The organism is Erwinia phyllosphaerae (assembly GCF_019132875.1).
Lineage (GTDB): Bacteria > Pseudomonadota > Gammaproteobacteria > Enterobacterales > Enterobacteriaceae > Erwinia > Erwinia phyllosphaerae.
In genome coordinates, this window is record NZ_JAHSPF010000005.1 from 171,591 (window position 1) to 228,876 (window position 57,286).

50 protein-coding genes, 1 pseudogene and 1 riboswitch (1 of these 52 running past the window's edge) are annotated in these 57,286 nt (G+C 55.8%); of the genes and pseudogenes, 28 read left to right on the forward strand and 23 right to left on the reverse strand.

The features are described from left to right. Together glnE and hldE are read left to right on the forward strand one after the other, a co-directional pair. Window positions 1-2,732 carry the 3' portion of a bifunctional [glutamate--ammonia ligase]-adenylyl-L-tyrosine phosphorylase/[glutamate--ammonia-ligase] adenylyltransferase gene (glnE, locus tag KUE00_RS10990; RefSeq protein ID WP_246759916.1) on the forward strand. 94 nt of this gene lie to the left of the window's left edge, so the window shows 2,732 of its 2,826 coding nt (coding positions 95-2,826); the start codon falls outside the window, past its left edge; it ends in the stop codon at window positions 2,730-2,732. A gap of 84 nt (window positions 2,733-2,816) precedes the next feature. Next, complete coding sequence (hldE, locus tag KUE00_RS10995) at window positions 2,817-4,244, forward strand: bifunctional D-glycero-beta-D-manno-heptose-7-phosphate kinase/D-glycero-beta-D-manno-heptose 1-phosphate adenylyltransferase HldE (protein ID WP_246759917.1); 1,428 nt, start codon at window positions 2,817-2,819, stop codon at window positions 4,242-4,244. 55 nt (window positions 4,245-4,299) lie between these two features. On the opposite strand, the gene ubiK is transcribed toward hldE, so the two are convergent. Further along, a complete protein-coding gene (ubiK, locus tag KUE00_RS11000; RefSeq protein ID WP_246759919.1) occupies window positions 4,300-4,587 on the reverse strand; it encodes a ubiquinone biosynthesis accessory factor UbiK in 288 nt (95 codons plus the stop codon). Between the two features lie 147 nt (window positions 4,588-4,734). Further along, window positions 4,735-4,887, forward strand: a riboswitch (FMN riboswitch). A 96-nt stretch (window positions 4,888-4,983) separates the two neighbouring features. Between ubiK and ribB the strand changes: the two genes are divergently transcribed. Continuing rightward, window positions 4,984-5,640, forward strand: a complete 657-nt coding sequence (ribB, locus tag KUE00_RS11005) for a 3,4-dihydroxy-2-butanone-4-phosphate synthase (RefSeq protein WP_246759920.1) — start codon at window positions 4,984-4,986, stop codon at window positions 5,638-5,640. A gap of 493 nt (window positions 5,641-6,133) precedes the next feature. Further along, on the forward strand, window positions 6,134-6,916 hold the full coding sequence (gene ygiD / locus KUE00_RS11010; protein ID WP_246759921.1) for a 4,5-DOPA-extradiol-dioxygenase: 783 nt from the start codon (window positions 6,134-6,136) through the stop codon (window positions 6,914-6,916). 4 nt (window positions 6,917-6,920) lie between these two features. Here the strand turns inward: ygiD and KUE00_RS11015 are convergent, their stop codons facing one another. The 3 genes from KUE00_RS11015 to tolC all read right to left on the reverse strand — a co-directional run bounded on the left by KUE00_RS11015 (window position 6,921) and on the right by tolC (window position 10,374). Next, on the reverse strand, window positions 6,921-8,081 hold the full coding sequence (locus tag KUE00_RS11015; protein WP_246759922.1) for a glutathionylspermidine synthase family protein: 1,161 nt from the start codon (window positions 8,079-8,081) through the stop codon (window positions 6,921-6,923). Between the two features lie 2 nt (window positions 8,082-8,083). Then, window positions 8,084-8,752 carry a DUF1190 family protein gene (locus KUE00_RS11020; RefSeq protein ID WP_246760122.1) on the reverse strand — a complete coding sequence of 223 codons (669 nt, stop codon included), beginning with the start codon at window positions 8,750-8,752 and terminating at the stop codon, window positions 8,084-8,086. A 143-nt stretch (window positions 8,753-8,895) separates the two neighbouring features. After that, a complete protein-coding gene (tolC, locus tag KUE00_RS11025; RefSeq protein WP_246759923.1) occupies window positions 8,896-10,374 on the reverse strand; it encodes an outer membrane channel protein TolC in 1,479 nt (492 codons plus the stop codon). A 214-nt stretch (window positions 10,375-10,588) separates the two neighbouring features. On the opposite strand from tolC, the gene nudF reads away from it, so the two are divergent. From nudF to parE, 5 genes are read left to right on the forward strand one after another with little or no spacing between them, the layout of a single operon-like run. After that, complete coding sequence (gene nudF / locus KUE00_RS11030) at window positions 10,589-11,224, forward strand: ADP-ribose diphosphatase (RefSeq protein ID WP_246759924.1); 636 nt, start codon at window positions 10,589-10,591, stop codon at window positions 11,222-11,224. Continuing rightward, window positions 11,221-11,646 (forward strand): DUF1249 family protein, encoded by a 426-nt coding sequence (locus KUE00_RS11035; RefSeq protein ID WP_246759925.1) that lies wholly within the window; start codon window positions 11,221-11,223, stop codon window positions 11,644-11,646. The genes nudF and KUE00_RS11035 overlap by 4 nt, the downstream gene beginning before the upstream one ends. Before the next feature lie 34 nt (window positions 11,647-11,680). Further along, the gene (cpdA, locus tag KUE00_RS11040) at window positions 11,681-12,508 is read left to right on the forward strand and encodes a 3',5'-cyclic-AMP phosphodiesterase (RefSeq protein ID WP_246759927.1); all 828 of its coding nucleotides are present in this window, start codon (window positions 11,681-11,683) and stop codon (window positions 12,506-12,508) included. 1 nt (window position 12,509) lies between these two features. After that, window positions 12,510-13,088, forward strand: coding sequence for an esterase YqiA (gene yqiA, locus KUE00_RS11045; RefSeq protein WP_246759928.1), 579 nt, complete (start codon window positions 12,510-12,512; stop codon window positions 13,086-13,088). Window positions 13,089-13,136: 48 nt separating this feature from the next. Continuing rightward, complete coding sequence (gene parE / locus KUE00_RS11050; protein WP_246759930.1) at window positions 13,137-15,032, forward strand: DNA topoisomerase IV subunit B; 1,896 nt, start codon at window positions 13,137-13,139, stop codon at window positions 15,030-15,032. Window positions 15,033-15,184: 152 nt separating this feature from the next. Here parE and KUE00_RS11055 read toward each other — a convergent pair whose 3' ends face one another. From KUE00_RS11055 to KUE00_RS11070, 4 genes are all read right to left on the reverse strand, one after another. Next, window positions 15,185-16,105, reverse strand: a complete 921-nt coding sequence (locus tag KUE00_RS11055) for a nucleoside hydrolase (RefSeq protein ID WP_246759931.1) — start codon at window positions 16,103-16,105, stop codon at window positions 15,185-15,187. A 28-nt stretch (window positions 16,106-16,133) separates the two neighbouring features. Beyond that, window positions 16,134-17,675, reverse strand: coding sequence for an amino acid ABC transporter permease/ATP-binding protein (locus KUE00_RS11060; RefSeq protein WP_246759933.1), 1,542 nt, complete (start codon window positions 17,673-17,675; stop codon window positions 16,134-16,136). A gap of 21 nt (window positions 17,676-17,696) precedes the next feature. Next, window positions 17,697-18,506: an ABC transporter substrate-binding protein gene (locus KUE00_RS11065; RefSeq protein WP_425523577.1), complete on the reverse strand. Its 810-nt coding sequence runs from the start codon at window positions 18,504-18,506 to the stop codon at window positions 17,697-17,699. A 65-nt stretch (window positions 18,507-18,571) separates the two neighbouring features. After that, entirely contained in the window at window positions 18,572-19,084 is a 513-nt protein-coding gene (locus KUE00_RS11070) for a flavin reductase family protein (protein ID WP_246759937.1), read from the reverse strand. A gap of 226 nt (window positions 19,085-19,310) precedes the next feature. Between KUE00_RS11070 and KUE00_RS11075 the strand changes: the two genes are divergently transcribed. From KUE00_RS11075 to argE, 3 genes are read left to right on the forward strand one after another with little or no spacing between them, the layout of a single operon-like run. After that, window positions 19,311-19,730, forward strand: coding sequence for a RidA family protein (locus KUE00_RS11075; RefSeq protein ID WP_246759939.1), 420 nt, complete (start codon window positions 19,311-19,313; stop codon window positions 19,728-19,730). A 1-nt stretch (window position 19,731) separates the two neighbouring features. Further along, window positions 19,732-20,409 carry a DUF1028 domain-containing protein gene (locus tag KUE00_RS11080; protein WP_246759940.1) on the forward strand — a complete coding sequence of 226 codons (678 nt, stop codon included), beginning with the start codon at window positions 19,732-19,734 and terminating at the stop codon, window positions 20,407-20,409. Then, window positions 20,402-21,556: an acetylornithine deacetylase gene (argE, locus tag KUE00_RS11085; RefSeq protein WP_246759942.1), complete on the forward strand. Its 1,155-nt coding sequence runs from the start codon at window positions 20,402-20,404 to the stop codon at window positions 21,554-21,556. Before KUE00_RS11080 ends, argE begins: the two co-directional genes overlap by 8 nt. 9 nt (window positions 21,557-21,565) lie before the next feature. Here argE and KUE00_RS11090 read toward each other — a convergent pair whose 3' ends face one another. Continuing rightward, a complete protein-coding gene (locus tag KUE00_RS11090; RefSeq protein WP_246759943.1) occupies window positions 21,566-22,516 on the reverse strand; it encodes a LysR family transcriptional regulator in 951 nt (316 codons plus the stop codon). Window positions 22,517-22,864: 348 nt separating this feature from the next. Between KUE00_RS11090 and KUE00_RS11095 the strand changes: the two genes are divergently transcribed. From KUE00_RS11095 to KUE00_RS11115, 5 genes are all read left to right on the forward strand, one after another. Next, window positions 22,865-25,273, forward strand: coding sequence for a glycoside hydrolase family 3 C-terminal domain-containing protein (locus KUE00_RS11095; protein ID WP_246759944.1), 2,409 nt, complete (start codon window positions 22,865-22,867; stop codon window positions 25,271-25,273). Further along, window positions 25,270-26,352: an ABC transporter substrate-binding protein gene (locus KUE00_RS11100; protein ID WP_246759945.1), complete on the forward strand. Its 1,083-nt coding sequence runs from the start codon at window positions 25,270-25,272 to the stop codon at window positions 26,350-26,352. Before KUE00_RS11095 ends, KUE00_RS11100 begins: the two co-directional genes overlap by 4 nt. A gap of 31 nt (window positions 26,353-26,383) precedes the next feature. Beyond that, the gene (locus KUE00_RS11105) at window positions 26,384-28,147 is read left to right on the forward strand and encodes an ABC transporter permease subunit (RefSeq protein ID WP_246759946.1); all 1,764 of its coding nucleotides are present in this window, start codon (window positions 26,384-26,386) and stop codon (window positions 28,145-28,147) included. Continuing rightward, window positions 28,144-29,181: an ABC transporter ATP-binding protein gene (locus KUE00_RS11110; RefSeq protein ID WP_246759947.1), complete on the forward strand. Its 1,038-nt coding sequence runs from the start codon at window positions 28,144-28,146 to the stop codon at window positions 29,179-29,181. Before KUE00_RS11105 ends, KUE00_RS11110 begins: the two co-directional genes overlap by 4 nt. A gap of 247 nt (window positions 29,182-29,428) precedes the next feature. Continuing rightward, window positions 29,429-30,679 (forward strand): flavin-containing monooxygenase, encoded by a 1,251-nt coding sequence (locus KUE00_RS11115; protein WP_246759949.1) that lies wholly within the window; start codon window positions 29,429-29,431, stop codon window positions 30,677-30,679. Window positions 30,680-30,719: 40 nt separating this feature from the next. Here the strand turns inward: KUE00_RS11115 and KUE00_RS11120 are convergent, their stop codons facing one another. Together KUE00_RS11120 and KUE00_RS11125 are read right to left on the reverse strand one after the other, a co-directional pair. Next, complete coding sequence (locus KUE00_RS11120) at window positions 30,720-31,025, reverse strand: putative quinol monooxygenase (protein WP_246759950.1); 306 nt, start codon at window positions 31,023-31,025, stop codon at window positions 30,720-30,722. Window positions 31,026-31,057: 32 nt separating this feature from the next. After that, the gene (locus tag KUE00_RS11125) at window positions 31,058-31,636 is read right to left on the reverse strand and encodes an NAD(P)H-dependent oxidoreductase (protein WP_246759951.1); all 579 of its coding nucleotides are present in this window, start codon (window positions 31,634-31,636) and stop codon (window positions 31,058-31,060) included. Window positions 31,637-31,868: 232 nt separating this feature from the next. Here KUE00_RS11125 and parC point away from each other — a divergent pair, with 232 nt between their 5' ends. The 3 genes from parC to ftsP all read left to right on the forward strand — a co-directional run bounded on the left by parC (window position 31,869) and on the right by ftsP (window position 36,562). Next, window positions 31,869-34,142 carry a DNA topoisomerase IV subunit A gene (gene parC / locus KUE00_RS11130; protein ID WP_246759952.1) on the forward strand — a complete coding sequence of 758 codons (2,274 nt, stop codon included), beginning with the start codon at window positions 31,869-31,871 and terminating at the stop codon, window positions 34,140-34,142. A 170-nt stretch (window positions 34,143-34,312) separates the two neighbouring features. Next, window positions 34,313-35,050 carry a 1-acylglycerol-3-phosphate O-acyltransferase gene (locus KUE00_RS11135; RefSeq protein WP_246760123.1) on the forward strand — a complete coding sequence of 246 codons (738 nt, stop codon included), beginning with the start codon at window positions 34,313-34,315 and terminating at the stop codon, window positions 35,048-35,050. A 93-nt stretch (window positions 35,051-35,143) separates the two neighbouring features. Continuing rightward, window positions 35,144-36,562, forward strand: a complete 1,419-nt coding sequence (gene ftsP, locus KUE00_RS11140; protein WP_246759953.1) for a cell division protein FtsP — start codon at window positions 35,144-35,146, stop codon at window positions 36,560-36,562. Between the two features lie 70 nt (window positions 36,563-36,632). Here the strand turns inward: ftsP and KUE00_RS11145 are convergent, their stop codons facing one another. Then, entirely contained in the window at window positions 36,633-36,905 is a 273-nt protein-coding gene (locus tag KUE00_RS11145) for a YdgH/BhsA/McbA family protein (RefSeq protein WP_246759954.1), read from the reverse strand. Between the two features lie 423 nt (window positions 36,906-37,328). Then, entirely contained in the window at window positions 37,329-38,153 is an 825-nt protein-coding gene (dkgA, locus tag KUE00_RS11150) for a 2,5-didehydrogluconate reductase DkgA (RefSeq protein ID WP_246759955.1), read from the reverse strand. A 244-nt stretch (window positions 38,154-38,397) separates the two neighbouring features. Between dkgA and KUE00_RS11155 the strand changes: the two genes are divergently transcribed. After that, a complete protein-coding gene (locus tag KUE00_RS11155; protein ID WP_246759957.1) occupies window positions 38,398-39,291 on the forward strand; it encodes an AraC family transcriptional regulator in 894 nt (297 codons plus the stop codon). A gap of 120 nt (window positions 39,292-39,411) precedes the next feature. Here the strand turns inward: KUE00_RS11155 and KUE00_RS11160 are convergent, their stop codons facing one another. Next, window positions 39,412-40,071, reverse strand: a complete 660-nt coding sequence (locus KUE00_RS11160; RefSeq protein WP_246759958.1) for a DedA family protein — start codon at window positions 40,069-40,071, stop codon at window positions 39,412-39,414. Window positions 40,072-40,177: 106 nt separating this feature from the next. Then, the gene (gene metC / locus KUE00_RS11165; protein ID WP_246759959.1) at window positions 40,178-41,365 is read right to left on the reverse strand and encodes a cystathionine beta-lyase; all 1,188 of its coding nucleotides are present in this window, start codon (window positions 41,363-41,365) and stop codon (window positions 40,178-40,180) included. Window positions 41,366-41,611: 246 nt separating this feature from the next. Between metC and exbB the strand changes: the two genes are divergently transcribed. Beyond that, entirely contained in the window at window positions 41,612-42,343 is a 732-nt protein-coding gene (gene exbB / locus KUE00_RS11170) for a tol-pal system-associated acyl-CoA thioesterase (protein ID WP_246759960.1), read from the forward strand. 4 nt (window positions 42,344-42,347) lie between these two features. After that, window positions 42,348-42,770: a TonB system transport protein ExbD gene (exbD, locus tag KUE00_RS11175; protein ID WP_246759961.1), complete on the forward strand. Its 423-nt coding sequence runs from the start codon at window positions 42,348-42,350 to the stop codon at window positions 42,768-42,770. Window positions 42,771-42,841: 71 nt separating this feature from the next. On the opposite strand, the gene tcuC is transcribed toward exbD, so the two are convergent. From tcuC to KUE00_RS11205, 6 genes are all read right to left on the reverse strand, one after another. Continuing rightward, complete coding sequence (tcuC, locus tag KUE00_RS11180) at window positions 42,842-44,161, reverse strand: MFS transporter (RefSeq protein ID WP_246759962.1); 1,320 nt, start codon at window positions 44,159-44,161, stop codon at window positions 42,842-42,844. Window positions 44,162-44,332: 171 nt separating this feature from the next. Next, window positions 44,333-45,319: a Csu type fimbrial protein gene (locus KUE00_RS11185; RefSeq protein ID WP_246760124.1), complete on the reverse strand. Its 987-nt coding sequence runs from the start codon at window positions 45,317-45,319 to the stop codon at window positions 44,333-44,335. A 41-nt stretch (window positions 45,320-45,360) separates the two neighbouring features. Then, window positions 45,361-47,772 carry a fimbria/pilus outer membrane usher protein gene (locus tag KUE00_RS11190; protein WP_246759963.1) on the reverse strand — a complete coding sequence of 804 codons (2,412 nt, stop codon included), beginning with the start codon at window positions 47,770-47,772 and terminating at the stop codon, window positions 45,361-45,363. Window positions 47,773-47,775: 3 nt separating this feature from the next. Continuing rightward, the gene (locus KUE00_RS11195) at window positions 47,776-48,489 is read right to left on the reverse strand and encodes a fimbrial biogenesis chaperone (protein WP_246759965.1); all 714 of its coding nucleotides are present in this window, start codon (window positions 48,487-48,489) and stop codon (window positions 47,776-47,778) included. A 16-nt stretch (window positions 48,490-48,505) separates the two neighbouring features. Continuing rightward, window positions 48,506-48,970 carry a Csu type fimbrial protein gene (locus KUE00_RS11200; protein ID WP_246760125.1) on the reverse strand — a complete coding sequence of 155 codons (465 nt, stop codon included), beginning with the start codon at window positions 48,968-48,970 and terminating at the stop codon, window positions 48,506-48,508. 86 nt (window positions 48,971-49,056) lie between these two features. Beyond that, window positions 49,057-49,623, reverse strand: a complete 567-nt coding sequence (locus KUE00_RS11205; RefSeq protein ID WP_246759966.1) for a spore coat protein U domain-containing protein — start codon at window positions 49,621-49,623, stop codon at window positions 49,057-49,059. 150 nt (window positions 49,624-49,773) lie between these two features. Between KUE00_RS11205 and KUE00_RS11210 the strand changes: the two genes are divergently transcribed. From KUE00_RS11210 to KUE00_RS11220, 3 genes are all read left to right on the forward strand, one after another. Beyond that, entirely contained in the window at window positions 49,774-49,992 is a 219-nt protein-coding gene (locus KUE00_RS11210; RefSeq protein ID WP_246759967.1) for a hypothetical protein, read from the forward strand. 171 nt (window positions 49,993-50,163) lie between these two features. Next, the gene (locus KUE00_RS11215) at window positions 50,164-52,305 is read left to right on the forward strand and encodes a putative bifunctional diguanylate cyclase/phosphodiesterase (RefSeq protein ID WP_246759968.1); all 2,142 of its coding nucleotides are present in this window, start codon (window positions 50,164-50,166) and stop codon (window positions 52,303-52,305) included. A gap of 56 nt (window positions 52,306-52,361) precedes the next feature. Then, window positions 52,362-53,792 carry an aminotransferase-like domain-containing protein gene (locus KUE00_RS11220; protein WP_246759969.1) on the forward strand — a complete coding sequence of 477 codons (1,431 nt, stop codon included), beginning with the start codon at window positions 52,362-52,364 and terminating at the stop codon, window positions 53,790-53,792. A 4-nt stretch (window positions 53,793-53,796) separates the two neighbouring features. On the opposite strand, the gene KUE00_RS11225 is transcribed toward KUE00_RS11220, so the two are convergent. Then, window positions 53,797-54,279 carry a YlaC family protein gene (locus KUE00_RS11225; protein WP_246759970.1) on the reverse strand — a complete coding sequence of 161 codons (483 nt, stop codon included), beginning with the start codon at window positions 54,277-54,279 and terminating at the stop codon, window positions 53,797-53,799. Between the two features lie 363 nt (window positions 54,280-54,642). On the opposite strand from KUE00_RS11225, the gene KUE00_RS11230 reads away from it, so the two are divergent. After that, complete coding sequence (locus KUE00_RS11230; RefSeq protein WP_246759971.1) at window positions 54,643-55,494, forward strand: hypothetical protein; 852 nt, start codon at window positions 54,643-54,645, stop codon at window positions 55,492-55,494. Between the two features lie 315 nt (window positions 55,495-55,809). Here the strand turns inward: KUE00_RS11230 and KUE00_RS11235 are convergent. Next, window positions 55,810-56,125: pseudogene (locus KUE00_RS11235) on the reverse strand (winged helix-turn-helix domain-containing protein); the annotation flags it as partial. 356 nt (window positions 56,126-56,481) lie between these two features. Here KUE00_RS11235 and KUE00_RS11240 point away from each other — a divergent pair. Further along, on the forward strand, window positions 56,482-57,066 hold the full coding sequence (locus KUE00_RS11240) for a cupin domain-containing protein (RefSeq protein ID WP_246759972.1): 585 nt from the start codon (window positions 56,482-56,484) through the stop codon (window positions 57,064-57,066). The last annotated feature ends 220 nt before the right edge of the window (window positions 57,067-57,286 follow it).

Here is a 57,286-nt window from a genome sequence, read left to right on the forward strand (position 1 = left end):
TAGCCTTCAGCGATTTTATTAGCGAAAACCTGGCGCGCTACCCCGAGTGGCGGCAAATGCTGCTGGAAAAAACGCCGCAGCCGGATGAATGGCGGCATTACGCCGACTGGCTGGCGCAGGAGCTGGCTCAGGTGAAAACCGAAGCCGAGCTGATGCGCGAGCTACGCCTTTTCCGCCGTCACATGCTGACGCGTATCGCCTGGATGCAGGCGCTGTCGCTAAGCGCCACCGAAGAGACGCTACGGCAGTTAAGCGTACTGGCGGAAATACTGATCGTGGCGGCGCGCGACTGGCTATGGCAGGCCTGCTGTAACGAAATGGGCACGCCGGTTAATGCCAAAGGAGAACCGCAGCCGCTGCTGATTTTAGGCATGGGCAAGCTGGGCGGCGGCGAGCTGAATTTCTCTTCGGATATCGATCTGATTTTTACCTGGCCGGAGAACGGCGTTACCCGGGGCGGTCGCCGCGAGCTGGATAACGCGCAGTTTTTTACCCGGCTGGGGCAGCGGCTGATTAAAGTGCTGGATCAGCCAACCGCCGACGGCTTCGTCTACCGTGTCGATATGCGCCTGCGTCCTTTTGGCGACAGCGGGCCGCTGGTGCTGAGTTTTGCCGCGCTGGAAGATTACTATCAGGAGCAGGGCCGCGACTGGGAAAGGTATGCGATGGTCAAAGCGCGGCTGATGGGCGGTGCCGACGACCGCTGGAGCCAGGAGCTCGAGCAAATGCTGCGGCCTTTTATCTATCGCCGCTACATTGATTTCAGCGTCATTCAGTCGCTGCGCAATATGAAAAGCATGATTGCGCGCGAGGTACGCCGGCGTGGCCTGACCGACAACATCAAGCTGGGCGCGGGCGGCATCCGCGAAACGGAATTTATCGTGCAGGTATTTCAGCTAATTCGCGGCGGACGTGAGCGCTCGCTACAGCTGCGCTCCTTTCTGCCGACGCTACAGGCTATAGATACACTGCATCTGTTACCAACCGAACAGGCACGGCAGCTGCGCGAGGCTTACCTGTATTTGCGCCGTCTGGAAAACCTCTTGCAAAGCATTAACGACGAGCAGACGCAGACGCTGCCGGTGGATGACCTCAATCGTGCTCGCCTGGCGTGGGCAATGGGGGTAGCCGACTGGTCGGCGCTGTATCAGCGGCTGGAGCAGCATATGGCCGCGGTACGCACGATTTTCGATGAGCTTATCGGCGACGATGCGCCCGAAATCGCAGAAGGAAAGGAGGCGGACGAATATGGCGTGCTGTGGCAGGACCGGCTGGAAGAGCCGGAGCTGGCTCCGCTGGTGCCGCAGCTGGCCGCTTCTGCCCAGCAGCACCTGCTGCGGGTCATTAACGAGTTTCGGCAGGATGTGGATAAACGCACCATCGGCCCGCGCGGTCGTCAGGCGCTGGATCAGCTGATGCCCAGACTGCTGGGCGAGGTTTGCCCGCGACCCGATGCGGACGTCACGCTCAGCCGTCTGACGCCGCTGCTGCTGGGCGTGGTCACGCGCTCGACCTATCTTGAACTGCTGACGGAGTATCCCGGCGCGCTCAAGCACCTGATTCGCCTGTGTGCGGCTTCGCCGATGGTGGCCAGCCAGCTGGCGCGTTATCCGCTCTTGCTGGACGAACTGCTTGATCCGGCAACGCTGTATCAGCCCACGGCCACGGACGCCTATCGCGATGAGCTGCGGCAGTATTTGCTGCGTATTCCCGAAGAGGATGAAGAGCAGCAGCTGGAGGCGCTGCGCCAGTTTAAGCAGGCGCAGCATCTGCGTATTGCCGCTGCCGACATTGCCGGAACGCTGCCGGTGATGAAGGTGAGCGATCATCTGACCTGGCTGGCTGAAGCCATTATTGAGCAGGTGGTGCGGCAGACCTGGCAAATGATGGTGCAGCGCTATGGCCGTCCCGATCATCTGCAGGATCCGCAGGAGCGGGGCTTTGCCGTGATTGGCTACGGCAAGCTGGGCGGCTGGGAGCTGGGCTACAGTTCGGATCTGGATCTGGTTTTTCTACATGATTGTCCCGCAGAAGCGGTAACGGACGGCGAGCGCAGTATTGACGGCCGCCAGTTCTATCTACGGCTTGCTCAGCGCATTATGCACCTGTTCAGCACGCGGACGTCATCCGGCATTTTGTACGAGGTAGATGCGCGGCTGCGTCCTTCCGGCGCGGCGGGCATGCTGGTCAGTACCTTTGCCGCGTTTGACGACTATCAGCGTCATGAAGCCTGGACCTGGGAACACCAGGCGCTGGTAAGGGCGCGCATCGTCTTTGGCGATGCGGCGCTAAGCCAGCGTTTTTCCGCTATCCGTCGCGGCGTTCTTTGCCTGCCTCGCGAGGCGGAAAAGCTGAAAACGGAGGTGCGGGAAATGCGCGAGAAGATGCGCGCCCACCTTGGCAGCAAGCAAAAAGGACAGTGGGATATCAAAGCGGATCGAGGCGGCATCACCGATATTGAATTCATTACGCAATATCTGGTCTTACGCTATGCCGCTGCGGAACCGGAGCTAACGCGCTGGTCTGATAACGTGCGGATTCTGGCGCTGCTGGCTCACCATGGCAATATGCGCGAGGAAGAGGCCGAGGCGCTAACCAGCGCTTACGTGACGCTTCGCGATGAGCTGCATCATTTAGCGCTACAGGCGCTGCCGGGCCAGCTCGCGCCAGAGGCGTTCAGCGCGGAGCAGGCCGTGGTAAATGCCAGCTGGCAACGCTGGTTTGAGGCGTGAAAGGAGCACAATGTGCGGGATCGCCGCCATGTGCTATCATCGCGCGCACTATTTTTTGACTGATTGCAGCCTGGAGTATCTGGAATGAAAATTACGCTGCCCGATTTTAACCGTGCGGGTGTTCTGGTTGTTGGCGACGTGATGCTGGATCGCTACTGGTATGGGCCAACCAGCCGTATCTCTCCCGAAGCTCCGGTTCCGGTGGTGAAGGTAGACAATGTGGAAGAGCGTCCCGGCGGCGCGGCCAACGTGGCGATGAACATTGCCTCGCTTGGCGCCAGCTCTTGTCTGGTCGGCCTGACCGGCGTGGACGATGCCGCGCGCGCGCTGAATGAAACGCTGACCAACGTTAACGTGCAGTGTGATTTTGTGGCCGTTACCACGCATCCAACCATCACCAAACTGCGCGTGCTGTCCCGCAACCAGCAGCTGATCCGTCTGGACTTTGAAGAGGGATTTGACGGCATTGACGTCGAACCGCTGCATCAGCGCATTCGTCAGGCGCTACCGGCGGCGGGCGCTCTGGTGCTTTCAGACTATGCCAAAGGCGCGCTGGCCAGCGTGGAAAGCATTATTCGTATCGCCCGCGAGGCAAACGTACCGGTGCTGGTCGATCCCAAAGGCACGGATTTTGAACGTTATCGCGGCGCGACTATCCTGACGCCAAACCTTTCAGAATTTGAAGCGGTAGCGGGTAAGTGCAAAGACGAAGCGGAAATTGTCGAGCGTGGCATGGCGTTGATGCAGCAGTTTGAGCTGTCGGCGCTGCTGGTTACGCGTTCGGAAAACGGCATGACGCTGTTGCAGCCTGGCAAAGAGCCTTTCCATTTACCTACGCAGGCGCAGGAAGTGTATGACGTAACTGGCGCAGGCGATACGGTCATTGGCGTGCTGGCCGCCGCGCTGGCCGCAGGCAATACGCTGGAAGAGAGCTGCTTTTTAGCTAACGCCGCCGCAGGCGTGGTGGTAGGCAAGCTGGGTACGTCCACCGTCTCCACGGTTGAGTTGGAAAACGCGATTCGCGCCCGTCCTGAATCAGGCTTTGGCGTGATGACGGAAGCGCAGTTAAAAGATGCGGTTGCGCTGGCGCGTCGTCGCGGCGAAAAAGTGGTGATGACCAATGGCTGCTTTGACATTCTGCATGCCGGGCACGTTTCCTATCTTGCCAACGCGCGTAAGCTCGGCGACCGCCTGATCGTGGCCGTTAACAGCGACGCCTCTACCAAACGGCTGAAAGGCGAAAGCCGTCCGGTCAATCCGCTGGAAAACCGCATGATCGTGTTAGGCGCGCTGGAAGCCGTCGACTGGGTGGTGGCGTTTGAAGAGGATACGCCGCAGCGAGTGATTGCCGATATTCTGCCGGACCTGCTGGTAAAAGGCGGCGATTACAAACCGGAAGAGATTGCGGGCAGTGAAGAAGTTTGGGCAAACGGCGGCGAAGTGCGCGTGCTGAATTTCGAAGACGGTATCTCTACCAGCAACATCATTAAGGCGATTCAGTCGAAAAAGTAAGTCTGAACGTAACCGACCAGGGTGCCGTGATAATCGCGGCACCTTGTCAGAAAATTTACTGCATATCTTCTGTTTTCAACACTTCTTTCGGCGTGTTATCCACGTGACGGCTTTCCAGCTCGGCAATGCGGCTTTCCAGCGCCGCCAGTTTTTCGCGGGTGCGCAGCAGTACCTGCGTCTGCACGTCAAACTCTTCGCGGTTAACCAGATCCAGACGGGTCAGCTGTGACTGTAAGGTCTGACGAATCTTCTTCTCGACGTCGTCGCCAAACTCGCGGATCCCTTTTGGCATAGATTCATGAACCTGGCGGGCAAGTTGTTCAATTTTTTTTGGGTCAATCATGGCGGCTTCCTGATAGCGACAAAGTTTTGTTAAGTGTAATGCCATAACCTGAAAGGTTAAACCCAAAAACGCCAAAGCGACAAAATGGCTAAGGATTTGCCTGTTTTGTTCGTTGCCCTGCTATTTTTTCGGCGTTATAGTAAACGGGCTTATTCTCAGGGCGGGGCGAAATTCCCCACCGGCGGTAAATCAGCTACGGCTGAAAGCCCGCGAGCGCTTCAGATCTTCCAGGTCTGAAGGTCAGCAGATCCGGTGTAATTCCGGGGCCGACGGTTAAAGTCCGGATGGGAGAGGGTAACGTATCCTGTCGGGCTTATACCCGCCTCGCCGTTATTTTTTGCGCTCCTAAGTTCGCCCTGATTCTGGTAACTCATAGAAAACAAAGGATTACTTACCATGAATCAGACGCTTCTTTCTGAATTTGGCACGCCGGAACAGCGTGTTGAACGTGCCATCGACGCCTTACGCAACGGGCGTGGCGTGATGGTGTTAGATAATGAAGATCGTGAAAACGAAGGCGATATGATTTTCGCCGCAGAAACCATGACCGTTGAGCAGATGGCGCTGACCATCAGACACGGCAGCGGCATTGTTTGCCTGTGCCTGACTGAAGAACGTCGCCGCCAGCTTGAACTGCCGATGATGGTGGAAAACAATACCAGCTCTTTTGGTACCGGTTTTACCGTCACCATTGAAGCGGCGGAAGGCGTCACCACCGGCGTTTCTGCTACAGATCGCATTACCACTATCCGCGCCGCTATTGCTGATAACGCCAAACCGAGCGATTTACATCGTCCGGGACACGTGTTTCCTCTGCGCGCGCGCGAAGGCGGCGTATTGACCCGCGGCGGCCATACGGAAGCCACTATCGATCTGGTTACGCTGGCCGGCTTCAAACCCGCTGGCGTACTGTGCGAGCTGACCAATGACGATGGCTCTATGGCACACGCGCCGGAAGCTATCGAATTTGCAAAGCAGCACGCTATGCCGGTCGTCACCATTGACGATCTGGTTGCCTGGCGCCGTAGCCGCGAAACGCGTCAGGCAAGCTAGGCTATTTCGGCTGTTTACCCGCACTGCGTTAACAGCCTTGCCAGGATCCCGCTACGGCGGGATCGGGCTATTAGCAATCTGAAAAACCATTAACTGAACCTGAACGCCCGCCTGCACCACGCTCTTGATCCTGCTTCTTTACTCCGCACCTGCTTTTTTACTTCGCATCTTGCTCTTTTTACTTCGCTCCTTGCACTCTTTGCTCCGCACCTTGCTCTCTTTACTTCGCGCCTGTTCTCTTTATTCCGCCTTTGCTTGCTGCGCTGTAAGTCGTTACAACATTAAACAGGCATGCACCCCATACCTGTCTGTACGTCATAGCGTGGATCTTTGTCTGGTACGACGCTCATGCCCACAGCTTGTTAATAAAAAACCTCTGGAAAAGCATTTTTTTTACTCAAAATTACTGACGATCATCATCAGGCTTATCCGGGTTTATCCAGGCAAAAAAGAGCGTAACCTGGTGGCTATAAAGTTACTCAGAGGAATTATCATGACGCATTCGATGCCTGCGCTATTTCTGGGACACGGCAGCCCGATGAACGTGCTGGAAGAAAATGTATATACCGAAGCCTGGCGCAAGCTGGGACAAGATCTGCCGCGCCCGAAAGGGATTATTGCCGTCTCCGCACACTGGTACACGCGCGGCACGGCGGTAACCGCAATGGAAAACCCCCGCACCATCCATGATTTTGGCGGCTTTCCACAGGCACTATTTGATACGCGCTATCCCGCGCCGGGGTCCCCTTCATTAGCAAAAAAAGTGGCGGAAGCGCTTGCTCCCGTAGACGTGCAGCTGGATCGCGAGTGGGGCTTCGATCACGGTAGCTGGGGCGTGTTGATAAAAATGTACCCGGAAGCGGATATCCCGGTGGTGCAGCTTAGCGTGGACGGGACGAAACCTGCCGCATACCATTTTGAACTGGGCCGCAAGCTGGCCGCGCTACGTGAGCAGGGCATCATGATCGTCGCCAGCGGCAACGTGGTGCACAATTTGCGTATGGCTCGCTGGGCGGCACAGGCGGAACCTTATGACTGGGCCGCGTCGTTTAATAACTATGTTCGCGACAATCTGGCATGGGAAGGCGCAGCGGAGGAGCATCCGCTGGTTAACTTTATGCAGCATGAGGGGGCCGGACTTTCTAATCCGACGCCTGAGCACTATCTGCCGTTGCTTTACGTGCTGGGCGCACGGCTGCCGGGCGAAGCCGTGTCCATACCGGTAGACGGGCTGGAGATGGCTTCGCTAAGTATGCTTTCGGTAAAGATTGGCTGAAAGCTTACTCAATAAACGTATGCGGATAAAAGCGCGAAAGATCCTGGGTGATCAGGGCACGATCTTCACGCAGACCAATACCGGCTGGCAGATCGTCTATCAGCCAGCTACCGATAAGCGTATAGCTGTCGCCAAACTTTGGTAGCGGATGGAACTGCTGAACGATCATGCCTTCTTCACCATAAGGGCCATCTGCGCGAGCGATCTCTTTGCCGTTTTCCACAATGCGGATGTTGGCGCCTTCACGTGAAAATAGCGGTTTAACCACATATCTATCCATCGCCGGGACGCTGTCTTCAGCAAAATAAGCGGGCAGCAGGTTAGGATGATTGGGAAACATTTTCCACAGCAGCGGCAGCAGTGCCTTATTGGAAATAATGCTTTTCCAGCCCGGCTCCAGCCAGCGCACGCCCGCGTCGGCCAGCTTGGTAGAAAAGGTTTCCCGCAGCATAAACTCCCAGGGGTAGAGCTTGAAGAGATTGCTAATCACCTGGTCGTGAACATCGGTAAACTGGCCTTTTTCGCCCAGGCCAATTTCGTCGATATAGAGAAACTCGCTCGGCAAGCCCGCTTCCGTCGCACAATCCTGCAGATATTGCACCGTGCCGCGATCTTCATCCGTATCGCGGCAGCAGGCAAAATGCAGCCAGCTGAAGCCGTGCTGCTGATGCAGTGCCGCAAAGCGCTCTATCAGCTTCTCCTGAAGGCTATTGAACTGATCGCTACCGGCAGGTAGCCGCCCAGCGCTGAGCTGATCCTCCAGCCAGATCCATTGGAAAAAAGCCGCCTCGTACAGAGAAGTTGGCGTATCGGCGTTATTCTCCAGCAGTTTAGCATCGCCATGACCGTCCCATGCCAGATCCAGACGCGAATAGAGCGAAGGCTGGCTGGTCTTCCAGGATGTGCGGACAAAATCCCAGGTATGCTTTGGAATGCGGAACTTAGCCAGCAGCTCTTCGCTGTTGACCACTTTGTCCACCACCTGTAAACACATCTGATGCAGTTCGCCGGTTACGTCTTCCAGCCTCTCAATCTGCTGCAGCGTGAACTGGTAATAAGCATCTTCGCACCAGTAGGGCTCGCCGTGCATGGTGTGGAAGCGAAAGCCGTATTCAGTGGCTTTTTCGCGCCAGTCGGGGCGTTCTGCAATAGCCAGACGTTGCACGTTTAACCTCCGAAAGTCCGGCGGGAACCGGACGTTGCGCTGCTGCGCTGCATAGTGGACTGCTTCGCGACGCTTTCACCAAAGCCGCCGCGCGTTACCGTGCTGGTGGTCATTGGTTTTGGCGCCAGCGCGGATTTTGGTACGGTCATAGTGCGGCCCGGCGTGGCGGCACCAAAGCTTTTACCGCTGGCGTCAACGAATTTGCCGTTGGCCGGGCTGCCCGGCGAGCGTGAGGTAAACAGCGGCTGCTGCGCAAAGCCTGCACCGCCGCCCATCAGGCGTCCCATCATATAACCCGCCATTAAAGGCATCCAGAAGCTGCCGCTTTGCTGCGACTCTGCATTGGTCGTGCCGACCCCGGCCTGAGCAGGCGCTTTCTGACACTGGCCTTCGCCAAATTCCGCCACGCAGTCTTCGCGGGTAGCATATTTTGGCGCGGTCTTCTCCGCCTCTTTTTTGGCATTATTGTAAGCAGTGGTGCACTGCTCGCTCTTGCCGGGATTGGCTGAAGAACAGTCATCGGCGTTCTGATACAGCGAGACGGTTTCATCCGTTTTTTCACAGCCGGCAAGCATAAACACCGCGGTAACCGCCAGGGCTACCGGTGTAAGGTGACGTGCGCTCCAGCTTTTGCGAAAGGAGGCATGGTTAATTTTTTTTGTCCGTTTCATCATATTTCGTCCTGAGCCCAAAGGTACTGCTTAGGATAGGGGAACGACGGTGGAAAATGAAGCAACAGGTAAGGGTTGGTAAGGGATCTTTACTTAGTTATACGTTTGAAATTAAAAGGGGCAGCGTCGCTGCCCCAAAACGCTTAGTGGCGGAAGGGGTTGCCGCTATGCGTACGTGCAGCAGCCGGAGCCGGAGCCGCAGCGCGCTGCACCGCAGGCGAAGCCGCAGTCTGCGTGCCGTTTGCTGCTGCATCCTGCTGCGTATTTTCCGGTGCAACCGCTTCTGGCGAGGTAGGCACTTCTTTGCCCAGACGGCTGTTCAGCATTTGCAGATCCTGCTCGTTCAGCGTGCCCAGAGCCGATTTAATATTCAGCTCGTTAATCATATAGCTGTAACGCGCGTTGGAGAGCTGTTGCTTGGCGTTGTAAAGCGTGGTGGTGGCATCCAGCACGTCAACGATAGTGCGCGTACCAACCTGATAACCCGCTTCCATCGCATCCAGCGAGCTTTGCGCCGAGACCACAGCCTGCTTATAGGCGTTGATGCTGCTGATAGAAGCATTAACGTTATTGAAGGAGGAGCGTACGGTCTGTACTGCGGTACGGTGCGCGCTCTCCAGCTGCTCGCTGGCGGCAACATAAGAATACTGCGCCTGCTTCACCTGCGACGTCACGGAACCGCCGCTATACAGCGGTAGCGTAAAGCTCAGGCCCACCTGGTTGGAACCGGAGATGCTGTCCTGATAGGCGGCGCTGTTGGCGCGGCTGCCGCCATATTTGCTGTTGGATAAACCGGACTGCGCCGTTAAATCCAGCGTAGGCATGTGGCCGGTTTCGTAGTAGCGGATCTGCTCGCGTGCCAGATCCTGGTTCAGACGCGCGGAAAGCAGGTTAAGGTTACGGCTTTCCGCTTCTTTCAGCAGCGCGTTAACCGGCTGCGGCTTTTGCGTTTGAAAGCTGTCTACGTTAAGCGAGGCCAGGCTTAAATAGTAGTTACCGGTTACCTGGCGCAGCGTTTCAAGATTGTTGTCCAGGTTATTGCGGGCCGTTACCTCACTGGCCAGCACGCTGTCATACTGCGCGCGCGCGTTCTGTACGTCAGTAATCGCCACCAGGCCAACATTAAAGCGCTGGGTGGTTTGATCCAGCTGACGGTAGATCGACTGTTTCTGCGCTTCGGTATAGGAAAGCGTGTCGATAGCGTTTAATACGTTAAAATAAGCGGTAGCGGTATTAAGAATCAGGTTCTGCTGCGCGGTCTGGTAGGTGACGTCCTGAACACCTGCCGTTTTCTCCTGCAGCGTCAGCGCACGCCATTTCGACATATCGAAAATGGTCTGCGTCAGCTGCAGCGTACCGCTGGTCGTGTTGGAGTGCAGACCACTGCTGTCACGATAACCGTTGTTGTAAGTATAATCAGCACCCAGGCCCAGCTGAGGCAGTAAAGGGCTGCGTGCTTCGTTGATTTTCTCAAACGCGGCATCGCGATCGGCTGCAGAACTGCGAAGATCAGGGTTAGACAAGCGAGCCTGCTGATAGATCTGCAGCAGATTTTCCGCCTGGCTGGCGACGCTGAAGCCGCCCAGGCCCAGGCCGATAAGTAAAGGGAGCAGTTTCTTCATTTGCATTCCTTGTTGTGCAGCAATGTTGCTATGGTAGCGCTGTTGTAAGCCAAAAAAATTATCGCCGATTCTACCAGAGTAAACAAAAAAGATAAGTTGGCTGAAAGTGCCATGTTGCCACAATTTACTTAAATTAATCATTAAGTACTACCAGCCTGGCGGATTCTGGCGGCCATTTTGCATTTTCCGCAATATCGATAAAGGAGAACAAACGATGAGCGACGAGAAAAAATACCCGGTGACTTTCACCAAAAACGATGTAGAAATTATCGCACGAGAAACATGCTACAAAGGTTTTTTTTCGCTCACTCGTTACCGCTTCCGTCATCGTCTGTTTAACGGCGGTATGAGCAAAGAAGTCGCGCGGGAAGTTTTTGAACGCGGTCATGCTGCCGTGCTGCTGCCTTACGATCCCATCAGCGATCGGGTTGTGCTGATTGAGCAAATCCGTATTCCTGTTTTTGACAGCAGCCCAACGCCCTGGCTGTTAGAATTAGTGGCCGGTATTATCGAACCGGGCGAAACGCCGGAAGAGGTTGTACGGCGTGAAGCAGTAGAAGAAGCCGGAATCAAACCCGCTCGCGTTAAGCCAGTGCTCAGCTATTTGTCGAGCCCTGGCGGCACCAGCGAGCGGCTGGAGATTCTGGTGGGCGAAGTGGATGCCAGCGTGGCGCAGGGAAACCACGGTCTGGAGGAAGAGAATGAGGATATTCTTGTGCACGTGGTAAGCCGTGAGCAGGCTTACCGGTGGGTGGAAGAGGGGAGAATAGACAACGCGGCCTCGGTCATCGCTCTGCAATGGCTGGAACTGCATCATAAAAAACTAAGAGACGAGTGGAAAAACGAATGATAAAGCGCTACGTGCCTGATTTCCCTGAAATGATGCGGATCTGCGAAACCAATTTCGCGCAGCTGCGTCGTCTGCTGCCGAAAGAAGATCGGGCGGGAGAGTCAGTCACCTGGCAGGTCAACGGGGCAAGTTATACGGTGACTATCCAGGAATCAACGCGTTACACTACGCTGGTAGAAATAAAGCAGACCGCGCCAGCCGTGAGTTACTGGAGCCTGCCGGCCATGTCCGTACGGCTCTATCACGATGCGATGGTGGCGGAAGTGTGTTCAACTCAGCAGATCTATCGCTTTAAAGCACGCTATGATTATCCAAATAAAAAGCTGCATCAGCGTGATGAAAAGCACCAGATAAACCAGTTTCTTGCAGACTGGCTGCGCTACTGTTTGGCGCACGGCGCAATGGCTGTTCCGGTATGGTAGGTCAGCGGAACAGCGTTAACCCTAAGGATTTTGATTGGATAGCCTGTTAAAACTTCCTGTGGAGAGTGGTTTCCGGGCAAGAGTTCTGCAGATAACCGACACTCATCTTTTTGCAGGTAAACATGAAACGCTGCTGGGTGTGAACACCTGGGCCAGTTTTGACGCGGTGCTGCAGGCCGTCTCCGCCTGCGAACAGCCGTACGATCTGATCGTCGCAACTGGCGATCTGGCGCAGGACCATACTGTCGAAGCCTATCAGCATTTTGCTGAGGGCATCGCTCGTCTGCCTGCGCCCTGCGTCTGGCTGCCGGGCAATCACGATTTCCAGCCCGCCATGTTTAACACGCTGGCCGAAGCGCAAATCGCGGACGAAAAGCACGTACTGCTGGGCGACCACTGGCAAATCGTCCTGCTGGACAGTCAGGTTTTCGGCGTACCGTACGGCGAGCTAAGCGACTATCAACTGGACTGGCTGGAAAAGACGCTGGCGATTGCGCCTGAACGCCATACGCTGGTGCTGCTGCATCATCATCCGCTGCCTTCAGGTTGCAGCTGGCTCGATCAGCACAGCCTGCGCAATCCGCATATGCTGGAAGCAGTCCTGCAACGCTATCCGCTGGCGACCACGCTGCTTTGCGGCCATATTCATCAGGATTTAGATCTCGACTGGAACGGCCGTCGCCTGCTGGCCACGCCTTCCACCTGCGTGCAGTTCAAACCGCACTGCACCAATTTTACGATTGATTCCGAAGCACCGGGCTGGCGCTGGCTGGATTTGTATACGGACGGTCGGGTAGAGACTCAGGTTGAACGCCTGCAGACGCGCGCGTTTAATCCCGATCTCGATTCGGAAGGATATTAAGATGGCCACGCTGATTTATCTGCACGGGTTTAACAGCTCGCCTCTGTCCGCCAAGGCGACGCAGTTCCGGCAGTGGCTGGCGACGCACCATCCGCAGATTCAGGTAGAAGTGCCGCAGCTGCCGCCTTTTCCCGCAGATGCGGCGCTCATGCTCGAAAACCTGATTATGGGCCTGTCGGGCGAAGCGGTGGGTATTGTGGGCTCGTCGCTGGGCGGCTATTACGCGACCTGGCTTTCGCAATGCTTCACGCTGCCGGCCGTGGTGGTCAATCCGGCGGTGCGGCCTTTTGAGCTGCTGGTGGATTATCTGGGGCTGAATCAGAACCCGTACACCGGTCAGCATTATGTGTTAGAGTCACGCCATATTTACGATCTGAAAGTAATGCAGATTGACCCGTTAGAGTCGCCGGATTTGCTCTGGCTGCTGCAGCAAACGGGCGACGAAGTGCTCGATTACCGCCAGGCTGTGGGCTACTACAGCGCCTGCCGCCAGACGGTTGAAGAGGGCGGCAATCATGCTTTTATCGGATTCGAACGCCATTTCTCCCCGATCCTTGATTTCCTGGGCCTGTCGGCCTGAGGCGGGACGCGGAGACCTACTCATTCTCTAGCCACCAAGATTTATACGATGACTCAATCCAGCTATAACGCTGACTCCATTGAGGTACTCAGCGGCCTTGAACCCGTTCGTCGCCGTCCGGGAATGTATACCGACACGTCACGCCCTAATCATTTAGGTCAGGAAGTGATCGATAACAGCGTGGATGAAGCGCTGGCGGGCCACGCCAAACGCGTCGAAGTAATCCTGCACGCCGATCAGTCATTAGAAGTCATTGATGACGGGCGCGGCATGCCGGTGGATATCCATCCGGAAGAAGGCGTGCCGGCAGTTGAACTGATCTTTTGCCGTCTGCATGCGGGCGGTAAATTTTCGAATAAAAACTACCAGTTCTCCGGCGGCCTGCACGGCGTGGGGATTTCGGTGGTCAATGCTCTGTCAACGCGCGTGGAAGTGACCGTACGCCGTAACGCTGAAGTTTACGAAATGGCGTTTGAAAACGGCGATAAAGTGCAGGATCTGCACGTCACGGGCACCGTCGGCAAACGCAACACCGGCACGCGCGTGCGCTTCTGGCCTGATGCGTCGTTTTTTGACAGCCCGCGCTTTTCCGTTTCGCGCCTGAGCCATCTGCTGAAGGCGAAAGCCGTGCTCTGTCCGGGCGTGGAAATCGTCTTTAAAGACAAGGTCAACAACACAGAGCAGAGCTGGTGCTACGCCGACGGCCTGACGGACTACCTGTCAGAGGCGGTCAACGGCCTGCCGACGCTGCCGGAACAACCTTTCGTTGGCTCCTTTGCGGGCGATATTGAAGCGGTCGATTGGGCGCTGCTGTGGCTGCCGGAAGGCGGCGAGCTGCTGACGGAAAGCTACGTCAACCTGATCCCGACCATGCAGGGCGGCACGCACGTTAACGGCCTGCGCCAGGGCTTGCTGGACGCCATGCGCGAGTTTTGCGAATACCGTAATATTCTGCCGCGCGGCGTGAAGCTGTCGGCGGAAGATATCTGGGATCGCTGCGCTTACGTCCTGTCGGTAAAAATGCAGGATCCACAGTTTGCCGGTCAGACTAAAGAGCGCCTCTCTTCTCGCCAGTGTGCGGCGTTTGTTTCCGGCGTGGTCAAAGACGCCTTTAGCCTGTGGCTGAACCAGAACGTACAGGCGGCAGAAATGCTGGCCGAGCTGGCCATCTCCAGCGCGCAGCGACGTATGCGCGCCGCGAAGAAGGTCGTACGTAAAAAGTTAACCAGCGGCCCGGCGCTGCCAGGTAAGCTGGCGGACTGTAGCGCGCAGGACTTAAACCGCACGGAGCTTTTTCTGGTGGAAGGGGATTCCGCAGGCGGCTCGGCCAAGCAGGCGCGCGATCGTGAATATCAGGCGATTATGCCGCTGAAGGGGAAAATCCTGAATACCTGGGAAGTCTCTTCTGACGAAGTGCTGGCGTCGCAGGAAGTTCACGATATTTCCGTGGCTATCGGCATCGATCCCGACAGCGAAGATATGAGCCAGCTGCGCTACGGCAAAATCTGTATCCTGGCCGATGCGGACTCCGATGGTTTGCATATTGCCACGCTGCTCTGCGCACTCTTTGTGCGCCATTTCCGCGCGCTGGTCAAAAACGGTCACGTCTACGTGGCGATGCCGCCGCTCTACCGCATCGATCTGGGCAAGGAAGTCTGGTATGCGCTGGATGAGGAAGAGAAAGCGGGCATTCTGGATCAGCTGAAGCGCAAGAAAGGCAAGCCTAACGTGCAGCGCTTTAAAGGGCTGGGTGAGATGAACCCACTTCAGCTGCGCGAAACCACGCTGGATCCTAACACCCGTCGTCTGGTGCAGTTAACCATCGATGATGATGAAGTGGAACAGACGCTGGCGGTGATGGACATGCTGCTGGCGAAGAAACGCTCGGAAGATCGCCGCAACTGGCTGCAGGAAAAGGGCCACACGGCGGAAATCGAGGTTTAAAGATCGGTTGCCAGTGAGGAAAACCCGGTTCAGCTGAACCGGGTTTTTTGTTTTTAAGCACCGCCTTTATTTCCGCGCGACGGCGATACCCCCCGTTTTCGCTCAGGAAAGCGGCGCATCCATTGCCTCTATTCCCGCGCGACGGCAACTCGCTAACGCTGCAAAATCGCCAGAAAAGCCGCCTTCACCTTTTCAGCCTCTACGCCCAGGCAGAGGGTTTGCGCGCGGCAGTCTGCATAGGGATCGAAGCGGGAGGCGAGCGGGCTGACTTTATGCAGGGTTTGTCCCAGCGTAATGCCTTCCGTAACCACCCGCACCGGTGCGCTGACGGTGACAAAAAGCTCGGGATGCGTCAGCCATAAAATCGTCAGCGTATCGTGCAGCGCCATGCCTTCAAATCCTTCCCGCGCCAGGCTGTATTGCAGATAGCCTCTGGAAATCTGCTCTAAAACCGGCATGTTCAGCGCCCGGATCTCGTCACCGGTAATCAGCACCTCGTGGGTCACGTCCAGCGGCAGCACGGTCACGGGCAGGGCGGAAGAAAACACCTGATCGGCGGCATGCGGATCCTTCCAGATATTAAACTCGCTGTGCGGCGTCACGTTTCCCGCGTGGCCGTTAGTGCCAAAGGCACCGCCCATCATCACCAGCTCTTTTACCAGCGGAATGATATCGGGCGCCAGGTTGATTGCGGCGGCGATATTGGTCAGCGGGCCGATAGCCACCAGCGTTACTTCGTGCGGCAGCGCCCTGACGGTGTCGATAATAAAGCTGACGGCGTTGCCCGCCTCTTCATCAAAGGGATTGTCCAGCACGTCGCCTAATCCATCGCCACCGTGTACCGTTGTGGCGCTGGCCGAAGGAGAGAGCGCCAGCGGACGCGAGCAGCCGCGAAACACTGGCGCGTTACAGCCAATCAGCTGCGAAAAAAGGCGGGCGTTTTTCACCGCCTGGCCGACCGCTACGTTACCGAACACGGTCGTAATGCCGAGGATCTGCTGGGTCCTGGCGGCGCAGGCCAGTGCAAAAGCGTCGTCCACACCGATATCCGTATCAAAGATGATTTTTTTCATCGCATGCTCGCTCAATAAACGAAGAGGGCTAGCGCGGCAAGGCGTCCAGCTCGGGCGAAAAATGTACGTCTTTCAGGAAGGCGCTGACGCGAGGATGGTCGCCGCCGCGCAGAGCGTCCGGGGCATCATCGCAGACCACGCGGCCTTTCTCCATAAAGACAATGCGATCGGAGACCTTGAAGGCGAAATTCATCTCGTGCGTCACAATTATCATCGTAATGCCTTCACCCGCCAGGTTTTCAATTACCTTTAACACCTCGTTGACCTTTTCAGGATCCAGCGCGGAAGTCGGTTCGTCAAACAGCATAATTTGCGGGCGCATCATCAGCGCACGGGCGATGGCGACGCGCTGTTGCTGGCCGCCGGAAAGCTGATGCGGATATTTAAATGCGTGCTCCAGCATGCCAACCTTTTGCAGCAGCACGCAGGCGTGATGCTTCAGCTCGCTAAGCGGCGCCAGACGATGATAGCGCGGAGCCAACAGCAGATTGTTCATCACGGTAAGGTGAGGAAACAGATTAAAGCTCTGGAATACCATTCCAATATTTAACCGATGTTCGTCGTGCTCAATAAAGCGCGGCCGGTGCGCGCCCTGCTGGCTAAGGCGGATAAAAGGCTGGCCGTTGATGCGGATTTCGCCGTTATCGATCTGTTCCAGACCGTTCAGTAAGCGGATCAGGGTGGTTTTTCCCGAGCCGGAAGGGCCAATCACGGAAACCACTTCGCCCGGCTGAACCTGTAGGCTTACCGCGCCCAGCACTTCCACATTGTTATAGGCTTTATGCAATTTTGCCGCCTGTAAAGCAGGTGCCTCGCCCACGGTCTGGCGCACGGCGGCGGAAAAAGGCCTGGCTGCCAGCGTGGTCAAAGCGGTATCGGGCTTGCGGGCGCTGTTCCTGCGGGTCACGTCCAGATAGCGCTCCAGTCGCTTCAGCAAGAAGTCGAATACCGTCACGATAAAGACATAATAAAATGCCACCGCCGCCATGGTTTCCATTACCAGAAAATTCTGCGAATAGAGGCGTTGGCCAACCATCAGGATCTCGGTAAGCGAGATCACGGACACCAGCGAGCTAAGCTTGACGATAGAAATATACTCATTGGCCAGCGACGGCAGCGCCACGCGCAGCGCCTGCGGGATCACCACGCGCCACTGGATGCCTACATAGCGCAATCCTAGCGCCCGCGCGGCTTCCCGCTGGCCTTTGGGAATAGCCAGCAGGCCGCCGCGATGAATTTCGGCAATATAGGCCGTTTCGCTCAATACCAGCGCAATCAGCCCGGCCCAGAAAGGATCGCTGAGCAGGCCGCTCGTGCCGGGCAGCGCCTGCGGCAGGTTATAGACAAAAATCAGCAGCACCAGCAGCGGCAAACTGCGAAACAGCCAGATATAAGCGCGGGCGGGCAGTGACAGCCAGGGGCGCGAGGCCTGCTTGCCCAGCGCCAGCACAAAACCCAGCACGATGCTGATGATCCAGCTTGCCAGGCTCAGCTTGATGACCGTCCAGGTCGCCAGCCAGAAATCTGCATCGTCAAGCAGGCTTAGTAAGTAGTTCCAGTCGAAAGTCATATCAGCTCCTGGCACCAGGGATTAAGGTTTCAGCGCCTTGACATCGGCATCCTGCGGTTCCGCCAGGTGGTACTTCTGTAACAGCGTGGCGTAGTTGCCACTGGCCTTATAGGCGGCGATACCGTCGATAAGCTGCTGTTTAAATGCCGTATTCTCTTTGCTGACGCCCAGCCCAATCAGCACAGGATAAAGCAGCGAATCTGAGCTCACCGCCAGGCGGCCACGCATCTTTGCCACCAGCTGGCTGGCGACCGCGGCATCGGTCATTTGTACTTCAACCGCGTGGGAAAGCAGCGCCTGCGTGGTCTGCGGATCGGTGGAGTATTCGCTGACCATAATTGGCTTCAGACCCTGTTTCGCGCAGTAGTCTGTAGAAAGCGCGTGCAGTTTTTCCAGCCAGTAGGTGCCCTGCATAGAGCCCACTTTATGGCCGCAAAGCTCCTCTGGTTTTTTCGGTTTAAAGCTGCTGCTCTGCAACGTAATTAGCGACTCGCCGGTTTTTAGATAGGGGATCATCTCAATGATCTTCTGGCGTTCCGGCGTGATAAACAGCGCGGAAGCGATCAGCTCATAGCGTTTTGACTGAAGACCCGGGATCAGGCTGGTAAAGCGCGTATCGACATACACGGGCTGAAGCTTCATCGCCTGCGCCACGCCGTTAATAAATTCGATATCAAAACCGGCCGGCGTTTTGCCATCCAGGTACTCATAGGGCGGAAAGGTCATATCGGTACCGACCATAAGTTTTCCCGGCGTCATTACTGCGGCCTGAGCGCCAGCGGCGGCAACAGAAAAAACGGCGGCGGTAGCAAGGTGGCGAAAGTTAATCATCATTATTCTCCGGTGCAGGTGAGTCAGTTTTTAGCCCGGCGCATGCTCATCGCCGGACCTTATTTTTAATGCTGATCGCGCTGGATCAGGACAAACTGCCGTGCCTGTCTGGCCAGCGGCGTGCCGTGGTGGCGATAAACGGTTGTGACCTCTCCCGTCAGCAGAACGCAGCCGTACAGCGTCAGCCGTTCCACCAGCAAACAGTCAAGGCTGGCGACAGCACCGGACAGGAGCGGATTACCTTCAGCGCTGCTTTGCCAGCTACCATGCGTAAAGGCTTCGCTGGTCGGGGACATTTTCGTGAACAGCGAAGCCAGCGCTTTCTGTCCCTCAGCCAGTACGTTGACGCAAAAGCAGCCGTTAGCCTGCACAACCGAGCCAAAAGGCTGATCGGACGGCAGTACAATAACCAGCAGCCGACGCTCGGCACAAAGTGAAGCAAAAGTGGTAACAGTGCAGCCAGCCTGGCCGCCGGGGCCATCGCTGGCCGCGATGGCGACGCCGGTCACGCAGCTCTCCATCGCGTTGATAAAAGCGTTGCGGGCAATCGACGGCAGAGCCTGAACGGTAGAGACCATAGCGAATTCCTGTGCAAGTGAAGTCTGAGTATGTTCATGGCGTCCGCAAAAGATAAATGCGTATTTTTTTATGCTAAGGCACCAAAAAAACGAGGCAGTAACAGGCCAGTTTTTCCTTAGCTTCTACAGAGAAAAAACCTTATTTATTTTCCCGGCGCTAAAGCACAAAAATGAGGCTTAAGCTGGCGGCAGTGCCAGCGTCACTTTTGCCCAGAGGGAATCGCCCATGAGCCAACCAACCCATACCCGCATTCGCATGTTCAATACCAAAGACACCTATCCCAACCAGACGCTGGATAACGATCTGTGTCAGGCGGTGCGGGCTGGCAACACCGTTTACGTGCGCGGTCAGGTCGGCACCGATTTCGCCGGTAATCTGGTCGGGCTGGGCGATGCCGGTTTACAGGCTGAGCAGGCGATGAAAAATATTCAACAGCTGCTGGCCGAAGCGGGCAGCGACCTGAGCCATATTGTTAAAACCACTACTTACATCATCGATCCGCGCTACCGCGAGGCGGTTTATCAGGTCACCGGCAAATGGCTGCGCGGCGTTTTTCCCATTTCTACCGGCCTGGTAGTTTCGGCGCTGGCGCAGCCGCAGTGGCTGGTGGAAATTGACGTTATCGCCGTGATCCCGGAGGCATAACATGACTTTTTCTATTGCCGGTTTTTGTCCACGCAGCGGCCAGTACGGCATCGCGCTCAGCTCCTCCAGCATGGCCGTAGCGGCGCGCTGTCCATGGCTGATGAGCGGCGTGGGCGCGGTTTCCAGCCAGAACGTCACGCTGCCCTCGATAGGCCCGGCCATCCTGCAACGTCTGGCGCAGCATGAGAACGCCGGGTCCGCACTCAAAGCGGTAATGGACGCGGAACCCTGGGCCGACTGGCGGCAGGTCACGGTGCTGGACCGTCACGGCCAAAGCGCCGTTTTCTGTGGCTCGCGTACCCTGGGCGTGCACCATAGCCGCCAGGGCCTGAACTGCGTTGCCGCAGGTAATATGCTGGCAAACACCGGTGTCATTGAGGCGATGGTCAGCCAGTTTTGCGCTGATACCACGCTGGCGCTGGGCGACCGCCTGATCGCCGCTTTACAGGCCGGTTTACGCGAAGGTGGCGAAGCCGGGCCGGTAGCTTCAGCCGGCATCAAAATCGTCAGCAGCGAGAGCTGGCCGCTTACCGATCTGCGCATTGACTGGCACGAGCAGGATGCAATTGGCGAACTGGCGCGGCTCTGGCAGCGGTGGCAGCCGCAGAGCGAAGCCTATCTGGCCCGCGCCATCAATCCTGCCGAAGCACCTCGCTATGGCGTGCCCGGCGATGAGTAATCCAGCCACCCGCGAGCTGCTGGCAGACCTTATCGCTTTCGCCACGGTCAGCCGCGACAGCAATCTGGCGCTGATTGATTACGTGCAGCGCTACCTGGCGCGCTACGGTATCGACAGCGAAATGATTGCCGACGCCAGCGGCGAGAAGGCCAATCTGCTGGCGGTTATCGGCCCGCAGGATCGGCCGGGCATTGTGCTTTCGGGCCATACCGACGTGGTGCCGGTCAGCGGTCAGCAATGGCACAGCGATCCTTTTGTGCTGCGTGAAACGAACGGTAAACTTTTTGGTCGCGGCACGGCCGACATGAAAAGTTGGCTTGCCGCCGTGCTGGCGCTGGTGCCGCAGTTGATTGCACAGCCGCTGCGCATGCCGGTCTGGATCGCTTTCAGCCACGATGAAGAAGTAGGCTGCAAAGGTGTGCCGACACTGCTGGCACGGCTGGCGCAAAAAACATTGCCGGCGCTCTGCCTGGTTGGCGAGCCTACGGAAATGCGTCCCGTTTTCGGCCATAAAGGCAAAATTGCGCTGCGTTGCGAGGTCACCGGCCATGCCGCTCATTCGGCCTATACGCCGCAGGGCGTTAACGCCATCGAATACGCGGTGCGCATCATCCAGTCATTAATGACGCTGGCAGAGCGGCTGAAGCAGGAGCGCAATCCGGCGTTCGATCCGCCTTTCTCCACGCTGCAAACGGGCGTTATCCACGGCGGCGAGGCGCTAAATATCGTGCCTGAGCGCTGCTGGTTCGACTTTGAAATCCGCTCGCTGCCCGGCGTTTCGGTACAGCCGCTGGTCGATGAAATCATCCACTGGTCTCAGCAGCATCTGCTGCCAGAGATGCGGCAGATTGCCGTCGGCTGCGATATTACCTTTACCCCGTTAAGTCATTACCCGGGTCTACAAACGCAGGCCGCGACCACGCTTGAGCAAGTGCTGGCCCTCTTACCGCCACCCGCCGCCGTCAACACCGTTGCTTTTGGCACTGAAGGCGGCCTGTTCCAGCAGCTCGGCATCCCTACGCTGATCTGCGGCCCAGGCTCAATGGCACAGGGCCATAAGGCCGGCGAATTTGTTAGCCTGCCTCAGCTGGCCGCCTGCGACACGTTTTTGGCTGACCTGTGTTGCTGGCTGCGTGAACCGACGTAACATGGCGCGTCAGGCCTGGGCCGCCTGCGGGACTCTTTCACTGCCGCTAAGGTGGGCCGGCGTCAGCTCCTGCGAGCGGCAGTAATCCATAAAAAGCTGCGTCGGGCGCGTCGGCTCCGCATGCCGCAGATGCGCCATCACCAGACAAGAACCCTCCATCTCATCGCGGATCGTTACTCGCTTCACCCGCTTACCGTCATAGGTAAAGTCAGGAAAAGGCCGCGTTACCAACAGTGAAAAGCCAAAGCCCTGACCAACCATGCAGCGTACCATCTCAATCGACGGGGAACTGAAGGCGACGTTCGGCGACAATCCCTTTTGCTTGAAGATATCCAGGAAATAGTTGCGGCTCGGCACTACGTCCAGCAGGATCATCGGCTCATGGCTCAGCTCTTCCAGACTTACGCTGTCGCGCAGGGCCAGCGGATGATCGTCAGGCAGCAGCGCGTAGGGCTTTTGCGGAGCCTTTAACTGTTCGGCATGAATGCTGCTGTCCAGCTCGTGACGATAAAGAATAGCCATATCAAAACGGCCGCGATGTAGGCCATCGGTCAGCTCGTGCTGCTCACCGTCGTAAATCTGCACTTCAATATTGGGATAGAGCTTTTTAAATCCGGCGATCAGCTTGGGCATATAGAGCGGTGCGGCGGTCTCAAAACAGCCTACCGATAGCGTGCCCGCCACCATATCGTTATCCGCCCGGGCGTTTTGCTCAAACTGACGCGACATCCTGATAAGCTCTGCAGCCTTTTCATAAAAACGGCGGCCGCTCGGCGTCAGGGAGACGCCCTGTGCGTGATGGCGGATAAACAGCTGTTGCTCAAAACTCTCCTCCAGGCTTTTGATGGCGGTAGAAATAGAAGGCTGGGCAATATGCAAATGGCGGGACGCCTCGGCGATACTGTGATGCTCCACCACGGTAATAAAGTATTTCAACTGTCTGAGGGTGAAATGGGCCATGGGCAGGTGCTCTCTCTGGATAGTATTTGTATAGGTCAGAGCTTTCGGTAAAGAGTAAAAAGCGATCTAGCTAAGGAAGAGCAATAAGCGTGCCAGTAAAAAATGCAGCACAGAGCAAAAAAAGCCGCTGCGGCTGCGCTCAAATTGTGCAACTCCCGTCTCAAAAGCGCCATTCCGGGGCAATAACGCCACAGGGTTTTTTGCTGGCTTAATGCCCACGCTGCATAGTTTTTTTAACCTTAGTAACAAGCAAATTACTACTTTCTCCGCGCTTTCGGAGCGGGCCATAGTGAAGCCTGTTTCCGTGGCGATCGCTCGCCACGTCACCTGACGGGGAAGAGTAAAGGCATGAGCGCTATGTTTGAGCACGGGGAATTTCTATCGCTGGCTAAATCGATGACGCCGGAAGAGCTAGGCGTGCAGCTCAGCGGCTACGGCATGTGGAAAACCGCGGCCAACGCGCGGCTGGGCATTCCATCAGTGGTAATGACGGACGGCACCTACGGCGTACGCTACTCCATTCAGCAGATCGAGCAGGACGAAAAGGGCGGCCAGGATTTTGCCGCCTTTCTGAACGTGGTTAACCAGCGGGCGAAAGATGTCGAGGTCGCCTGGGGCACCATGAAACCCGCAACCTGCTTTCCGAATGGCTCCAGCTTTGCCTGTAGCTGGGATGTGGCGCTGGCGCAAACCCTGGGTGATGCGCTGGGCCGCGAGTGTCAGCATCTTGGCGTCAACGTGCTGCTGGGGCCGGGCATCAATATTCGCCGTACGCCGTTGGGTGGCCGCAGCTACGAATATTATTCTGAAGATCCTCTCATCAGCGGCGAGCTGGCCAGCGGCGTTATCAACGGGCTACAGCAGCGCGGCGTTGGCGCTTCGCTCAAGCATTTCGCCTGCAACAATTCAGAAGTCGAACGTACCAGCATGGATTCAATCGTGGAAGAGCGCGCACTGCGCGAAATCTATCTGCGTGGCTTTGAGCGGGCAATCAAACAGTCGCAGCCGTGGACGGTAATGAGTTCTTATAATCGGCTGAACGGCGTGCACACCGCAGAAAACAGCTGGCTGCTGAACGAGGTGCTCCGTAGCGAGTGGGGTTTTGAAGGCGTGGTGATTGCGGACTGGCACGGCATTAAAGATCGCCCCGCTGCGCTGCTGGCAGGCAACGATCTGGATATGCCGGAAAGCGAAACCCGCCGCGCCAGCCTGGTACAGGCGTTGGCCACGGACGACACGCTACGCGCTACGGCGGAAACCTCGGCGGCGCGGATTCTTCGGCTGGTGCAGAGAGCTAAAGCGGCAGAGCAGCCGCAAACGCCAATGGACGTCGAGGCTCACCATCTGCTGGCGCGCCGCATGGTCGCAGAATCAATAGTGCTGTTGAAAAACCGTGACGACACGCTGCCGCTGGAGAAAAAAAGCTGCCAGAAACTGCTGATAGTTGGCGAAGGGGCCAAAAAACCGGTGATTCAGGGATCGGGTTGCGCCACCACCACGCCGACGCGCGTCGATATTCCCTGGCAGGAGATCCTGAACTATTGCGGCGATGAAATCGCAGTGAGCTGGCTACAGGGCAGTAGTGATGACGCGACACAGCAACAAAGATTGCTTGATGAAGCCTGTATCGCCGCGCACGAGGTAGATAAAGTCGTGGTCTTCGTTAACAGCGAAGATGGCTACGACGGCGAGGGTTCTGACCGCCGCACGCTGGGGCTACAGCAGGGGCATGATGAACTGATCCGCGCGCTCGCCGCCGTTAACGATCGCGTTATCGTGGTGCTGGCCAATCCGGATGCGGTCGTCATGCCGTGGCTGCCGCAGGTTGGCGCGGTAGTCGAAACTTTCTATGCCGGACAGGCGATGGGCGGTGGCCTGGCGGACGTACTTTTTGGCGCGGTCAATCCGAGCGGCAAGCTGACCGTTACTTTTCCACAACGTATGGAAGATATTCCCGGCTGGCACAGCTATCCCGGCGAAAATGGCCGTCACTTCTACAGTGAAGGGCTATTCGTCGGCTATCGCTGGTATGACGCGCGTCAAATCGAGCCGCTGTTCCCCTTCGGTTTTGGCTTGAGCTACAGCTCTTTTGCCTATAGCGCTATCACCCTTGACCGCGATAGCCTGCGCGAAAACGACGAGGTTAACGTTAGCTTTACGCTGACCAATACCGGCGAGCGCGCGGGTAAAGAGGTCTGTCAGCTTTATAGCCACTATCTCACGACAGGCCGCTCGCGCCCGCTACAGGAGCTTCGCGCCTTCTGTAAAGTTGAGCTACAGCCAGGCGAACAGCGGCGCATTACGCTGACCGTGCCGGCCAGCGATTTACGTTACTACCACACCGGCCGCCAGCAATGGATCCTGGAAGAGGGCGAGCTTTGCCTCAGCGTTGGGCCGCATTCGCGCGAGCTTCCTTTGCGGGCAACGCTGAACTGTCTAAGTAAGGTAGCGCGTCACCGCCTGATTTCACGCGATACGCAGCCCATCTTTGTGCTGGATAACCCGCTGGCGCGCGAACACTTTAATCGCTTTTTACAGCAGCAGCTGGTGGTCAGCACGGACGATGCCGATCGCATGCTGGAACACTGTAGAAACTCGTTTTTCAGCATTTTTACTACCTTTGATCGCCGCTTTCGTCAGCGCTTTGCACCCGAAGCCATCGACACCCTGATCCTGACGGTTAACGCCGCTATCAGGGAACAGGAAACCTCCCCATCGGCAGCAATGCCGCACTACGCAGCAGGAAATAAACCATGACTGACAAGCACTATTCGCGCCGTGATGCACTGAAACTGGGTTTGGGCGTTGTGGCGACGGCCGCCGTAGCCCCGATGATGGTCAGCCGTAAAGCGCAGGCGGCGGAAGTGACCACGCTGACGGTTGCCGACGTGGGCGGGCCTTACGGAACGGGCTTCGGCAAAGCTTTCTATCGTCCTTTTGAAGAGGCGACCGGCATCAAGATTATTAATACCGTGCTGGGGCCAGATCCGGTGCCGCAGTTTCAGATGATGGTCGATACCAAAAATTACCTGTTCGACGTGGCGCTGCTTAATCCGGAACATCTGGTCAGGCTAAACAAGCTCGGCAAGCCCTATCTGGAAGATCTGCATATTCAGGTGCCGGATCCGCAAAACTACGTGAAAGGCGCAATAACGCCGCAGTTTGGTGGCGTCAGCATCTATGCGCTGGCGCTGGGCTACCGTACCGATACCTTCGCCCAGGGTAACGCGCCGACCAACTGGACGGACTTCTGGAACACCACGAAATTTAAAGGCCGTCGCGGCCTGTGGCGTAGCCCGGTCTGTACGCTGGAACTGGCGCTGATGGCGGATGGCGTTGCGCCGGACAAACTCTATCCACTGGACGTTGATCGTGCCTTTCGCAGCCTGGATAAGATCCGCAGCAGCATTGATATCTGGTGGACCAGCGGCGCGCAGGCGACGCAAATGTTGCAGAGCGGCGAGCTGGATATGATGAGCATCTGGAGCACGCGCGCCCAGACCGCCATTGACGCAGGGACGCCAGCTTCTATTGCGTGGGGGCAGGGGCTCTACAACATCGACGGCTTCACCATTCCGCACGGCAGCCCGAAAGTCGACGCCGCCCGTAAGTTCGTGCAGTTCTGCATGGACGCTAAGCGCCAGTCGCTTTATACCAGCGATCTGGCATGCGGACCCACCACGGTTAAAGCCTATGACTTTATCGACAAACAGAAAGCGCTGATGCTGCCGACGGCTCCCGACCATATTAAGGGGCTGGCATTGCTGGGCGCGGACTACTGGGGTGAGCATCAGGTGGCGCTGACCGAGCGCTTTGAAAAGTGGGTAATAAGCTGATGCCGCTGGCGGCAGGCTAAAGGAGGCTATTTTGGCAGAACTTGCAACGACGGCGGCAAAAAGCCGCCTGCTAAGCACGCGCTTGCGCTGGCATCCGCTATGGCTGACCGCGCCGGGGCTGCTGTTTCTGGCGCTGTTCCTGGCCTGGCCGACGCTGAAGCTGATGCTGCTAAGTTTTCAGAACGACGACGGCAGTTTTTCACTGGCGGTCTGGCAACAGATGTTTGGCGCGGGCATTTACGTAAAGGTGATGCTGAATACTTTTATCATCGCGCTGCAAACCACGCTCGCCTGCCTTATTGTTGGCTATCCGGCGGCTTACTGGCTGTCGCAGCGTCGGGAAGCCACGCGACGACGTCTGATGTGGCTGATCCTGCTGCCGTTCTGGACCAGTGCATTGTTAAAAAATTTTGCCTGGCTGGTGCTGCTCTCGCGGCGCGGTATCCTTTCAGAACTGCTGATGTCGCTGGGCAGTGAACAGCCGTTAAACCTGCTCTATACGCGCGGCGTGGTGGTATTTGCGATGACGCACAGCATGCTGCCGCTGGCGATTATTACCATGCTGCCGACCATGAGCGGTATCGATCGCGGTCTGCTGCGTGCCGGGCATACGCTGGGCGCGTCGCGGGCACAAAGCTTCTGGCGCATCTTTTTTCCGTTGTCGATGCCGGGCGTCGTGGCGGCCTGTCTGCTGATTTTTATCGGCTCGCTGGGCTTCTTTATTACGCCAGCCCTGCTCGGCAGTCCACAGGATTCGGTTATCGGGCAGCTGCTGATTACCCAGGTGCAGCAGTTGCTGAACTGGCGGCTGGCGGGCGCGGTAGCGATGCTGCTGCTGCTGGTCACGCTGGTCGTCTGCTTCTGCTATGACAGGCTGTTTGGCATGTCGGCCATTTCCGGCGGTGAAAGCCATAGCCGCAGCCGCCTGATTCGCCAGCTGGGTTATGCCATGACCGCCGCTGCCGCAAAATGCTGCGATATCGTTGCCCGGCTATTGCCGGTACGAATGGGCTGGCTACTGCCGCTGTTCAGCATCCTGACCATTGCCGTACTGGTGTCGCCGGTACTGGCGTTTCTGCCGATGGCGTTCAGCAGCAGCAGTTTTTTACAGTTTCCGCCGCCGGGTTTTTCCCTGCGCTGGATGGAAGCCTATCTTGGTTCACCTGTCTGGATGGGCGCAACGCTACGCTCCTTCGGTATCGCGCTGGTGACCGGCATGCTGGCCGTCACGGTCTCCGGCATTGCGGCCTTTGGGCTGGCGCGCTATCGGGGAAAATCGGCTAGCCTGGTGGTGATGACTTTCCTGCTGCCGATGATTATTCCCAATATTGTGACCGCCGTAGCGCTGTTCTATCTCTTTGCCACCCTGGGGCTGGTGGGATCGAATCTGGGCATCATCCTTGGCCATACGGTGATGGCGATCCCGGTCGTCTTTGTGCTGATCCTCACCACCTTTAAAAGCTACGACTGGCGGCTGGATCAGGCCGCGGGCACGCTGGGCGCAAGCCGTTGGCGAACGCTAAAAAGCATCACGCTGCCGCTGATCAAAAGCAGTCTGGTCGCCGCCTTTATTTTCGGTTTCCTTAACTCTTTTGAAGAGCTGACCGTGGCGCTGTTCGTTGGCGGCGGCGTGAAGCAAACGCTGCCTAAACAGATGTGGGACGACGTACTGCTCTCGGTGACGCCAACGCTGGCCGCCGCGTCGGTAATCATCCTCGCTATTGTCACGCTGCTGTTTATCGTTGCTGAACGCTCGCGCCGCAGGGCGGAGCTGTTACAAGGAGAATCATTATGAGTGCGGTAAAACTCAGAGTAGAGCAAATCGCTAAATATTACGGGCCGACAAAGGTGCTACAGGACCTGGATTTGTCGGTGCAGAAGGGCGAGCTGCTGACGCTGCTTGGCGCTTCCGGTTCAGGCAAAACTACGCTGCTGCAAATTATCAGCGGCCTGACGGAACCCACCAGCGGGCGGCTGCTGATTGACGGTAAAGATGAGACCCATACGCCGGTACATCAGCGCGATATCGGCGTCGTATTCCAGAACTATGCGCTGTTCCCTCATTTAACCATTGCAGAAAACGTCGCCTTTCCGCTGCGGATGCGCAAGCTAGCCGGTGCGGAAATCTCCCGCAAGGTTAAGGCGGCGCTGGAAATGGTCGAACTGGGACATGCCGCACAGCGCTTTCCCCGTGCACTATCCGGCGGTCAGCAACAGCGTGTGGCGCTGGCGCGATGCCTGGTTTATCAGCCGGAAATTATCTTAATGGATGAGCCGCTGGGCGCGCTGGATCGTCAACTGCGCGAAACCATGCAGATGGAGATCCGCCGTATTCACCGCGAGTCGGGCGCGACCATTATCTTTGTTACCCACGATCAGGAAGAGGCACTGGCGCTCTCCGACCGCATCTGCCTGATGCACGAAGGGCGTATTGTGCAGATCGACACGCCGCAGGCGATCTATGACCGGCCTGAGTCTGCCTTCGTGGCGCGCTTTATTGGTCTTTCCAACATTATTAGCGGAGAGATCCGTGACGGACGGATGGTAACGAAGCAGGGCAGCTTCGCGCTACCGCAGGCGACAACCTATCCAGCCAGCGCCTCGCTGGTGATCCGCCCCGAGCACGTTCAGGTTTTACCAGCGGGCGCGGCTTCGTTACAGGGCGAAATCTGTGAGCGCATTTACGCCGGTTCGGAAACCCGGCTGGTGGTACGGCTGGCCGATGGGGAACGCTTTATCGTGCGGCGCAGCGGCCTGGCGGTAGACAACATTGGCGATCGCGTCTCGCTGGACTGGGACGTGCGGCAGAGCAGGTTACTGACGGCCTGAAGTCAGCTGTTTCCCTGAAGCAGATAAACGTACCGGTGCCGATAAGTACCGGACGTTATTGCGTCGTAAAAAAAGCGCATCGGGCAGAAAAGTGCTTGAAAAAGAGCGATCTCATCACGTGTTTTAGCCTCATTTATTTATCTTCAGGGGCCAGTTTTTTACTAATTTACCGGACGGTGACGGTTGAATAATCTGGGCGCATACGCCGTGCTGGAGAGATCCAGCTAACCTTATTTAAGGATGCAGGATGACCGTTGAAATGAAAACAGACACGCTGGTAATAGGCGCAGGCCAGGCGGGCGTGGCGATGAGTGAACATCTGACGCGCCTCGGTATTGACCACCTGGTGCTGGAAAAAAAACGCATCGCCGAAGCCTGGCGCTCGGGCCGCTGGGATTCACTGGTGGCTAACGGCCCGGCCTGGCACGATCGCTTCCCTAATATGACTTTTCCCGGTATTGCAGCCGACGGTTTTGTACCAAAAGAGCAGGTCGCTGACTATTTTGTTGCCTATGCCAACAAGTTCAACGCGCCGATCCGCACCGGCGTGGAGGTTACCAGCGTTACCCGCAATCAGGGCCGGCCCGGCTTTACTGTAAAAACCTCTGAAGGGGTGATTGAGGCGCAGCACGTGGTCGCCGCTACCGGCCCTTTTCAGACGCCGGTTATCCCGCCGATTGCGCCAGTAGATGACGCGCTGCATCAGCTGCATTCAGCCCACTATTTTAATCCGCAGCAGCTGCCGGAAGGCGGTGTACTGGTGGTGGGTGCCGGTTCCTCTGGCGTGCAGATTGCCGACGAGCTACAGCGCGCGGGCAGAGAGGTTTATCTCTCCGTCGGGCCGCACGACAGGCCGCCGCGCGCCTATCGCCAGCGTGATTTCTGCTGGTGGCTGGGCGTGCTGGGGCTATGGGACGCTGCCGCCAGCCAGCCTGGCAAAGAGCACGTGACTATCGCAGTCAGCGGCGCTCGTGGCGGGCATACCGTCGATTTTCGAGCGCTGGCGCAGCAGGGCGTAAAACTGGTGGGATTAACCGAGGCTTTTCAGGGGAGTAAAGTAACTTTTCTGCCCGATCTTGCAGAGAACATTGCGCGCGGTGACGAGAACTATCTTTCGCTGCTGGATGCCGCCGACGCCTATATTGCGCGCAACGGTCTTGATCTGCCTGAGGAACCGCAGGCGCGCGACTTTCTGGCCGAGCCAGCCTGCGTGACGGATCCTATTTTGCAGCTCGATCTGACGGCGGCAGGCGTAAAAACGATTATCTGGGCTACGGGTTATAAAGCGGATTATAGCTGGCTACAGGTGGATGCCTTTGACGAAAACAAGAAACCAAAGCATCAGCGCGGCGTCTCGAGTGAAGCGGGCGTCTATTTTCTGGGGCTGCCGTGGCTGTCGCGGCGCGGCTCGACCTTTATCTGGGGTGTCTGGCACGATGCAAAATATATTGCCGACCATATCGCCACACAGCGCAGCTATAGCCTTTACAGAAAGTGATAAACGCAAAAGGGCGAATCAAATTCGCCCTTTTTTAGTCTTACGCCGGTTCCAGCACAAATATCCTTACATCCAGCACGTCATCCTTAATCCGGCTACGGTGTTCTTCCATATGTGCCGCCTGCTGATGTTGCTCCAGATGCCGCAGAGAACTCCATTGCTCAACCATAAAGACCGAGTCGGGCGAATTCTGCTTCCACGGCACCTGGGCCTGATGATCCACCAGCATGCGGTAACTGCCGCAGCCTTCTTCTTCCAGCACTCTTTGCGTCACTTTTTCAATCGCCTGCATTACCGCGCTACGGCGGCCGGGCCTGACACAAATTTCAGCAATGACGGTGAGCATGGACGTTCCTTTTGAGATGTAAGTCTTAACAGTTAAGCAAAGATTTGGCCCAGGTGCGTCTGATAGCGCTCAATATCACGCGGAATGTCCGGCTGCTTGATGACATCATTACAGATAAAGGTCGGCAGGCCTTCCATGCCAAGGAACTGATTAGCCTTGTGGAAATGCAGATAAAGACCGTCCACGCCCACGCCTTCAAAGAACTGATCCGGATCGGTAAAGGCTTCCAGCGGCGCGTTCCAGGTCAGCGACAGCATATATTTTTTCCCCTGAAGCAGCCCGCCGGAGCCATACTTCTTAGAGGCGTCGGAACGGCTGCGACCGTCGCTGGCATACAGCGCGCCGTGGCCTTCAGTAAAGACTTCGTCGATATATTTTTTCAGGATCCACGGCTCGCCCATCCACCAGCCCGGCATCTGATAGATCACCGTATCGGCGGCAAGGTACTTTTGCACCTCATCGGCAACGACATAGCCGTCGTCGACCACGGTGATATCGACCTCATGGCCCGCATCACGCAAAAAGGTGGCGGCTACTTCGGTCATAGTGTGATTCAGTTCACCTTTAGAGTGCGCAAAGGTTTTTCCGGCGTCGATAATAAAAATACGCATGCTGTTATTCTCCAGTAAAAGAAAGCTGGCCTCAGTGTACGCGCGAGGCCAGCCGATAAAAATGCGTATTACGTCACAATACTTTTGCCATCTGAGCAATAATCTCGACATTAAAAGCGCTTTTTCCCGTCACGGTTATCTGTGACAGCAACGGCCCGGATAAGGTACTATCCTCGCCAAACGGCCCGATGTGGCGAGCCCGTTACGCCACGGTGTGAGGAATAAAAAAGTAATGAGTGAACTGACTCAGGATGGGGCAGAGCGTCGCGCTCTGCATAAGTTTACGGAAGAGGCCTACCTTAACTATTCCATGTACGTCATCATGGATCGCGCGCTTCCGTATATCGGCGATGGCCTGAAGCCAGTACAGCGCCGCATCGTCTATGCAATGTCCGAGCTGGGACTGAACAACAGCGCCAAATTTAAAAAGTCTGCCCGTACCGTTGGTGACGTGCTGGGTAAATATCATCCGCACGGCGACAGCGCCTGCTACGAAGCGATGGTGCTGATGGCGCAGCCTTTCTCCTATCGTTATCCGCTGGTTGACGGCCAGGGAAACTGGGGTGCGCCGGACGATCCGAAATCCTTTGCCGCGATGCGTTACACCGAGTCGCGCCTGTCAAAATATGCCGAGCTGCTGCTGGGCGAGCTGGGCCAGGGCACCGTGGACTATGTGCCCAACTTTGACGGCACCATGCAGGAGCCTTCCATGCTGCCTGCGCGCCTGCCGAATATTCTGCTGAACGGCACCACCGGCATCGCGGTAGGCATGGCGACGGATATTCCGCCGCACAACCTGCGCGAAGTCGCCAACGCCGCCATAAAGCTTATCGACGCGCCAAAAACCACGCTGGATGAATTACTGGATATCGTGCAGGGGCCGGATTACCCGACGGAAGCAGAAATCATCACCCCGCGCGCCGAGATCCGTAAAATCTACCAGAACGGTCGCGGCTCCGTGCGTATGCGTGCCGTCTGGAAAAAAGAAGATGGCGACGTGGTGATTACCGCGCTGCCGCACCAGGTTTCCGGCGCGCGCGTGCTGGAGCAGATCGCGGCGCAGATGCGCAATAAAAAGCTGCCGATGGTTGAAGACTTGCGTGACGAATCGGATCACGAAAGCCCAACGCGTCTGGTGATTGTGCCGCGTTCTAACCGCGTGGACATGGATCAGGTGATGAACCACCTGTTTGCCACCACCGATCTGGAAAAAAGCTACCGCATCAACCTGAATATGATCGGGCTGGATAACCGTCCGGCGGTAAAAAACCTGTTGGAAATCATCAGCGAGTGGCTGGTTTTCCGTCGCGATACCGTGCGTCGCCGCCTTAACTTCCGGCTGGAAAAGGTGCTCAGGCGCCTGCACATTCTGGAAGGTTTGCTGATCGCTTTCCTCAATATTGACGACGTTATTCATATCATCCGCAGCGAGGATGAGCCGAAGCCGGTGCTGATCTCACGTTTTGGCATCAGCGAAACCCAGGCCGAAGCGATTCTGGAGCTGAAGTTACGCAACCTCGCCAAACTGGAAGAGATGAAAATCCGCGGCGAGCAGGACGAGCTGGCCAAAGAGCGCGATCGTTTACAGGGCATTCTGGCTTCTGAACGTAAAATGAATTCGCTGCTGAAAAAAGAACTCCAGGCTGACAGCGAAGCTTATGGGGATGAACGCCGTTCTCCACTGCGCGAACGCGAAGAAGCCAAAGCGATCAGCGAAAACGAGCTGGTGCCGTCTGAACCCGTCACCATCGTGCTGTCGCAAATGGGATGGGTACGCAGTGCCAAAGGTCACGATATTGACCCGAGCGGCCTGAGCTATAAGGCAGGCGACAGCTATCGTGCGGCGGCGCGCGGCAAAAGTAACCAGCCGGTAGCCTTTATTGACTCCACCGGGCGCAGCTATACGCTTGAACCGGTTACGCTGCCTTCCGCGCGCGGGCAGGGCGAGCCGCTAACCGGTAAGCTGACGCCGCCGCCGGGCGCGGTTGTTGAACAGGTGCTGATGGAAGCGGACGATCAGAAACTGCTGATGGCTTCCGATGCGGGCTATGGTTTTGTCTGCACCTTCAGCGATCTGGTTTCCCGCAATCGTGCCGGTAAAGCGCTGCTGACGCTGCCGCAAAACGCCAGAGTCATGACGCCGCAGGCGATCTATCACGAAGACGATCTGCTGCTGGCGATCACGGCGGCGGGCAGAATGCTGATGTTCCCGGTTGGCGATCTGCCGCAGCTTTCAAAAGGCAAAGGCAACAAGATCATCTCGATCCCTTCAGCGGAAGCGGCTTCCGGCGAAGATAAGCTGGCCTGGCTGCTGCTGCTGTCGCCACAAACGTCAATCACGCTGCACGTTGGCAAACGCAAGCTGACGCTACGCCCGGAAGATTTACAGAAGTTCCGTGCCGAGCGTGGACGCCGCGGCACGCTGTTGCCGCGCGGCCTGCAGCGTATCGATCGCGTTGAGGTTGACGCGCCGCAACGACCAGCGAGTGGCGATAGCGAAGAGTAAAAGGCCTGCCGCAAGGCGCTAACCCGGTGAAAAGCAGACTATTCTGCTAATTTGAGGATATACTGCAACCGGCGCGCCGCATAAGGCGTAACCTCTCGGCAGTTCCTGTGCGCGGCCGCTGTACGTGGTCGCCCGCAGCGCTGCTTATGACCAGCAATGATGAGGAAGTGATGCTGTCAATTTTACGGATCGTTGTGACCGTCTTGTATTCAATTCTGGTGTGTGTATTTGGCTGTATCTGGTGTCTGTTCAGCCCGCGCAATCCTCGCCACGTCGCCACTTTTGGCCATCTGTTTGGCCGCCTGTCGACGCTGTTTGGCCTGAAGGTCGAGATTCGCAAGCCGCAGGGATCGGACAACTATCCTAATGCGATCTATATCGCAAACCACCAGAACAACTATGACATGATCACGGCGGCAAAAGTCGTGCAGCCGACTACCGTAACGGTAGGAAAAAAGAGCCTGTTGTGGATCCCCTTCTTTGGGCTGCTCTACTGGCTGACCGGTAATCTGCTGATCGATCGTGATAACCGCAACAAAGCGCACGGCACCATTAACGAGCTGATAGACCAGTTTAAAAAGAAAAAGATCTCTTTCTGGATGTTCCCGGAAGGAACCCGTAGCCGTGGACGCGGCCTGCTGCCGTTTAAAACCGGCGCTTTTCATGCCGCTATGGCTGCGGGCGTACCGATTATCCCGATTGTCGTCAGCAATACGCACGACAAAATTAAGCTTAACCGCCTGAATAACGGTCTGGTTATTGTCGAAATGCTGCCGCCGATTGATACGTCAGCCTTTGCGGACAAATCCGTGCGCAAGCTGGCAACACACTGCCGCGAGCTGATGGCGGATAAGCTGGCAGAGCTGAATGCGGAAGTGGCCGCACGGGAAGCCGCAGGCAAAAGGTAGTATCGGCCGACTTCTGGTCAACACAGCATGCAACAATCATAAAAAATGGCTAGCGGCGGCCCGGCGGGCTGCCTTTTGGGTTACGGAGTTTTTATGTCCTTCAGTCGACGTCAGTTTATCCAGGCATCGGGCATAGCGCTGTGCGCCGGTGCGCTGCCCGTCAGCGTACGTGCCGCCGGGCCAGGCAATGCTTTACCGGTGCCGCCGCTTATTGAGTCCCGACGCGGCCAGCCGATTTTCCTGACCCTGCAGCGCAGCCACTGGTCGTTTACCGGCGGCAGTAAAGCCCAGGTTTGGGGGATCAACGGCCTCTATCTGGGGCCAACCGTCAGGGTCTGGAGCGGCGACGACGTTAAGCTGATTTACAGCAATCGCCTGAATGAACCCGTGGCGATGACCGTCAGCGGGCTACAGGTGCCCGGCGCGCTGGCTGGCGGTGCCGCAAGGATGATGTCGCCAGGCGTTGACTGGGCACCGGTGATTCCGGTTCGCCAGGCCGCCGCTACCTGCTGGTATCATGCCAATACGCCCAACCGCATGGCGCCGCACGTTTACAACGGCCTGGCCGGGATGTGGCTGGTGGAAGATGAGATCAGCAAAAAGCTTCCGCTGCCGAACCACTACGGCGTCGATGATTTTCCGCTGATTATCCAGGACAAGCGCCTCGATAATTTTGGCGCGCCGGATTACAGCGCCCCTGCCAGCGGCGGTTTTATGGGCGATACGCTGGTAGTTAACGGCGTACAAAATCCCTATGTTGAAGTCTCGCGCGGCTGGGTGCGGCTGCGGCTGCTTAACGCTTCCAACGCCCGTCGTTACCAGCTAAAAATGAGCGATAACAGGCCGTTTAACGTTATCGCCAGCGATCAGGGTTTTCTGCCCGCGCCTGTAGCGGTGCAGCAGCTTTCGCTGGCGCCAGGCGAGCGGCGTGAAATTCTGGTGGATATGAGTCAGGGTGATGAGGTGTCGATTACGGCCGGTCAGGCGGCAGGCATCGTCGACAGGCTACGCGGCCTTTTCGAGCCTTCCGCTATTTTGACCTCCACGCTGATACTCACGCTGCGTCCGACCGGCCTGCTGCCGCTGGTCACCGATACGCTGCCGATGCGGCTGCTGGCCGACGAGCTGATTGAGGGCAGCGTGAGCCGGATGCGGGAGTTTCGCCTGGGCGATGCGCAGCCCGGTATTAACGGCGCGCTGTGGGATATGAACCGCGTTGACGTGCAGGCGCAGCAGGGCAGTTTTGAACGCTGGGTTATCCATGCGGACATGCCGCAGGCGTTTCATATTCAGGGCGTGATGTTCCTGATTAAAAACGTTAACGGCGCACAGCCAATGGTCGAAGATCGCGGCTGGAAAGATACGGTATGGATAGATGGCAGCGTGGAGCTGTTTGTCTCCTTCACGCAGTCAACGTCCGAACACTTCCCGTTTGTCTACTATAGCCAGACGCTGGAAATGGCCGATCGCGGCTCGGCGGGACAGCTACAGGTTCAGCCTCTGGCGCAGTAAATAAAACCCGCCCTGGCTCGGCAACCAGGGCGGGAAAATAAGGCCTTTGCGAAAATAAACGGATAAGCGGTTATTTTGCCTTTTCGAGAACAATAGCCGTACCGCGCCAGTGGCTGGAATCGCCAGGCCTGTCCAGTGAAGTAATATACATATATTCTCCGCCCTTTTTATCCACTTCGGCCCGTAAAGCCTCCAGCGCCTTAGATTTGCCGCCCATAACGTTAGAAATGGAGACGCGTTCTTTTTTAACGTAATTATTCAGCTCGCTTTTTGGAACAATCTGCGCGGCAAAAACGGAGCCGGTGATCAGCATTAGCATGACGGCGGAAATCACTTTCTTCATGGTTATTCTCCATTGCTATTGATGGGATAAAGCACTTTCCGCAGCAGTATACTGAGTTTATCGGCTGTATAGTCGTGCTCTTAGCAATGGCAATTTATTCAATTGATTAGCTGAACCTATCAGGGGGGAATGAAAACCGCGTGATTTTAATCTTCACGCAAACTTTTATTATCATAACCAAAGCAGTGCGCTGTTTTTATTCGGGTTTGCCGGGCGGATAATAATAATTAAAAAGAGAAGGTTTCCGCTATTTAACGAATGTTTTTAACATCAATAATGCATAAAAAAGTTAACTGTTTACCCGATGTTTAATTCATCCATGGCGTAACGCTGTTTTACCAGCCATGGATTAGCTAAAGCTGGCTGCTGTAATAACGAGGCCGGGCGCATGGCCCGGCCTTGCAGGAGCAAAACCTATATCCTTTAGTTCAGCTCGTCCGGGTGTGGCCCCAGGCGATTACCGCTGTCCAGCGTGGCAATCTCGCTGATTTCCGGTTTTTCCAGACGGAAATCGAACACCTTAAAGTTTTCTTCAATGCGCGATGGCGTAATCGATTTTGGAATCACCACCAGGCCGCTGTCCAGATGCCAGCGGATAACGATCTGGGCAGGCGTTTTACCATATTTCTTCGCCAGGTTTTTAATCACGGCCTGGTCAAATACGCCTTTGCCGCCCTGAGCCAGCGGACTCCAGGATTCGGTCTGGATCTGGTGCATCGCATTCCACGCGTGCAGCGTACGCTGTTGCATCATCGGATGCAGCTCAACCTGGTTGATTACCGGACGCACGCCCGTTTCATCCATCAGTCGTTTCAGGTGCGCCTCCTGGAAATTACAAACGCCGATGCTTTTAGTGAGGCCCTGTTGCTGTAGCTCAATCATCGCTTTCCAGGCATCGACATAGTTATCTTTTTCCGGGCAAGGCCAGTGCATCAGATAGAGATCGACACTTTCCAGCTGCAGTTTTTTCAGGCTGCTTTCCAGCGCCTGCGGTACGTTCTGCTGATCATCGTTCCACAGCTTGGTGGTAACAAAAATATCTTCACGGGCGACCGGACTTTCCTGTAACGCCTGGCCGATACCTTCCTCATTTTTATAGGCTGCGGCGGTATCGATGGAGCGATAGCCTACCGACAGCGCTTTAAGAGCGGCCTGACGCGCCTCGTCAATGCTCGCCTGCCAGACGCCCAGTCCGAGCTGGGGCATCATATTGCCGTCGTGAAGCTTGATAATCGGTTGCTCTGCCATGGTTCTCTCCTTTGCAGCGATGGTGCCGACGCTTCTGCGTCGGGAAGTGACACTAAGTTTAGTTGAGATTGGCGGCCCTTTTATGCAATTAAGATTAATGAGTGCGTTAGCAAACCGACCAGGCTTTAAATCGCCGACGCGGCATGCTCATTTCTGCTTTCCTCTTGCCTGTTTCTCTTCGGGACTGGATGAATGAAACAGGATTCGGCATGATGCCGGTTCTGTTCTCTCTGGGGGAAAATTCATGGATCGCAATACGCTTTGTGCCAGGCTTGCGGGTCAGGTGGTGCAGCTGATCAACTCAACGCCGGATGTGCAGTCGCTGCTGCCCGATATCCGGCTTATTTATGCCAGCCAGCCCAGCGGTCGCACGCCGGTGCTTTACTCCTCGGGCATTGTGATTCTGTTTCAGGGCCGGAAAACCGGCTATCTGGGCAACCATGTTTTTCACTATGACGCGTCGGAATATCTGATGCTTACCGTGCCGTTGGCGGTAGAGTGCGAGACTTTTGCCACGCCGGAAGAGCCGCTGGCTGGCATCCTGCTGAACGTTGAGCCGGTCAAATTGCAGGATTTGCTAATCGATATCGGCGAAGACGACAGTTTTCATCCGCTGCCGCAAACGCGCGGTATCCACTCTGCGCCGCTGACTGAAACCATGCTGTGCGCAGCGGAACGTCTGCTGGACGTCATGCAAAACCCGCGCGACGCCAGAGTACTGGGGCCGCAAATCGTGCGCGAGCTGCTTTACCATGTGTTGACGGGGCCATGTGGTGGCGCGCTGATGGCGCTGGTCAGCCGCCAGACGCAGTTTAGCCAGATAGCTCGCGCGCTACGGCGCATCCAGCATCACTACACGGATAATCTGAGCGTGGAGCAGCTGGCGGCAGAAGTGAACATGAGCGTGTCGGCCTTTCACCACAATTTCAAAGCGGTAACAAGTACCTCGCCGTTACAGTACCTGAAAAGCTATCGGCTCCATCAGGCACGAATGCTGATGCTGCATGAAGGATTGAAGGCGAGTGCGGCGGCAATGCGGGTAGGGTATGAAAGCGCCTCGCAGTTTTCGCGCGAGTTCAAACGCTACTTTGGCGCTACGCCGGGCGAAGAGATTGGCAGAATGCGTCAGGCAGAATAGAAAGAGAGGCAGGGCAGGTAAGCGGTCAGCGAACGCGTCGCTGCGATTGTTGCCAATGGCCAGGGAAGCCAGAAGCCGTTGCGATTGTTGCCAACGGCTGAGAGAGGTTAACAGCTGTACCTATTGAGAAGCCTTTTTCCGCTTGAACACCAGCGCCAGGCTGCCGACAAGACCGATGCAGAGCAGGACCAGCGGCAGAATCATCAGCACCGACATCACCTGATCTTCATGGCGTTTGATAAAGGGCACCTGGCTTATCGCATAGCCAAGCGAAACCAGAATGCCGACCCAGAGCAGGCCGCTGAGCCAGTTAAAAAACTGAAAGCGAGAGTGCGTCAGGCCAGAAATACCGGCCATGGTTGGCAGCAGCGTCCGGACAAAAGCCAGAAAACGGCCAAGCAGTAATGCCATCAGGCCGTGGCGGTGAAACAGGCTCCAGGCGCGCTGGTGATACTGGGCGGGCAGATGCATCAGCCAGCCTCTGACCAGCTTTGTATTACCCAGCCAGCGGCCCTGTAGATAGCTCAGCCAGTAGCCAAGGCTGGCCGCCAGCGTCAGAATAACAAGGGTAGGGAAGAAGCCCATCACGCCTTTGGCAATCATGGCACCCGCCAGCAGTAGCAGGCTGTCGCCAGGCAAAAACGCGGCGGGGAGCAGTCCATTTTCCAGCAGCAGCGTAACAAACATCACCGCATAAACAATCCAAATCACATCGGGATTGGCCAGAGCGGCAAAATCCTGATGCCATAGCGCCCGCACAATCTCATGAAATACCGCCATCTCATATCCTGTTTACCGCATCAATGCTATTAGTGTACTCGTAAAACTCTGCGCCAGCGTTGATCGGCAGCGCAGATGTCGGGTTGTTGCGATTTTGTTTATGCTGTTATCCCAGGCGGGCAAAACCTGCGGCCAGATCGTCAATCAGGTCGTCAACGTTTTCCAGACCGATATGCACACGCACCAGCGTGCCGCTGAAATCTACCTCGCGTGCCGGGCGGATTGCGTTCAGCTCTTCCGGCTGGTTTGCCAGGATCAGCGACTCAAAACCGCCCCAGGAGTAGGCCATGCTGAAATGTTCAAAATTATCCAGGTAATCTGCCAGCTGGCGATCGGTTAACCGCGCCTTGAGCACAAAGGAAAAAAGGCCGCTGCTGCCGCTGAAATCGCGCTTCCAGAACGCATGGCCCTTACACTGCGGCAGCGCCGGATGGTTGACTACGGCGACTTCCGGACGCTCGGCCAGCCAGTGGGCCACTCGTAGCGCGCTCTCTTCATGCTGGCACAGGCGAACAGCGAGCGTGCGCAGGCCGCGGCTGGCCATATAGGCGGTATCCGCGTCGACCATTTGTCCCATCAGATAAGAGTTTTCACGCAACTGCGCCCAGCAGCGTTCATTGGCTACGGCGGTGCCGATCATCGCATCGGAATGACCAATCAAATACTTTGTGCCGGCCTGTATTGAGATATCAATACCGAAATCCAGCGCGCGAAACAGAATGCCCGCCGCCCAGGTGTTATCGATCATGATAATGGCTTCGGGCGCTTTGGCGCGCACGGCAGCAACGATTGCCGGGATATCCTGCACTTCCATCGTGATGGAAGCGGGCGACTCCAGAAACACGACTTTGGTTTGCGGGGTGACCAGCTCGCCAATTTCCGCTCCCATCGTGTGATCGAACCACGTGGTGGAGACGTTCATTTTACCGAGGATATGGGTACAGAAATCCTGAGTTGGCTCATAGACGGAGCCCGCCATTAATACGTTATCGCCAGCGGCAACGAAAGCGAGGATCGCATTAGCTACCGCCGCCGCGCCGCAGGGGTAAAGCACGCAGCCCGCGCCGCCTTCCAGCTCCGTCATTGCTTCCTGTAGCGAAAAATGGGTCAGCGTACCGCGCCGTCCATAGAAAAGTTCACCTTCAGCCCGTCCGGCAGTGGCGCGTTTTTTGTCGGCGACGCTGTCAAAAACCAGCGAGGAAGCACGCTGAATGACGCTGTTAACAGAACCCTGGGTGTAACGTTTGCTACGGCCGGCGGCAATCAGCGCCGTTTCAATTTTTTTACTGGTCATCGGTTACCCGGTTGCAAAGACGGTGAAACCATAACGTTAACACGACCAACGACGAGGCGATATTCGCCAGTTTATTACATGACAAAGTTTCAGGGAAAACCCTGGTCTGTTCAGGGAAAAGGGCGAAAAAGTGTAAAAAGTCGTGCCTCAAAGGTAAATAGTAATGATAACTACTATCAATTCGGATGTGATTTGGTATGATCCGCACAGTAATTTTCGCTATCGGCAACTTGTTGGAGAGACAGCGTGACGAATGATTTGATGCAGACGGATCTCTCCGTCTGGGGCATGTATCATCATGCAGACATCGTAGTAAAGGTAGTAATGATCGGACTGCTGCTGGCTTCGGTGGTCACCTGGGCAATCTTTTTCAGTAAAAGCGCAGAGCTGAGTTCAGCAAAGCGCCGCCTGAAGCACGAGCAGCAGGCGCTGGCCGGGGCACGCTCACTGCCGGAAGCAGCGGAAGCCTGCCGCACCTTTAAGGCCAATAGCCTTAGCGCCCAGCTGCTGAAAGAAGCGGAGAACGAGCTGGAGCTTTCTGAGAATTCGGAAGACAACGACGGCATTAAAGAGCGCACCGCCTTCCGCCTTGAGCGTCGCGTCGCCTTCTTTAGCCGTCATGCCGGTCGCGGTAACGGCTTTCTGGCAACGATTGGCGCTATCGCGCCGTTTGTCGGCCTGTTCGGCACCGTATGGGGCATTATGAACAGCTTTATCGGTATCGCCCAGACGCAAACTACCAACCTGGCCGTCGTGGCACCGGGTATCGCAGAAGCGCTGCTGGCGACGGCTATCGGTCTGGTCGCAGCGATCCCTGCCGTGGTTATCTATAACGTGTTCGCCCGCATGATTGCTAACTATAAAGCTACGTTGGGCGACGTTGCCGCTCAGATCATGCTGCTGCAAAGCCGCGATCTGGACCTGGCTGCCAGCAACGGCGCGCGGCGCGCGCAGGCACAGAAGCTGCGGGTAGGATAAGCACATGGCCATGCGATTAAATGAAGATCTCGAAAGCAACGGTGAAATGCACGAAATCAACGTCACGCCGTTTATTGACGTTATGCTGGTGCTGCTGATTATCTTTATGGTCGCTGCGCCGTTGGCTACCGTTGACGTACGCGTCAATCTGCCTGCATCAACCAGCGCGCCGCAGCCGCGTCCGGAAAAACCTGTTTACCTCTCTATTAAAGCGGATAAGCAGCTGTTTATCGGCAACAACGCCGTCACGCAGGAAACGCTGCTGGCCGCGCTGGATAGCCAGACGCAGGGCAATAAAGAGGCAACCATCTTCTTTCAGGCGGACAAGTCGGTAGATTATGAAACGCTGATGGGCGTAATGGATAAGCTGCGTCAGGCGGGTTATCTGAAGATTGGTTTGATGGGGATGGAAACGGTAGCGAAGTAGTTACCCTTACCCCGCGAATCAGCAAAAAAAATCCGTAACCCAGGTTACGGATTTTTTTATGCCTTAAAACATTACATCTGCGCCACAGGTTCACCAGCGTGGCGGGCCTGGTACTGACGCACCAGTCGCTTAATAATCATTGTACCAACCAGCCCGCAAACGGCAGCAAAAGTCAGCCAGACGCCTGGCATCGCCTTATCGCCGGTAACGTGGATAAGGTAGCTGGACACGGCAGGCGTAAAGCCGCCGAATAGCGCGGTCGCCAGGCTATAAGCCAGCGAAAAGCCGGTTGCGCGTACTTCCGCAGGCATGACCTCTGCCAGATAGACCACCATCGCACCGTTATAGCTGGCATACAGAAACGATAACCAGAGTTCCGCTTCCAGCAGGTGCGAGAAAGAAGGCGAACCTACCAGCCAGTGCAGCACCGGCCACGCCGTGGCAATCATCAGTACCGTAAACAAAATCAGCAGCGGACGACGACCGTAGCGGTCAGAAACGGCGCCCATTATCGGCAGCCAGAACAGGTTTGACAGCCCGATGCACAGCGTCACTAAAAAGCTCTGTTTGTCGCTCATCATCAGCACCGTTTTACCGAACGTTGGCGTAAAAGCGGTGATCATATAAAACATAACGGTAGTGGTAACGACCATCAGCATACCGGCCAGCACCAGCGCCCAGTTACTGGCAACGCTCTTCACGATTTGCCGCATGGAAGGGTGCACCTTGCGCTGGCTAAACGCTTCGGTCTCTTCCAGCATTCTTCTGACCCAGAACAGGAAAGGCACAATCATACAGCCGACGAAGAAAGGAATACGCCAGCCCCAGTCGGTAACCTGATCTTTTGCCAGCAGGTGATTCAGCGCCAGGCCAAGCAGCGCGGCGAAGATCACCGCAACCTGCTGGCTACCGGACTGCCAGCTGACGAAAAAGCCCTTGCGGTTCTTTGGGGCAATTTCGCTCAGATAAACCGAAACGCCGCCCAGCTCCACGCCTGCCGAAAAACCCTGTAGCAAACGTCCCAGCAAAATCAGAATCGGCGCCGCCGCGCCCAGCGTGTTGTAACCCGGCACCACGGCGATAGTCAGCGTACCGATAGCCATTAGCCCAAGCGTTAACAGCAGACCTTTACGACGACCGTGATGGTCAATATAGGAACCCAGAATAATCGCGCCCAGCGGGCGCATCAAAAAGCCCGCGCCAAACGTCATTAGCGTTAACATCAGCGAGGCAAAAGGGTTATCGCCGGGGAAAAAGGTTTTGGCAATCGCCGTAGCGTAATAGCCAAACACCATAAAGTCGTACATTTCCAGAAAGTTGCCGCTGGTCACATTGAAGATGGTTCGCGCACTGCTCTGCGGCTTTTTCGCGGGTGAAGATAAAGAAGTCATCGCCTGTCCTTTCAGTTTTTCTTATCTTTTAGCGTGCTTCCCGGTCGATTAATGTGACAGACCTCACCCTTAAGCGGTGCAAATATAAACATATTAGTAACAAGAGGTTAACAATGCACTGTCAAAGGGCAAAACCACCGGCAGACCAGCTTTTTGCGCGGAGCTGACCGGTTAAAAGGACAGATCCACCACCACGCTATCGCTGTAGCTTCCTGCGACCGGCGTCGTCTGCGAGGTCAATATTCTTGCCGTATAGGTAAAGGTCCGGGTCAGTCCATCGGTAGTAATACTGCTGGCCGCGGTGCTGGCAACGCGTTCGGTGCCCGTCGGACCCCAGCGCGAAGTGGTCGCGTTTTTATAGATTTCATAAGCCAGCAGATTAGTGCCGCTAATCATATAACGCTGCGTACCAACCGCATGGCTACCGTTGCTCAGGCCGACCGTATAGGTGCTGCCTTTGGTGCAAATCACGTTAATAGATTGCGAAACGGCGCTAAAGCTGCTGACCAGAGGCGCGCTGCCAAAGCTGATATTGGGGGCGGTAATAGTGGTGCAGTCATTGGTGATAACCAGCGTAGTGGTGATGGGCACCGTGCCGGAGCTGGTTTGCTGACCGCCGGCAACACACAGTCCCAGTGCGCCAATTCCCGTACAGATGCTATAGCTCACCAGAATATTCAGCGTGACCGTATAGGTGCCGGCCGCCACGACCTGTCCGGCTACAGTGCGTAAATAGAGCGGAATAGTGAAGTTTTGCCCACCGCCGACTCCTACCAGATTAAGCAACTGAGCCTGGCTATAGGTTACCGCCGTGCCGCCAACCAGCATCTCCGTGGCGCAGGCTGAATCACTACAGACGCGAACGGGAATCAAATCCGTGCCGGTACTGGAGGTTTTCAACGCGCCGCGCGTGCTGCTGGTATAGGTAGCGCTGGCAAGCTGTAGCTTAATGTAATCTGAAGAGAGCAAAGAAAGCACGCTGCCGGAACCACAGTTAACATTGACGTTAGCGGTAATGTTGCTGACGGTGGTATTTACCGTAAAAGAGCTGACGCTGCCGAATGTCGCGGTAGAAGAGGGGAGCGTACAGGCCGCCCAGCCGGACAATGATGAACCCATCAGCAGTACAAACAGCATCAGACGAAGCAGCAACGGCATTTTTACGGCTGGTCGCCGGAAAAGTGTTAATAATGGCATGGTCATGGTGAATTTCCTGAAGCGCCGGAAAGGGCACAGGTTAATGGGCCATAGGTTTGTAACGACTTTGGACGACCGCCGGGCACATCCAGCTCGGCTTCGCAGTGGCGCCCGTCCGGGGTTTCGGCCCGGAAGACGTTTTTCTCCCGCAGGTTTTCCATCCAGACGATACCGTCCCAGCCAACATATTCCGTGGCGCTGTCCGGGCGAATAATCTGGGTAGAGACGGGCAGAGGATTTCCCTGCTGGTCATGTACAACCACGCTGGCCGCACGCAGTGGCTCAATAGGGAAATGCAGGAGGTAGCCGCTGTCGCGTTTAACCGCAAAGCGCTGCTCGACGCTGGAGGTGGTCATATCGGCAGGCAGATCCAGCGTATCGATATCGTACTTCGCCGGGTAGTAAGAGCTAATGCCCGGCACCAGCAGATAGCCTTTGGCGTCGGTTTTGCCCATCGCCTGGTTTTCATAGCGTACGTTAATATCTGGATAGTCGGTTTTCACCAGCACAAAAGCGTCGTTGACCTGGTTGGCGGCAAAATAGCTGCCGTCCATCAACACCAGCGAGCCGGTGACATCCGCCCATTCCGTGCTGTAATCGCCATCGCCGTAAAAGCCCGCTGAAGTTTCCACTTTCTGGTTACGCCAGCTCAGGCTCGCCTGTTTATAGTCGCCGCCGCTGCTCTGGTTTGCCCAGGAAGCATCGTAAGAAAAACCGCCGTCGGTAGGCATCGAGCGGGAAACCGTGGCGCGTTGCGAAGTGATGCCCTGCTGATCCCTGGACACGCTCAGGCTGGCATTGCCGCGTTCGCTGAAGGGGATCACCAGCGAAACGGTGCCGGACCACTCGCCCTGCTGCTGATCGCGACTGGCGGAAATATAGAGGCTGCTGTTGCCCCAGATATTTTTACTCCATGAAAGGTTCAATAGCCGGGTGCGATCGCCGCTGCCGCTGGTGATATCAATAAAGGCCGCCCCCAGGCTGCCGTAGCTGTCGAGCGATACGCTGGCGCTATACTGCGCGCTGCGTCGGCTGAGAGTGTAATCCGTGCCCGCTACGCCGCTGTTGCGGTCGCCATACAGGGCAAGATTGCCGAAGTCAGCCGAGCGAATAATATGCTGGGTGCCAATATTAAAGCGGCTATTGCTGTACTGATAGCCCCAGCTGTACTGATTGCCGCGCTCGCCGTTCATCTGGCTCTGCGCCAGAGCCGCGTTGACCACGCCCAGTGAACCCACCCGTAACTGACCGCCAGCGCCGCCCTGAGCCAGGGCATCCGCACCTTCGGCGTGGCTTTCCAGCGTCAGCCAGTCGGTCACGCCATAGCGCCAGGAACCGCTGGCGGCCGCTGAACCATAGTCAAAGCTTTTAACGCCGTAATTATTACGCAGCGCACCGGCGGAAAAGGAGAAGTCGGAGAGACCAGGCTTCAGCAGGTTACTGGAGACGTAAAAAGGCATAGTGGTAGAGACGCGCCGACCTGCCGCGTCCGTGGTCACCACTACCGCCTCGCCCGCACCGTTAACAAACGGCATATTGGTCATTGACCAGGGACCGGGCTGTACGCTGTTGGTGCTGCTTTTATAGCCGTTAACAAAAAGGTCAACCGTGGAAGGCACTGCCGCCTGGCCGGAAAACGAAGGCAGGGGATAAGTCACCAGGTCGGGCCGCACGGAAAAGTCACGCGCTATCTGAATCCCGCCCAGCCGCACGCTGCTGCTCCACGACAGCGAATCGGTAATCAGATCGCCCACGCGCCAGCTTAGCGAGCGGTTCTCATCCTGATTGCTCCAGTATGTGTCGTAGCGTAGATAGCCTTCATTTTGTGCGCCCGCCTGGCCGGAAAGCTGCTGCTGATAAACGCCGTTACTGGAAAACTGCCCCAGCGCGCCAAACAGGCGAAATTCATTAAAGGCGGAAAGGCGGCTGCCGTTAGAGGAGATATGGCTGGTATAAAGATCGTAATTAAACAGCGCGCCGGTAGAGGTTCTGCCTGGATAGCGCGGCCCGTTTTGCTGCTGGCTCTCCAGGTTTTGCCTGGGTAACCAGCCGGGCGGCACGGTTAACAAAATGCGCTGGCGCGCCTGGTCATATTCCGCCTTTACCTGCGGCATAGCGGATACATCCATCATGGAAGAGGTAATCAGCGCCGAAGGGATGCCCGCCCGCTGCAAATCGCCCGCGCGCAGCAGGTAGTGATTATCGCGAAATTCGACCGGCACGACCTGGCCGTTATCCTGCTCGTTTACCACCAGCCCCAGCATATATTGCTGATTCTGCGAGGTTGCCGCGTTAGGCGTGGGCGGCGGTGGTAAAGAGGAATAGGTTTCCGCGCGACCGGCCACGGGGAGCAGGCAGCTTAACAGGCTGATAGCCAGGGAACAGCGTCTTTGTGACGCAGATCGCCTGCTCATCGGCTAGCGGGACGAACCGGTGCTACGCCAGGTCTGGTGGTTATCCAGCTCCGCACTCAGCGTTGAACGGCTGGAGGCCGGAAAGCTCAGTGGAAAAGTATTGCTGGAATGCGCCAACACGTAGCCAAACAGGCTGTTTGACAGCGTTCGACCGCCCAGCGAAACGTCGCTTAATCGCGCATGGCCGTTACCGTTATTGGTAATGCGCAGCATCGATCTGCCATTCTGGTTAACGATTTGCCAGCTCAGATCGGGCTTCGCCGCCTCGGCGGAAAGACCTTCGCCGTAGGTAAACAGCGGCACGGAATAGCGCATCTGAAAATTCAGCCCGGCCTGGTTATCACCCGGTTTTTGCGGCGTGGGGATCTCATCAAGCAAGACCCGGTAAGCCACCTCCGTTCCGGCAGGAGGCGGTACCTGGTTAATTAATCTGACCAGCTGCTTTTGGCCCGGCTCTATTCTTACCAGCGGCGGACTGGCGACCACGGTTTGCTGCGTCTGATACTGCTCGTGGCCCTCTTTTTGTTCCCAGGTAAAAACGCGAACCTGCATCAGCGTGGTCGCAGCCCCACGATTTTCCAGCCACAGCTCGGTGGCTTTATCGCCGCTGTGGATTTTAGGATCGATAGGCCAAATCAATACCGAGTTTCCTGCCCATGCGGGCAGCAGCGACCCGGCAAAACCCGCCAGCAAGGTCAGCATACGTAACATCTTCATCCTTTCTCTCCCTGTTTTACCAACTCAGCGTCACCGTTAAGGTATCGCTGTAAGTACCCGCCCGACGGACGCCGCTCATTTGCAGCAGGCCATAAATCGGTAGCGTAATGTTATTGGCATTGCTATAGGTCAGCGCCACGTTTTGATTGACCGGAATGGCGCTTGCCGCACTGTGGGTGGCACTGGTATAGAGCGAATAAGCCACCAAATCCGTGTTGTTAGCGATTTTAAGATTGCGCGTGCTGGAATAGTTACTGCCGCCGTTAATGCTCATATTCAGCGTGGTGCCTGGCGTACAGGCCAGCGTAATCGTCGAGCTTTGTACATAGCTGGCACTGGCCGAAACCGACCCGACGCCGGGCTGCGTGCCGAAATTTAACGTGCCGAACACGCCCGTATTGGTGCCGGAAACAACGCAGCCGTTAGCAATCGTTGCCGAAACCTGAAAAGTCTGCGTGGGCAGCGCCCGTGCCGAACCGATAACAAAAAAAAACGCGAAGCAGAGCGGCCTCAGATTCGCCAGTCCTGTTACCCGCTCCGGCACGATGCGCTCCCTGAAACCATCGGTCAGTAATTTACGGCGACGTTAATCGTGTCCGTGTAGGTTCCTGCCGGAATAGCCGCATTGAAGCCGCCGCCCGTTATACGACCATAAATAGGGTAGTTATCACCGTTGGTCGGATCGGTCGTGCCCGTGCTGGTCAGGTTAGTATTATTGGCGATGGGCGTGGTGTAAGAGGTGGAATTATAAAGGGTATAGGCAATGCCCTGCGTCGCGTTACTGCCTAAAATCAGATAGCGCGGCTGTGCGGTGACCTCGCCAAAAACGGTAGCCGGTGCGGCATTGCTGCTGGTCAGCTGCACGTTATAAGTCTGGCCTGTTGTGCAGCGCACAAAAATACCGTTACCCAGCGCGCCAACCAGCGTGGCGTTCAGCGTATCAAAAGTTGCCGCGCTGCTACCAAAGTCTAAGGTACCGAAGTTAACGCCGGTGGTCGCGGTTTGCCCGTTGACCAGACAGCCGGTGGTCAGCACCAGCGTAGCGTTGATTGTTCCCGTTGTGGTGGCGGCAAAGCCGGAAGAGGCCACGCCGAGGCCCAGGCCGCAACCCAGCAGAAAAAGCTTCATTTTCATAATCAATCCTTACCGATCAGACCAATGGAAGTACTTTTTCGCCCGGTGTTAATAAACAAGCAATGGCCGCGCTACAGTAAGCGTAAAGCCAGACAAAGTGCGCCTGACAGAGAGTAAGGCGCGCCTGTTAACAATCTCGTAATCTCTTTTATGTTTTACACTATAGATCAGCCTGAAAAACTCAGGGAAGCGAAACGCAAAAATAATGTTAATGAATTGAAAGCAGTGCGCGGGCCCGCTGCTGAAGGCAAAAACGCGCGACAGAAGAAAATAATCAAGATTAATCCTGGGTTTCGCTGGGCAAAAAAAAGTGCGGATGCTAAGGTCATCGGGCAAAGCGGTACTGCTAATAAACCTGTTAAATTATAAGGAGATAGGCGGAAAACTTCCGTCCTGCCCGCAGGGAGCCGCCACTTTATTCCCCCTGGGGTAAAGTTGATTACCATTTAGCCGATACCGTAATTATTGAAAACGCTGTTGTAGCTTCATCATCCTATTATCCAGTGCCAGAAAACTGGCTTTTGTATCAGAGACTTGCATATGCTTATGAGCTCTTACGACCAGTTACTGGTTATTGTCTCCATCTTTGTCGCCTTCCTGGCTTCCTATACCGCGCTGGATATGGCGGGCAGAGTCGCGACGTCGACCGGCAAAGCGGCCCGGGTCTGGCTGGTTGGCGGTGGTTTTGCCATGGGCATCGGTATCTGGTCTATGCATTTTATTGGCATGCTGGCGATGAATCTGGCAATGGTCATGAGCTACGATCCCCTGCTGACGCTGGTCTCCATGTTTGTGGCTATTGCGGCGTCGATTTTCGCCCTGTGGATCGTCTGCTACGGCATACTGACGATCTCGCGGCTGATGGTCGGCGCGGTAGCCATGGCCAGCGGCGTGGTAGCGATGCACTATATTGGCATGGCGGCCCTGATGTTTGAGCCGGGGATAAGCTGGAACTGGAGCTGGATAGCGGTATCCGTGGTGATTGCGCTGGTGGCGTCAACGGCCGCGCTGTGGCTCGCTTTTAAACTGCGCGAAGGCGGCGGACACCTTGCGCTGCTGCGCGCCGGAGCGGCTTTGATCATGGGCGCGGCGATTGCTGGCATGCACTATAGCGGCATGGCCGCCGCCAATTTCCCGATGGACAGCCACGCCACGCAGATGGGCGTTAACAGCAACTGGCTGGCGGTGCTGGTCGTGGTGGTAACGCTCTCTATTCTGGGCATCACGCTGGTGGTGTCCACGCTGGATGCTCGCCTGCAGGCGCGCACTTCGGTACTGGCTTCTTCGCTGGCCGAAGCAAACCGCGAGCTGGCCCAGCTGGCGCTGCACGACAACCTGACGCGTTTGCCAAACCGCATTTTGCTGGAAGACCGGCTGGATCAGGCGCTGAACAAGGCGATGCGGGAAGATACCTCTTTCGCCCTGATGTTTATGGATCTGGACGGTTTCAAGGCGGTTAATGACGCTTTTGGCCATCACGTTGGCGATAACCTGCTGGTAGCCGTCACCGATCGGATGAAGAATCTTCTGGTAGGGCACCACACGCTGGCGCGTCTGGGCGGTGATGAATTTGTCCTGCTGGTCGAGATCAGCGAGCCGAACGACGCGGCCGCCGTGGCCGATATGCTGGTGAAAGCCATTGACGAGCCATTTTTAATCTCGCGTTATGAGCTGGTGGTATCGCTGAGTATCGGCATTGCGGTGTATCCGGGCGACGGTAACGACGAACGCGAGCTCATGTTTAACGCCGATGCGGCGATGTACCATACCAAAAATAACGGCCGCAACGACTACAGCTTCTTTCAGCCGTCAATGAACACTATCGCCCAGAATCAGCTCCAGCTGATTAACGACCTCTGGCTGGCGCAGGAACATAACGAGCTAAGACTCTTCTATCAGCCAAAATTCTGCGCGCCACAGGGGCCGATTGTTGGCTTTGAGGCACTTATTCGCTGGCAGCATCCGCAGCGTGGCCTGCTGACGCCCGATATCTTCCTGCCGCTGGCGGAAAAAACCGGACTGATCGTCAGCATCGGTAACTGGGTAATTAATGAAGCCTGCCGCCAGCTTAGCGTCTGGCACCGGATGGGCAATACGCAATGGTCGGTGGCAGTCAATCTTTCTTCGCTACAGTTTGAGCAAAGCGGGCTGGTAGAGACGGTGGTTAACGCCCTGAAAGAGCATCAGATCCCCCCGGAGCTGCTGACGCTGGAAGTTACCGAAACCACGGCGATGCGCGATCCGGACGAAAGCGTGCGTATCTTAACCGAGCTGACGGAGCTGGGCGTCAAAGCTTCTATTGACGATTTCGGCACGGGCTACTCCAGCCTGCTTTATTTAAAACGCCTGCCGGCCAACGAATTAAAAATCGATCGCGCCTTTGTTAACGAGCTGCAAACGGGAAGCGAAGATGCCACCATCGTCACCGCTATCGTTGCGCTGGCGCAGACGCTACAGCTAAAAGTGGTCGCGGAAGGGGTAGAAACCCGGGAGCAGCAGGATTTTCTTACCGGCCTGGGCTGTAACTCGCTACAGGGCTATCTGTTAGGAAAACCGGTGCCGGCAGAGCAGGTGCCGCAGCTAAAACACTATGCGGGCGACCATATTTCTAACCAGCCGCCGACGTTAGTCAAAGCGGCTGAAGAGCCGGAAGAAGCGCCGGTCGTTTCTAAGATTGTTTAATTAAGGTTCGCATAACTATAATAGTTGCTCAATTCCGAGCGCGGGCCTGTAACAGTTTGGCAAAATATCTTCAGCTAATTGAAAAAATCCAGCAGCAGATCGATCGTGAGATCTGGCTGCCGGGCGACAAACTTCCCTCACTGCGCGAGCAGGTTGCGCAAAGCGGGATGAGTCTGATGACGGTGATGCACGCCTATCAGGTACTGGAGAGCCAGGGCTGGATCCTGTCCCGTCCGCAGTCGGGCTACTTTGTCGCGCCGCGGGCGGAGTTTCTGAGCCAGCCTGCCAGCCATCAAAAAGTGCAGCTCACCGAGTCGGTGGACATCAACGACTTTATTTTTGAAGTCCTGCAAGCCTGCCGCGATCCCGGCATTGTGCCTTTTGGTTCCGCTTTTCCCGATCCCGAACTTTTCCCGCAGCGACAGCTGATGCGCTCGCTGACCGCCGTTTCACATTCGCTAAAACCGGCGGATGCGTTAAACAACCTGCCGCCGGGCAACGAAGCATTGCGGAAGACGCTGGCGCAGCGTTATGCCTTACAGGGCATCCAGGTTTCGCCCGAAGAGATAGTTATCACTAATGGCGCAATGGAAGCGCTTAACCTGAGCCTCCAGGCGGTTACCAAACCCGGCGACTGGGTTGTGGTGGAAAACCCCTGTTTTTACGGGGCGCTACAGGCTATTGAACGGCTACAGCTGAAGGCCGTGGCCATCGCCTCACATCCCCAGCACGGCATCGATCTTGACGAGTTGGCCAGCACGCTGGCCAGGCTGCCGGTAAAAGCCTGCTGGATGATGTCGAACCAGCAAAACCCGCTGGGCTGCACGCTAAGCCGGGAGAAAAAACGGGATCTGGTGGCGCTGCTGGAGTCATATCAGGTAACGCTGATTGAGGATGACGTCTACAGCGAGCTCTATTTTGGTAGCGAGAAACCGCTACCGGCCAAGGCGTTTGAAAAGCAGGATACGGTGCTGCACTGCTCGTCCTTTTCTAAAAATCTGGTGGCGGGTTTTCGTGTTGGCTGGGTAGCGGCGGGCAAGCACGCGCAGCGCATTCAGCGTTTGCAGCTGATGAGTACAATTTCAACCAGTGCGCCCATGCAGCTAACGCTGGCCAATTATCTGGGTACGCGTAGCTACGACAGCCATTTACGTAAGCTAAGGCAAAAGCTGGAGCAGCGCAAAAATCTGGCGCGCCAGTCGCTGCGGCGGCACCTGCCTGCCAGCGCGAAGATCAATGATTCGCAGGGCGGCTATTTTCTGTGGATAGAGCTGCCGCCTGAGGTAAACAGCACCGAGCTTTATTATCGCGCTTTACAGCAGAAGATCAGCATAGCGCCGGGCAAAATGTTTTCGACCGGCGAGCAGTACGCTAACTATTTCCGTTTTAATGCCGCATGGGAATGGAACGAGGAACGGGAAGCGGCGGTAGCAACGCTGGGCGGGTTAATAAAAGAAATGCTTTCACTCACCCAGCGCTGGAGCTGACAGGTTAAACGTGGGAGGCGCGCTGCTGGCCCCAGGTTAAGTGGTAGACATCGTAAAAATCGACTTCACCCTTTAGCGACAGCAGTTTTTCAATGCCCTGTTTTACCCGGTCCGGCACCTGGCTGCTGGACAAAATGTCCTGAATTGCCTGCTCTGACAGCGTGCGCACATAGTACCACTCGCCGTTATAGCAAACGCGCAGATCCAGCGTATCGATATCCTCAAAGCGATAGCGAGGATTCACATCCAACAGCATCAGTCCGCTCATTAGCAGCACAAAAAAGGTCGCGCCCCAGAAAGCGGGCCAGCCCAAAAATTCCGTGGTGAAGATCAGCGCAACGGTCAGGGCATAACAGACATACATGGACGCCCATAAGCCAGGATGGGTTTTCAGAAAGTTAAAGCTGAAACGCGGCCGGTTATCACGCTGTTCTTCGCGATTAAGGGTGTCTATTTCGCGCAGCAGTATCTGTTTAACGTCTTGCACCTGGTACCTCCTGTCGATTCAGATGCCAGTAAACCACGTTATGCAAATGAATGGCAGACACAGTTGTTGGCAATAAAGCTATAACAGTTGCTATCGGCAGACGGAGCGGAGCGCCGAATGCATCCAGGCTCAGGATGATGACGAAAACCATTCTTAATCGCGTTCTTATTTTTAAAGGGGGTATATTATTAATATCTCCCTTTATTTGTATAACTTAACTGGCGACTATTTTTTATTTTCTTAACAAAGTTATTTGTCTGCATTATAAATAGGCATTAATTAATGCGGGAATAATTTAATACTGGCCGGCATTAAAAAGTATAATTCCGCCACATAATAGAAAGCAGAGGCGGAGCGCCAGACATGTTCAAAGATGATAAAATAAAAAAATCACGGCACTCCGCTATTGTCTGGATGCCCGACTTTGTTCTGCGCCAGCAGAAAAGCGTTGATGAATGTCGATGTCCTGGCTGCCACAGTTCGCCGCCTTTATTGCAATTTCGCTGGAAAAACCATGTACGCCACAGCGCCAGTATTGGTTGCGAGCGAGCAGCGAAGGCCATTCTCTGCCATCCCACCGCATTCGGTATTAACGTTAGCGAAGCCGTGGCGGAAAACCTGCCTGAATTAAATCCCGATCTGCTGGCCGTTAATCAGGCATGCTTGCGGCTAATGGCAGAGTATCAGGCAGAGCCAGAAGCGTTTCTTTTTGCGCTGAGCCGTTTTATTTCCGGGTTTGAAAAGAGTAATGGGCAAACGGCATATACTATCGAACAGGCATTGTCCGCTTTACAACCGCAGCAGCTTCGCCAGGAGTTTATACAGCGAAGGCCGTTTGATATCGATAAGCTTGCTGCCTTAAGAGCGTTAAGCGAAGCCAGTTTAGACCGTGAACACAGCAGAATAGCGCAAAAGCTAAATAAACTGAAAGGCGTGCCGGACAGGTTACTACGGCAGAATCTGCACGTGCTGGAAAAACAGTGGCACAGCGGTACACCGCAGCAGGCTTTACATAACTATCTTTATTACGAGCTTTACCATAACTTCTTTCCCGGCTGTGCCAGGCAGCAATGGCAACAAAACCTCGCTCTGCTTTGCCAGAAGATCTTCCGTCTGAAAATACTCCTTATTTTTTCGCTGCGGTTTGATTATAGCTGCGACGATATTAGCGTGCTGGTTGCCGCCTGCCACCGCACAGGCGTTTTTCGCCAGTAATAAAGCTGTTAGCCTGTCGGGTATTAATAAAAAAAAACGGCACGCGGCACTTTTTTATGCCAGCCGGACTGGTTTGTTACTGCATCAGAAAAAATAAGAGCGTCAGCAGTAAAATAGCCTGGGCCAGACATAGCCAGCGCCAGAAGCTTTTACGCACTTCTTGCTGTGGCAGTGAGCCAGGCTGCTGATTTTTGTTTTGCCATTCCTCGCGGGCTTCTGCCTCTTTGATCTGTCCGTTAGCCGTAAAGAAAGGGGAAGCGGTGATTTCATCAGGCGCTGAAGAGACCGTCTGCTCGTCGTCAGGCAATAACCACTGGCAATATTCAGCTTCCAGGATATAACCTTTCTTAGGGATGGTTTTAATTATTCGCTGCTGTTTGCCATTATCCTCAAGCGCTACGCGTAAGGCATGGACTGCATTGGGTAAGCTGTTATTACCAATAACGCGGCGTTCCCAGACCAGCGAGGTAAGTTCTTCCCGCGTTAGCGTCTTTCCCGCATGCTGGGCCAGAGTCAGCAGAAGCTTGAACTGATATTCGCCTAGTCGCCGCTTTTCCCCCGTCAGCTGATGTATCAGTGAACCTGAATCTTTATCAATCAGCCAGTTGTGAATGACATAGTGCGAAGCCATAGCAGAATTACCCATAGTGTCATAACAGAATAAATGGGCTTAATTTTCCCATTTTTTTGAGATGAAGTCCCCTGCTATGGCAGGTTGATTAAGATGATGTTTAGACGGCCTTTTTAATAAGTCTGCATCACAACTTCTTTGTTAATTTCTTTTATTTATGAAGTTATGACCGGGGTAACTTAACGCAAATGAAGTGGGCGGCAATATGGGCGGCCGCTTAAAAAAGATAATTTGCGTTAAGTAAATAAAAAATAACATTTTATGTGATAAAAATCCTTTTTTTCTTATTGCATCTTTTCCGGTAGATGCCACAATTAATTAACAATTAAGATCATTCAAATAACAGGAGACGCCTTATGGTGACCTATGCCGGTAATCTGCTTGCGATGATGTCTTTTGCCGCCGGCACCTTCTCCGCTGGCGCGTCAAATAATCCACAGTATATGACTTTCCAGCCCGCCAGCGGCGTTCCTAACAATCCTCTGCCGCTGATTATCTATCCGCGCGTGGTACCTGGCGATGTGGAAGATCTTGCTGTCTGGTTTGAAGATACCTTTGCCCGACACGGCTGGCTGCCGCGCTGGCGTTTTCCTGTCTTTACCTATACCCACTATCATCCCAACACGCATGAATTACTTGGGATAAGTGCGGGCTGGGCGCAAATTCTGTTCGGCGGCGAAACGGGGCGTGCAGTGACCGTTCATGCGGGCGACGCTGTGTTAATACCGGCTGGCGTGGGACATCAGCAGATGGCGGCAAGTGAAGATTTTATTGCCGTTGGCGCTTACCCACGGGGGTTGCAGCCCGACACGCGCCGTAGCGACCTGGAGCATGTTGAAGCCTCGGTAAACGCGATCAAACGTGTCCCTATGCCGCAGCATGACCCTGTTACCGGTGGCGAAGGCGCAGTAACCGAGATCTGGCATCCGCTCCAGCTATAGCGTGGGCCTTGTGCTCTATTTTTAGCGATGTGATAGTTACCGTTGGATATTTTTCGGGCTATGTTCGCTGGTAAGTATATGTTTCCCTGTAGCATTCGGGCCTGACAAACAGATCTGGACAAACGACCGCTGAGACAGAATTTATCACTGTAGAATGCTGGTAACAAAGACATAACATTAACCGCGTAGCGCTATATGGCCCATATTTTATAAAAATACC

Excerpts from the sequence above, each read along its gene's own strand:
- KUE00_RS11190 (WP_246759963.1), bottom strand. The coding sequence starts at position 47,772 with ATGAGCAGGCGATCTGCGTCACAAAGACGCTGTTCCCTGGCTATCAGC.
- KUE00_RS11060 (WP_246759933.1), bottom strand. The coding sequence starts at position 17,675 with ATGACTTTCGACTGGAACTACTTACTAAGCCTGCTTGACGATGCAGAT.
- metC (WP_246759959.1), bottom strand. The coding sequence starts at position 41,365 with ATGACCAGTAAAAAAATTGAAACGGCGCTGATTGCCGCCGGCCGTAGC.
- KUE00_RS11205 (WP_246759966.1), bottom strand. The coding sequence starts at position 49,623 with ATGAAAATGAAGCTTTTTCTGCTGGGTTGCGGCCTGGGCCTCGGCGTG.
- KUE00_RS11100 (WP_246759945.1), top strand. The coding sequence starts at position 25,270 with ATGACTGACAAGCACTATTCGCGCCGTGATGCACTGAAACTGGGTTTG.
- parE (WP_246759930.1), top strand. The coding sequence starts at position 13,137 with ATGACTCAATCCAGCTATAACGCTGACTCCATTGAGGTACTCAGCGGC.
- ftsP (WP_246759953.1), top strand. The coding sequence starts at position 35,144 with ATGTCCTTCAGTCGACGTCAGTTTATCCAGGCATCGGGCATAGCGCTG.
- KUE00_RS11080 (WP_246759940.1), top strand. The coding sequence starts at position 19,732 with ATGACTTTTTCTATTGCCGGTTTTTGTCCACGCAGCGGCCAGTACGGC.
- KUE00_RS11070 (WP_246759937.1), bottom strand. The coding sequence starts at position 19,084 with ATGGTCTCTACCGTTCAGGCTCTGCCGTCGATTGCCCGCAACGCTTTT.
- nudF (WP_246759924.1), top strand. The coding sequence starts at position 10,589 with ATGAGCGACGAGAAAAAATACCCGGTGACTTTCACCAAAAACGATGTA.
- KUE00_RS11155 (WP_246759957.1), top strand. The coding sequence starts at position 38,398 with ATGGATCGCAATACGCTTTGTGCCAGGCTTGCGGGTCAGGTGGTGCAG.
- tolC (WP_246759923.1), bottom strand. The coding sequence starts at position 10,374 with ATGAAGAAACTGCTCCCTTTACTTATCGGCCTGGGCCTGGGCGGCTTC.
- exbD (WP_246759961.1), top strand. The coding sequence starts at position 42,348 with ATGGCCATGCGATTAAATGAAGATCTCGAAAGCAACGGTGAAATGCAC.
- KUE00_RS11065 (WP_425523577.1), bottom strand. The coding sequence starts at position 18,506 with ATGATTAACTTTCGCCACCTTGCTACCGCCGCCGTTTTTTCTGTTGCC.
- KUE00_RS11240 (WP_246759972.1), top strand. The coding sequence starts at position 56,482 with ATGGTGACCTATGCCGGTAATCTGCTTGCGATGATGTCTTTTGCCGCC.
- KUE00_RS11090 (WP_246759943.1), bottom strand. The coding sequence starts at position 22,516 with ATGGCCCATTTCACCCTCAGACAGTTGAAATACTTTATTACCGTGGTG.
- KUE00_RS11230 (WP_246759971.1), top strand. The coding sequence starts at position 54,643 with ATGTTCAAAGATGATAAAATAAAAAAATCACGGCACTCCGCTATTGTC.
- KUE00_RS11210 (WP_246759967.1), top strand. The coding sequence starts at position 49,774 with ATGTTTTACACTATAGATCAGCCTGAAAAACTCAGGGAAGCGAAACGC.
- hldE (WP_246759917.1), top strand. The coding sequence starts at position 2,817 with ATGAAAATTACGCTGCCCGATTTTAACCGTGCGGGTGTTCTGGTTGTT.
- KUE00_RS11120 (WP_246759950.1), bottom strand. The coding sequence starts at position 31,025 with ATGCTCACCGTCATTGCTGAAATTTGTGTCAGGCCCGGCCGCCGTAGC.
- KUE00_RS11055 (WP_246759931.1), bottom strand. The coding sequence starts at position 16,105 with ATGAAAAAAATCATCTTTGATACGGATATCGGTGTGGACGACGCTTTT.
- KUE00_RS11110 (WP_246759947.1), top strand. The coding sequence starts at position 28,144 with ATGAGTGCGGTAAAACTCAGAGTAGAGCAAATCGCTAAATATTACGGG.
- tcuC (WP_246759962.1), bottom strand. The coding sequence starts at position 44,161 with ATGACTTCTTTATCTTCACCCGCGAAAAAGCCGCAGAGCAGTGCGCGA.
- parC (WP_246759952.1), top strand. The coding sequence starts at position 31,869 with ATGAGTGAACTGACTCAGGATGGGGCAGAGCGTCGCGCTCTGCATAAG.
- KUE00_RS11160 (WP_246759958.1), bottom strand. The coding sequence starts at position 40,071 with ATGGCGGTATTTCATGAGATTGTGCGGGCGCTATGGCATCAGGATTTT.
- KUE00_RS11095 (WP_246759944.1), top strand. The coding sequence starts at position 22,865 with ATGAGCGCTATGTTTGAGCACGGGGAATTTCTATCGCTGGCTAAATCG.
- dkgA (WP_246759955.1), bottom strand. The coding sequence starts at position 38,153 with ATGGCAGAGCAACCGATTATCAAGCTTCACGACGGCAATATGATGCCC.
- KUE00_RS11125 (WP_246759951.1), bottom strand. The coding sequence starts at position 31,636 with ATGCGTATTTTTATTATCGACGCCGGAAAAACCTTTGCGCACTCTAAA.
- ubiK (WP_246759919.1), bottom strand. The coding sequence starts at position 4,587 with ATGATTGACCCAAAAAAAATTGAACAACTTGCCCGCCAGGTTCATGAA.
- yqiA (WP_246759928.1), top strand. The coding sequence starts at position 12,510 with ATGGCCACGCTGATTTATCTGCACGGGTTTAACAGCTCGCCTCTGTCC.
- ygiD (WP_246759921.1), top strand. The coding sequence starts at position 6,134 with ATGACGCATTCGATGCCTGCGCTATTTCTGGGACACGGCAGCCCGATG.
- KUE00_RS11195 (WP_246759965.1), bottom strand. The coding sequence starts at position 48,489 with ATGAAGATGTTACGTATGCTGACCTTGCTGGCGGGTTTTGCCGGGTCG.
- ribB (WP_246759920.1), top strand. The coding sequence starts at position 4,984 with ATGAATCAGACGCTTCTTTCTGAATTTGGCACGCCGGAACAGCGTGTT.
- KUE00_RS11185 (WP_246760124.1), bottom strand. The coding sequence starts at position 45,319 with ATGCCGTTGCTGCTTCGTCTGATGCTGTTTGTACTGCTGATGGGTTCA.
- KUE00_RS11145 (WP_246759954.1), bottom strand. The coding sequence starts at position 36,905 with ATGAAGAAAGTGATTTCCGCCGTCATGCTAATGCTGATCACCGGCTCC.
- KUE00_RS11020 (WP_246760122.1), bottom strand. The coding sequence starts at position 8,752 with ATGAAACGGACAAAAAAAATTAACCATGCCTCCTTTCGCAAAAGCTGG.
- KUE00_RS11135 (WP_246760123.1), top strand. The coding sequence starts at position 34,313 with ATGCTGTCAATTTTACGGATCGTTGTGACCGTCTTGTATTCAATTCTG.
- KUE00_RS11115 (WP_246759949.1), top strand. The coding sequence starts at position 29,429 with ATGACCGTTGAAATGAAAACAGACACGCTGGTAATAGGCGCAGGCCAG.
- KUE00_RS11035 (WP_246759925.1), top strand. The coding sequence starts at position 11,221 with ATGATAAAGCGCTACGTGCCTGATTTCCCTGAAATGATGCGGATCTGC.
- KUE00_RS11215 (WP_246759968.1), top strand. The coding sequence starts at position 50,164 with ATGCTTATGAGCTCTTACGACCAGTTACTGGTTATTGTCTCCATCTTT.
- KUE00_RS11075 (WP_246759939.1), top strand. The coding sequence starts at position 19,311 with ATGAGCCAACCAACCCATACCCGCATTCGCATGTTCAATACCAAAGAC.
- argE (WP_246759942.1), top strand. The coding sequence starts at position 20,402 with ATGAGTAATCCAGCCACCCGCGAGCTGCTGGCAGACCTTATCGCTTTC.